At 58.9% G+C, this 52,997-nt stretch carries 43 protein-coding genes, 4 tRNA genes and 1 pseudogene; 21 read left to right on the top strand and 27 right to left on the bottom strand.

The genetic code is table 11. The features are described from left to right. Positions 1-151 precede the first annotated feature (151 nt). From GVL50_RS20515 to GVL50_RS20505, 3 genes are all read right to left on the bottom strand, one after another. Complete coding sequence (locus GVL50_RS20515; protein ID WP_053118570.1) at positions 152-1,423, bottom strand: OmpP1/FadL family transporter; 1,272 nt, start codon at positions 1,421-1,423, stop codon at positions 152-154. 146 nt (positions 1,424-1,569) lie between these two features. Next, on the bottom strand, positions 1,570-2,052 hold the full coding sequence (locus GVL50_RS20510) for a hypothetical protein (RefSeq protein WP_053118572.1): 483 nt from the start codon (positions 2,050-2,052) through the stop codon (positions 1,570-1,572). Positions 2,053-2,326: 274 nt separating this feature from the next. Further along, positions 2,327-2,551 (bottom strand): hypothetical protein, encoded by a 225-nt coding sequence (locus GVL50_RS20505; protein WP_003214941.1) that lies wholly within the window; start codon positions 2,549-2,551, stop codon positions 2,327-2,329. A 964-nt stretch (positions 2,552-3,515) separates the two neighbouring features. Between GVL50_RS20505 and GVL50_RS20500 the strand changes: the two genes are divergently transcribed. Then, positions 3,516-3,839 carry a hypothetical protein gene (locus tag GVL50_RS20500; protein WP_082341407.1) on the top strand — a complete coding sequence of 108 codons (324 nt, stop codon included), beginning with the start codon at positions 3,516-3,518 and terminating at the stop codon, positions 3,837-3,839. Between the two features lie 175 nt (positions 3,840-4,014). After that, a complete protein-coding gene (gene rmuC, locus GVL50_RS20495; protein WP_178124210.1) occupies positions 4,015-5,379 on the top strand; it encodes a DNA recombination protein RmuC in 1,365 nt (454 codons plus the stop codon). Between the two features lie 96 nt (positions 5,380-5,475). On the opposite strand, the gene GVL50_RS20490 is transcribed toward rmuC, so the two are convergent. Continuing rightward, positions 5,476-8,946 (bottom strand): PAS domain-containing hybrid sensor histidine kinase/response regulator, encoded by a 3,471-nt coding sequence (locus GVL50_RS20490; RefSeq protein ID WP_159814919.1) that lies wholly within the window; start codon positions 8,944-8,946, stop codon positions 5,476-5,478. 223 nt (positions 8,947-9,169) lie between these two features. Next, the gene (locus tag GVL50_RS20485) at positions 9,170-9,712 is read right to left on the bottom strand and encodes a TetR/AcrR family transcriptional regulator (RefSeq protein WP_159814918.1); all 543 of its coding nucleotides are present in this window, start codon (positions 9,710-9,712) and stop codon (positions 9,170-9,172) included. A 91-nt stretch (positions 9,713-9,803) separates the two neighbouring features. Between GVL50_RS20485 and GVL50_RS20480 the strand changes: the two genes are divergently transcribed. The 4 genes and pseudogenes from GVL50_RS20480 to GVL50_RS20465 form a co-directional block, all read left to right on the top strand. After that, complete coding sequence (locus tag GVL50_RS20480; RefSeq protein WP_371926022.1) at positions 9,804-11,003, top strand: MFS transporter; 1,200 nt, start codon at positions 9,804-9,806, stop codon at positions 11,001-11,003. Between the two features lie 44 nt (positions 11,004-11,047). Further along, positions 11,048-11,359 carry a cupin gene (locus GVL50_RS20475; RefSeq protein ID WP_159814917.1) on the top strand — a complete coding sequence of 104 codons (312 nt, stop codon included), beginning with the start codon at positions 11,048-11,050 and terminating at the stop codon, positions 11,357-11,359. Between the two features lie 105 nt (positions 11,360-11,464). Then, a complete protein-coding gene (locus GVL50_RS20470; RefSeq protein ID WP_159814916.1) occupies positions 11,465-12,616 on the top strand; it encodes a TDT family transporter in 1,152 nt (383 codons plus the stop codon). A 97-nt stretch (positions 12,617-12,713) separates the two neighbouring features. Beyond that, positions 12,714-14,492 (top strand): annotated as a pseudogene (locus GVL50_RS20465) (MFS transporter); the annotation flags it as partial. Positions 14,493-14,505: 13 nt separating this feature from the next. Here the strand turns inward: GVL50_RS20465 and sugE are convergent. The 3 genes from sugE to rdgC all read right to left on the bottom strand — a co-directional run bounded on the left by sugE (position 14,506) and on the right by rdgC (position 16,976). Continuing rightward, on the bottom strand, positions 14,506-14,820 hold the full coding sequence (sugE, locus tag GVL50_RS20460; RefSeq protein WP_008077894.1) for a quaternary ammonium compound efflux SMR transporter SugE: 315 nt from the start codon (positions 14,818-14,820) through the stop codon (positions 14,506-14,508). A gap of 118 nt (positions 14,821-14,938) precedes the next feature. Continuing rightward, positions 14,939-15,904, bottom strand: coding sequence for a bile acid:sodium symporter family protein (locus GVL50_RS20455; protein ID WP_159814915.1), 966 nt, complete (start codon positions 15,902-15,904; stop codon positions 14,939-14,941). Positions 15,905-16,055: 151 nt separating this feature from the next. Continuing rightward, entirely contained in the window at positions 16,056-16,976 is a 921-nt protein-coding gene (gene rdgC, locus GVL50_RS20450) for a recombination-associated protein RdgC (protein ID WP_007919763.1), read from the bottom strand. Positions 16,977-17,135: 159 nt separating this feature from the next. Here rdgC and GVL50_RS20445 point away from each other — a divergent pair. The 4 genes from GVL50_RS20445 to GVL50_RS20430 all read left to right on the top strand — a co-directional run bounded on the left by GVL50_RS20445 (position 17,136) and on the right by GVL50_RS20430 (position 17,679). Continuing rightward, a tRNA-Val gene (locus GVL50_RS20445) sits at positions 17,136-17,211 on the top strand. Between the two features lie 19 nt (positions 17,212-17,230). After that, a tRNA-Asp gene (locus GVL50_RS20440) sits at positions 17,231-17,307 on the top strand. A 200-nt stretch (positions 17,308-17,507) separates the two neighbouring features. Beyond that, a tRNA-Val gene (locus GVL50_RS20435) sits at positions 17,508-17,583 on the top strand. 19 nt (positions 17,584-17,602) lie between these two features. After that, positions 17,603-17,679: transfer RNA gene (locus tag GVL50_RS20430), tRNA-Asp, on the top strand. Positions 17,680-17,899: 220 nt separating this feature from the next. Here GVL50_RS20430 and GVL50_RS20425 read toward each other — a convergent pair. Next, positions 17,900-19,069: a catalase family protein gene (locus GVL50_RS20425; RefSeq protein WP_159814914.1), complete on the bottom strand. Its 1,170-nt coding sequence runs from the start codon at positions 19,067-19,069 to the stop codon at positions 17,900-17,902. Then, positions 19,066-20,874, bottom strand: a complete 1,809-nt coding sequence (locus tag GVL50_RS20420; protein ID WP_159814913.1) for a di-heme-cytochrome C peroxidase — start codon at positions 20,872-20,874, stop codon at positions 19,066-19,068. Before GVL50_RS20420 ends, GVL50_RS20425 begins: the two co-directional genes overlap by 4 nt. A gap of 269 nt (positions 20,875-21,143) precedes the next feature. On the opposite strand from GVL50_RS20420, the gene GVL50_RS20415 reads away from it, so the two are divergent. The 7 genes from GVL50_RS20415 (at position 21,144) to GVL50_RS20385 (ending at position 29,273) form a co-directional block, all read left to right on the top strand. Beyond that, complete coding sequence (locus tag GVL50_RS20415; protein WP_053118601.1) at positions 21,144-21,863, top strand: FKBP-type peptidyl-prolyl cis-trans isomerase; 720 nt, start codon at positions 21,144-21,146, stop codon at positions 21,861-21,863. Positions 21,864-22,156: 293 nt separating this feature from the next. Next, a complete protein-coding gene (locus GVL50_RS20410; protein ID WP_053118602.1) occupies positions 22,157-22,612 on the top strand; it encodes a YkvA family protein in 456 nt (151 codons plus the stop codon). Between the two features lie 112 nt (positions 22,613-22,724). Next, positions 22,725-23,066 carry a helix-turn-helix transcriptional regulator gene (locus GVL50_RS20405; RefSeq protein WP_159814912.1) on the top strand — a complete coding sequence of 114 codons (342 nt, stop codon included), beginning with the start codon at positions 22,725-22,727 and terminating at the stop codon, positions 23,064-23,066. Beyond that, on the top strand, positions 23,063-23,434 hold the full coding sequence (locus tag GVL50_RS20400; RefSeq protein ID WP_003223109.1) for a hypothetical protein: 372 nt from the start codon (positions 23,063-23,065) through the stop codon (positions 23,432-23,434). Before GVL50_RS20405 ends, GVL50_RS20400 begins: the two co-directional genes overlap by 4 nt. Continuing rightward, on the top strand, positions 23,435-23,842 hold the full coding sequence (locus GVL50_RS20395; RefSeq protein ID WP_159814911.1) for a sel1 repeat family protein: 408 nt from the start codon (positions 23,435-23,437) through the stop codon (positions 23,840-23,842). It abuts the gene before it with no gap. Positions 23,843-24,075: 233 nt separating this feature from the next. Then, positions 24,076-28,857, top strand: a complete 4,782-nt coding sequence (locus GVL50_RS20390) for an RHS repeat-associated core domain-containing protein (RefSeq protein ID WP_159814910.1) — start codon at positions 24,076-24,078, stop codon at positions 28,855-28,857. Further along, complete coding sequence (locus tag GVL50_RS20385; RefSeq protein ID WP_159814909.1) at positions 28,857-29,273, top strand: hypothetical protein; 417 nt, start codon at positions 28,857-28,859, stop codon at positions 29,271-29,273. The genes GVL50_RS20390 and GVL50_RS20385 overlap by 1 nt, the downstream gene beginning before the upstream one ends. Positions 29,274-29,293: 20 nt before the next feature. On the opposite strand, the gene GVL50_RS20380 is transcribed toward GVL50_RS20385, so the two are convergent. Both GVL50_RS20380 and GVL50_RS20375 read right to left on the bottom strand, forming a co-directional pair. Further along, entirely contained in the window at positions 29,294-31,084 is a 1,791-nt protein-coding gene (locus GVL50_RS20380; protein WP_159814908.1) for a bifunctional diguanylate cyclase/phosphodiesterase, read from the bottom strand. Between the two features lie 131 nt (positions 31,085-31,215). Beyond that, positions 31,216-33,300: a carboxy terminal-processing peptidase gene (locus tag GVL50_RS20375; RefSeq protein ID WP_178124208.1), complete on the bottom strand. Its 2,085-nt coding sequence runs from the start codon at positions 33,298-33,300 to the stop codon at positions 31,216-31,218. Positions 33,301-33,438: 138 nt separating this feature from the next. Here GVL50_RS20375 and GVL50_RS20370 point away from each other — a divergent pair, with 138 nt between their 5' ends. Continuing rightward, positions 33,439-34,401, top strand: coding sequence for a zinc-binding dehydrogenase (locus GVL50_RS20370; protein WP_159814906.1), 963 nt, complete (start codon positions 33,439-33,441; stop codon positions 34,399-34,401). 117 nt (positions 34,402-34,518) lie between these two features. On the opposite strand, the gene GVL50_RS20365 is transcribed toward GVL50_RS20370, so the two are convergent. The 6 genes from GVL50_RS20365 to GVL50_RS20340 all read right to left on the bottom strand — a co-directional run bounded on the left by GVL50_RS20365 (position 34,519) and on the right by GVL50_RS20340 (position 39,906). Continuing rightward, positions 34,519-35,172, bottom strand: coding sequence for an HAD family phosphatase (locus GVL50_RS20365; RefSeq protein WP_053118621.1), 654 nt, complete (start codon positions 35,170-35,172; stop codon positions 34,519-34,521). Positions 35,173-35,283: 111 nt separating this feature from the next. After that, on the bottom strand, positions 35,284-36,273 hold the full coding sequence (locus GVL50_RS20360; RefSeq protein WP_159814905.1) for an ABC transporter ATP-binding protein: 990 nt from the start codon (positions 36,271-36,273) through the stop codon (positions 35,284-35,286). Then, positions 36,270-37,070 (bottom strand): ABC transporter permease, encoded by an 801-nt coding sequence (locus GVL50_RS20355; protein ID WP_008083711.1) that lies wholly within the window; start codon positions 37,068-37,070, stop codon positions 36,270-36,272. The genes GVL50_RS20360 and GVL50_RS20355 overlap by 4 nt, the downstream gene beginning before the upstream one ends. Further along, positions 37,057-37,893: an ABC transporter permease subunit gene (locus tag GVL50_RS20350; RefSeq protein ID WP_178124209.1), complete on the bottom strand. Its 837-nt coding sequence runs from the start codon at positions 37,891-37,893 to the stop codon at positions 37,057-37,059. The genes GVL50_RS20355 and GVL50_RS20350 overlap by 14 nt, the downstream gene beginning before the upstream one ends. A 5-nt stretch (positions 37,894-37,898) precedes the next feature. Beyond that, positions 37,899-38,705: an alkaline phosphatase family protein gene (locus tag GVL50_RS20345; protein ID WP_159814903.1), complete on the bottom strand. Its 807-nt coding sequence runs from the start codon at positions 38,703-38,705 to the stop codon at positions 37,899-37,901. 133 nt (positions 38,706-38,838) lie between these two features. Next, positions 38,839-39,906 carry an ABC transporter substrate-binding protein gene (locus GVL50_RS20340; RefSeq protein ID WP_141129984.1) on the bottom strand — a complete coding sequence of 356 codons (1,068 nt, stop codon included), beginning with the start codon at positions 39,904-39,906 and terminating at the stop codon, positions 38,839-38,841. Between the two features lie 351 nt (positions 39,907-40,257). Here GVL50_RS20340 and GVL50_RS20335 point away from each other — a divergent pair, with 351 nt between their 5' ends. Then, the gene (locus GVL50_RS20335) at positions 40,258-40,971 is read left to right on the top strand and encodes a UTRA domain-containing protein (protein WP_064121017.1); all 714 of its coding nucleotides are present in this window, start codon (positions 40,258-40,260) and stop codon (positions 40,969-40,971) included. 569 nt (positions 40,972-41,540) lie between these two features. Here GVL50_RS20335 and GVL50_RS20330 read toward each other — a convergent pair. The 9 genes from GVL50_RS20330 to minC form a co-directional block, all read right to left on the bottom strand. Next, positions 41,541-42,875 (bottom strand): amidohydrolase, encoded by a 1,335-nt coding sequence (locus GVL50_RS20330; protein ID WP_159814902.1) that lies wholly within the window; start codon positions 42,873-42,875, stop codon positions 41,541-41,543. A gap of 65 nt (positions 42,876-42,940) precedes the next feature. Next, complete coding sequence (locus tag GVL50_RS20325; RefSeq protein WP_159814901.1) at positions 42,941-45,094, bottom strand: mechanosensitive ion channel family protein; 2,154 nt, start codon at positions 45,092-45,094, stop codon at positions 42,941-42,943. 75 nt (positions 45,095-45,169) lie between these two features. After that, positions 45,170-45,346, bottom strand: coding sequence for a hypothetical protein (locus GVL50_RS28785; protein WP_172680090.1), 177 nt, complete (start codon positions 45,344-45,346; stop codon positions 45,170-45,172). 195 nt (positions 45,347-45,541) lie between these two features. Then, positions 45,542-46,831 (bottom strand): M18 family aminopeptidase, encoded by a 1,290-nt coding sequence (locus GVL50_RS20320; RefSeq protein ID WP_159814900.1) that lies wholly within the window; start codon positions 46,829-46,831, stop codon positions 45,542-45,544. 124 nt (positions 46,832-46,955) lie between these two features. After that, complete coding sequence (locus tag GVL50_RS20315) at positions 46,956-48,059, bottom strand: hypothetical protein (protein ID WP_159814899.1); 1,104 nt, start codon at positions 48,057-48,059, stop codon at positions 46,956-46,958. Positions 48,060-48,104: 45 nt separating this feature from the next. Beyond that, positions 48,105-48,740 carry an RluA family pseudouridine synthase gene (locus tag GVL50_RS20310; RefSeq protein ID WP_034151766.1) on the bottom strand — a complete coding sequence of 212 codons (636 nt, stop codon included), beginning with the start codon at positions 48,738-48,740 and terminating at the stop codon, positions 48,105-48,107. Positions 48,741-48,909: 169 nt separating this feature from the next. After that, positions 48,910-49,164: a cell division topological specificity factor MinE gene (gene minE, locus GVL50_RS20305; RefSeq protein WP_003223146.1), complete on the bottom strand. Its 255-nt coding sequence runs from the start codon at positions 49,162-49,164 to the stop codon at positions 48,910-48,912. Next, positions 49,164-49,976, bottom strand: a complete 813-nt coding sequence (gene minD / locus GVL50_RS20300) for a septum site-determining protein MinD (RefSeq protein WP_007913953.1) — start codon at positions 49,974-49,976, stop codon at positions 49,164-49,166. Before minD ends, minE begins: the two co-directional genes overlap by 1 nt. A 169-nt stretch (positions 49,977-50,145) precedes the next feature. After that, entirely contained in the window at positions 50,146-50,883 is a 738-nt protein-coding gene (minC, locus tag GVL50_RS20295) for a septum site-determining protein MinC (RefSeq protein ID WP_159814898.1), read from the bottom strand. Between the two features lie 117 nt (positions 50,884-51,000). Here minC and GVL50_RS20290 point away from each other — a divergent pair, with 117 nt between their 5' ends. Both GVL50_RS20290 and GVL50_RS20285 read left to right on the top strand, forming a co-directional pair. Beyond that, on the top strand, positions 51,001-51,933 hold the full coding sequence (locus GVL50_RS20290; RefSeq protein WP_159814897.1) for a lipid A biosynthesis lauroyl acyltransferase: 933 nt from the start codon (positions 51,001-51,003) through the stop codon (positions 51,931-51,933). A 35-nt stretch (positions 51,934-51,968) separates the two neighbouring features. Further along, positions 51,969-52,997 (top strand): patatin-like phospholipase family protein (locus GVL50_RS20285; RefSeq protein ID WP_159814896.1); only part of this gene is annotated, 1,029 nt, incomplete at its 3' end.

Raw genomic sequence — 52,997 nt, 5'->3', positions numbered from 1 at the left:
CTGCGATCTTTTGATCTTAAAGGTCAAAATCAAAAGATCGCAGCGTGCCGCAGCTCCTACAAAGTTTTGCTCGCAGGCACAAAAAAGCCCCGCTTTCTGTAAAGAGAGCGGGGCTTTTCAGTGGGCGAGGGGTTAGCCTCGCCCGGCAGCATCAGAAGCGATAAGTCGCGCCAACACCGAAACCGTTTGCCGAGTTTTCATACTTGGCGTCGTAGGTCTGGCCACGATCGTTTTCGTTGCGGATCTTGATCGACTCTTCTTTCAGGTACGAGTAGGCCACGTCGATGGTCAGGTCTTCGGTCGGGCTCCAGCCAGCACCGATGCTGAAAATCGTACGGTCGCCAGTCGGAATACGTGGCGAACGGTCGACGTTGTTGGTCGGCGACTGGTCGAAGGTCAGACCGGTACGCAGTACCCATTCCTTGTTCAACTGATACGAAGTACCCACGGCGTAAGCCCAGGAGTCGTGCCAGTTTTGGTCTTCGGTGATTTCACCGAACTGACCGGCCAGTGCAGGCTGCACGCCCGAGTTCTCGACGGTGATTTTCTTCAGCTGGCTCCAACGGGTGAAGGTCGAACCGGCGTAGACATTCCACTGATCGTTGATCGCCTGGGTCACCGAGAAGTCCAGGGATTCAGGCGTAGTGATCTTCAGCGAAGCGTCGTACTTCTGGTTCGGGTTCGCGCCGATCAGGCCCAGCACACCGTAGTTGACCTTGGTGTTGCCTTCGAGCTTGTAGTCGACTTTCGAGTGGTAGGTCATGCCCAGACGCGTAGTGTCGGTGGCTTGAACCAGCACGCCGATGTTGTAGCCCAGTGCGGTGTCGTCACCCTTGATCTTGACCTTGCCATCTGGCGCGGCCTGAGTGATCGACAGGTTGGATTCCAGCGAGCCGTCGATACGGTTGATGGTCGGACCGAAGCCGATCGACACCACGTCGTTGAACTTGTAGCTCACGGTTGGCTGGAAGGTGATGACTTGTACTTCGGACTTGCTGCCGAAGTAACGGCCGGCAAAGCCGTTTTCGTAATCGGTGATCAGGCCGAACGGCACGTAAACGCCGAGGCCGAATGCCCAATGATCATCGATTGGTTTGACGTAGAAGCCCATAGGTACGGAGGTGAAGGGCACCATGTCGCCTTTGTTGCTGCCGCCGTTAGGGCTGGAGCTGGCGTCGCTGATATCGGTTTTTGCGTCGAGGAATGCAACACCGCCAGTGACTTGTTCGCGCGTGAGGCGCGACATGCCGGCAGGGTTACCATAAACAGTGCTTGCGTCGTCGGCAGAAGAAGATCGCCCGGCGTACCCAGTCCCCATCCCGCTGATGCTGTGTTCGTTGATGGCAAAGCCAGCTGCGAAAATCTGGGTGGATGCCATGGTAACGGCGAGGCTAAGGGTGGTTTTGAGCATTACTTTTTTCATTATTAGAACTCCTGGTGATCACCGGGGCGAAAATTACCAACATTTTCGCTCCGGCGCTATAGTCCGTATGCCTTGAGTTAGAGCGGTTTTGTAGGACAATCCGACCAGATTCGCGACCCGTTACACGATCTTGCGAAACCGGTGGGTCAACAAGCGACCTGATTCATCGGTGAAACACAGGTCTGCCAGGCGTAGGTGAAATCGCGCAGACGACCCTGAGGCTGAAACGTCTGACGCCAGATACGCGCCATTCCGAGCAAATCAGCCGGGTCGGGGAGGGTGGGGTTTTGTTCTTCTACCAGCAGCCAGGCGATGGCGGTGGCGTAACGCAGATTAACGGTTAATTCCAGGTGCGGGCCGCTGAGGAAAGCATGCTGACTGGCGAGGCCGCGAACCAGACTGGCACGCTCAGGATCGAGTGCCAGGTAATCATCCCAAAGGGCTTGATGACGATGCTCGGCAATGCGGTAGAGGCCGTGGCCACGGCGGTCATGCAGGGCAGAACCGAGGGCAGACTGGCTGGCGGCGATGCCCAGCAACAGGGCTTCGGCAGTTGCGCAGTGGCGTCCCAGGTAGATCAACGTAGGACGGATCACATAGCGGCACAGTTCGCTGGCAGCGATACCCATAAATCCCTCGGTTCTTGTTATTAATGGCGAGTCCTGAAGGGGGGCTTGGCAGCAGTGGATCGGTTCAGGCTCGCCGCAAGCGGATCACGCCGCTTGAGTTGAAGTGTAGTGTCATATTCGCGACGTAAAGGCCTGTTTTTAAAATATTTCCGGCTGCGCGGAATATCCGTTATATCCGATGGTGCTTAGCCGCTGAGGGGTAAAAGCGAAACATCGGGCAATAAAAAGCCCCGCATTTTGTGCGAGGCTTTTGCTTTTGCAGCCTTTTCGGCTTTCAGGCAACCAGTGCCTGACGGGTACGATCGATCACGGCCTGCAGCGGTTCAGCGCTGGAGTACTGATCGGGGTAAAGACGCTCGCTGTGGCGGGCGATACCGTGTTCGTTGACCAGTGTGAAGCTGAAGCAGCCTTTGCGAGCGGCCATGATCAGGCAGTTCATCGGAGCAAAAGCGTTGGTTAGGGTGCGAATGGCATCCTGAGTATGGATTTGAGTAGACATAGTTATTAGGTGTTCCTACAAATGACACGGATAAGAACCGTGCAACGTTAAAACGTTCCAGTGACGACGACCACCATTGGTCGAACGAAGAACCCGACTGGAACAAAGCAGCCAGTTTGAAGCGCTGATAAGTTGGCGCGCTTGGGCTGGCAGGTAGGTACTTAGGAGGGCAGGCAACACATCAAGGGCAAAGGTTCTGGGCCCGGGGTGAAGATCCTGATCAATTTGCAGGTTGGTTCGGTCAGAGTAAGTGGCCTTCGCAACACCCTTTGCATCATTCAAAGGCTGTGTTGTCGCAAGATTTACCTGGAAACCATCGAGGGGTCGCTCCCGCTTTTTTCGGCGATTGGCTTCTTGGTAGAAGGTTGACCGTGGGGATGTGTTCGACCGGAATTGACTTTCAGCTTGGTACTAACGCCGGGGATACTAACGGATCGAAAAGTACAAAGCAAACCCAATGCTGAAAAAGATTGCAGGCGGCTACGGATTCTGCTTGCCAATCCGGCGGATCGCCCCGTATTGGCCCACATTAAGACCGTCGGTCGGTGAAACAATTTTCATCAAACGTCACGCCAGACTGCCTTATCCCCAGGCAAGGGTGGAAAACGACCCGAAAAAGCGCACGCCTATAACCGGGTAACAGGTACTTGTGCACATTAGTTGCGCGGGCTGTCACAGCACTGTCACATCAATCCTGACCCCGATGGCTGCCTGCATCGAAAGTTTAAGTCAATGAAAAACATCGGTTTTTTTTGTTGGTGAAAAAATCGTCAGTTTGACTGCGAGCCCCATTCCACAAGGGTTTGCGAGGGTTCAGGGGCGGTTGTCCACTGAGTTATCCACAGCTTCTGTGGATTGTCCCGAGCGCTTGCTCTAGCACGGGCGTGCCGGGTTTTTTTCGGACTTTACCTGTAAGAAAAAGAGAGTAGAGTGGCGCGCCTTCCGATCTGTCCCACAGTGCTTTATGAAGTTTCGCTCAGTATCAGACTCTGTTACCTCAGAACCCCCTCGTGTTACCCCGCCCAAGCGATTTTCTGTGCGCGTCGCCGAATGGCTGCTCGACAGCCCGCGCCTGAGCGACAGCCACAACGCCAAACACCTTGCAGGGCGCCTGCTCAAGCAGCCTGCGCGGGAAGGCGTGGTCGCTGCGCAAAGCCGTCTCGGTCAATTGATGTGCCGTGAGTGCGGTAACGCCCGCGACCGCCGCATTGGCCAGGATCTGCTGCGTTCGGCTGCCCGTGCCGGCGACCGGCGTGCGCAGCAGGAACTCGGTCTCATCGAAGACTGAGCTGTCCAAGACCTGACACCTTGGTTAACCTTCAGGCTTTATTGGATGGGCAGGAATCTCTATGGCGATGGACTTGACCAGCGTATTGCTCGGTCTCGCGGCAGCGGGGTTGCCATTGCTGGCGCTGGCCTGGCAACTGCAGCGCCGGGCGAGCAACGGCCAAGCCGACGTGGCCCTGCTCGAAGAGCGGCTGGCCATGGCGCAACTGGCGCAGGACGGCCTCAACGCTCAGCTTGAGGCGAGCCGCGATGAAGTCGCTGATCTGGGCCAGGCCAACGCTGCGAAACAGGCTGAACTGGCGGCCCTGCGCCGTGAAGTCGAGTTACTGCAGATCGAGCGCGACGACGCCCGCGATGCCTCCCACGCCTGGAACATCGAACGTGCCAGCAAAGAAGCCGAACTGCGCCGTCTCGACGCGCAAGCCGCTTCGTTGAACGCCGAGCTGCGTGAACAACAGGAAAGCCATCAGCAACGCCTCAGCGACCTGCAAGGTTCGCGCGATGAGCTGCGCGCGCAGTTCGCCGAACTGGCCGGCAAGATCTTCGATGAGCGCGAGCAGCGTTTCGCCGAAACCAGCCAACAGCGCCTCGGCCAGTTGCTCGATCCGCTGAAAGAACGCATCCAATCCTTCGAAAAACGTGTGGAAGAAAGCTATCAGGCTGAAGCCCGCGAGCGCTTTTCGCTGGCCAAGGAGCTGGAGCGTTTGCAAGCGCTCAACCTGCGTCTGAGCGACGAAGCGACCAACCTGACCCGCGCCCTCAAGGGCCAGAAAACCCAAGGCAACTGGGGCGAACTGATTCTCGAGCGGGTGCTCGAACACGCTGGTCTGGAGAAGGGCCGCGAATACCAGACACAGGTGAATTTGAAGGGCCCGGACGGCGAGCGTTTCCAGCCCGACGTGGTGATTTATCTGCCGGGCGACAAGCAGGTGGTGGTCGACTCGAAAGTCAGTCTGACCGCGTATCAGCAATACGTCGCCGCCGAAGACGACACCCTCGGCCAGATTGCGATCAAGCAGCACGTACTGTCCCTGCGCAATCACGTCAAAGGCTTGGCCGGCAAGGATTACAAGCGTCTGGAAGGCCTGCACAGCCTTGATTTTGTTTTGCTGTTCGTGCCGATCGAAGCAGCGTTCTCGGCGGCGTTGCAGGCTGAGCCGTCGCTGTTTCAAGAGGCGTTCGACCGCAACATCGTGATCGTCAGCCCTACGACATTGCTGGCGACATTGCGGGTCATCGACAGTCTGTGGAAGCAGGAGCGCCAGAGCCAGAACGCCCGGGAAATCGCCGAGCGTGCCGGATGGCTGTACGACAAGTTCGTGCTGTTCATTCAGGATCTGGACGAGGTCGGCAATCGCCTGCAACAACTGGACAAAGCCTACAGCTCAGCGCGCAACAAACTGACAGAAGGACGCGGCAATCTGGTCAGCCGCAGTGAGCAACTCAAACTGCTCGGGGCGCGAGCGAGCAAGAGCTTGCCGGCGGATCTGCTGGAGCGGGCGATGACCGATGTTGATGGCTTGGTTGAATTACCGGAATAACCGCAAAAGCTTCGCGAGCAAGCCCGCTCCCACATTGGAATGCATTTCAAACTGTGGGAGCGGGCTTGCTCGCGAAGGCGTCAGTGAAGTCACCAGCTACAACGGCACATACCGACTCAACAACGCCCGCAACGCCGCCGGTTTCACCGGTTTCGCCAGATAATCCAGACCCGCCGCATGCACCTGCGCCACCGTCTCCGGCCGCCCATCCGCACTGATCACCACTCCCGGCACCGGCTCGCCCAACGTCGTGCGCAACCACGCCATCAACTCAGTCCCGGTGTCGCCGTGATCGAGGTGGTAATCCACCAATGCCAGTTGCGGCCGCACGCCATCCTTAAGCAACGCCGCACATTCCTCGCGATTGCGCGCCGTCCACACCTGACAGCCCCAGCGGCTGAGCAAACTGTTCATGCCGATCAAAATGCTGTCTTCATTGTCGATGCACAGCACCTGCGCGCCGCCCAGCAACTTGCCGTTCAACTCGACGGCGGCGCTGGCCGGCACGGTTTGCGTTGGGGCCAATGGCACGCTGACGCTGAACACACTGCCGCGCCCCGGCCACGAACGCACGCGCAACGTATGGCCGAGCACGCGGCACAAGCCATCGGCAATCGCCAAGCCAAGCCCCAAGCCTTTTTCGGCGCGGGTCTGATGGCTGTCGAGGCGTTTGAATTCTTCGAAAATCACCTGCAGCTTGTCCTCCGGAATCCCCGGCCCGCGATCCCACACTTCCAGCGACAATTCTGCCCCGCGCCGACGCGCGCCGAGCAGCACCGGGCCTTTGGCGTAGCGGAACGCATTGGTGAGGAAGTTCTGCAAAATCCGCCGCAACAATTTGCTGTCGCTGTCGATGCGCAGGTGACTGCCACGCACACGGAAGGTCAGGCCTTGTTCTTGCGCCAATGCCTTGAATTCGGCGCCGAGAATATCGAACAGCTCATTGAGGGGAAACGGCTTGCGATCCGGGTTGATCTTGCCGTTTTCCAGGCGCGAGATATCCAGCAAATCACTTATCAAGTCTTCGGCTGAACGCAATGAACTGTCGAGGTGCTGCACCAGTTTCTGCGCCTCGCTGCTCAAGCCATCGTCCTGATGGGAGAGGGCGGCGGAGAACAGGCGGGCGGCGTTCAACGGTTGCATCAAGTCGTGGCTGACCGCTGCGAGGAAGCGGGTTTTCGACTGGTTCGCCGCTTCGGCAGTGCCCTTGGCTTCGGTCAGCGCGACGTTGAGTTGCGACAGTTCCTGCGTGCGCTCGCTGACCCGTTGCTCCAGCCCCTCGTTAGCCTCGGTCAGCGCCTGCTCGGCTTCGCGGAACGCAGTAATGTCGGTGAAACTCATGACGAAACCGCCGCCCGGCATCGGGTTGCCGATCAACTCGATCACCCGACCGTTGGGGAACAACCGTTCAGAGGTGTGCGCGCGGCCCTGACGCATCCAGTGCAAGCGACGGGCAACGTGTACTTCGGCTTCGCCGGGGCCGCACAAGCCGCGCTCGGCGTTGTAGCGAATGATGTCGGCAATCGGCCGGCCAACGCTGATCAAACCGTCCGGGTAGTTGAACAGCTCCAGATAGCGTCGATTCCACGCCACCAGTTTCAGCGATTGGTCGACCACGCTGATGCCTTGGGTGATGTTCTCGATCGCGCCTTGCAGCAGGGCGCGGTTGAACTGCAACACTTCCGACGCTTCGTCGGCGATCCGGACTACGTCCTCCAACTGCATTTCCCGACCTTCGATGGCGGCTTTTACCACGGCGCGCGTCGAAGAAGCGCCAAGCACACCGGCCAACAAGCGCTCGGTGTGGGCGATCCATTCGCCATCGGCGTTCTGGTTCGGATTGAAGCCTTTGCCCTGACGGTAGGCGAAACGGATAAAGCTCTGCCGCGCGCGTTCCTCACCGACAAACCGCGCCGCCAGTTGCAACAGATCGTCGATTTGCACCGCCAGCATCGAGCGTGCGCTCGGCCGCGCGCTGATCTCCTGACCGATGAAACGCCCGGCCTGCCAGTGTTCGGAAACCCGCGTGCGCGAAAGCACCGAGACCCACGCGAACAAGGTGAAGTTACCGGCCAGCGACAGCACCACGCCTTGTGTCAGTGGGGTGATTGGCAAATTCAGCGGATTGCTGTGCAGCCACGCCAGCCCCGGAAAACTGCTCAGGGACAAGCCCAGGCTGTGCGCGGCAATCGGCAGAATCAGCGTGTAAAACCACAGGAAAGTACCGGCAGCGAGACCGGCAAAAACCCCGCGCCGGTTGGCCTGTTTCCAGTACAGCGCGCCGAGCATGGCCGGGGCTAATTGGGTGACAGCGGCGAAGGCAATCTGGCCGATGGTCGCCAGGCTCGCGGTGGAACCGAGCAGGCGATAGCTGACATACGCCAGCAACAGAATCACCACGATGCTGACGCGGCGCACCGAGAGCATCCACTGGCGGAACACTTCGAACGGGCGCTCGGCATTATTTCTGCGCAGCAGCCACGGCAACAGCATGTCGTTGGAGACCATGGTCGACAACGCTACGCTGGCGACAATCACCATGCCGGTCGCCGCTGAAGCACCACCGATAAACGCCAGCAGCGCCAGCGCCGGATGGGCTTGAGCGAGCGGCAAACTGATCACAAAGGAGTCGGGGAGTACGTCGCTCGGTAACAACATCTGACCGGCGAGGGCGATCGGGACTACAAACAGCGCGGCCAGTGCGAGGTAGGCCGGGAACACCCATTTGGCCAGACGCAGATCCTGCGGGTCGATGTTCTCCACCACGGTGACGTGAAACTGCCGGGGCAGGCAGATGATCGCCATCATCGCCACGCCGGTCTGCACCACCATCGATGGCCAGTTAATGGTTTCTTTCCAGTATTCCTCGAGGCGCGGGGCGAGCATTGCCTGGTTGAACAGGTCATCGAAACCGTCGTACAGACCAAAAGTGACGAAGGCGCCGACCGCGAGAAAGGCAAACAGCTTGACCAGCGACTCAAAGGCAATCGCCAACACCATGCCGCGGTGGTGCTCGGTGGCGTCGAGGTTGCGCGTACCGAACACGATGGTGAACAGCGCCAGCACCAGCGATACGATCAGCGCCGTGTCTTGGGCGCGGGTGCCCATGGCGTCGGCGCCGGCGCCGATCAACAGGTTCACGCCGAGGACGATGCCTTTGAGTTGCAGGGCGATGTAGGGGAGGACGCCGACCAGGCAGATCAGCGCGACGACCACCGCCAGCGATTGCGATTTGCCGTAACGCGCGGCGATGAAGTCAGCGATGGAGGTGATGTTCTCCTGTTTGCTGATCATCACCATTTTCTGCAGCACCCATGGCGCGCCGAGCAGCAGCAGAATCGGCCCGAGGTAAATCGGCAGGAATGACCACAGTTGTTCGGCGGCCTGACCGACCGCGCCGAAGAATGTCCAGCTGGTGCAATAAACCGCCAGCGACAGGCTGTACACCCAGGCACGCATCCGCGGCGGCAAAGGCGCGCTGCGACGGTCGCCGTAGAAGGCGATAGCGAACATGATGGCCATATAGGCCAGGGCGACGGCGGCGATCAGCCCGGTGGACAACGACATGCAACACTCCCGACAGAAGACTCCCCGGCAACCCTGTCCGGGCCAACAGTCTCGCATGAGTGCGGCGGTTAGTCAGTGTCGACCAAGGTCGTGGCGTGGCGGGGTGTCGCAGGGGTGGAACCCGTCAGTATTAGCGGTGACCGGGCGGGCCTCTTCGCGAGCAAGCCCGCTCCCACAAAGGGAACGCATTCCAAATGTGGGAGCGGGCTTGCTCGCGAAGGCGTCAGTCCAGACGCAGCGCAATATCGATCAGATAATGCAGCTCATCCACTTCAAGCGCCGCCGCCGAAAACAGGATCCGGAACACCACCGGCGCCACCACCAGATTGATCAGCCGATCAACACTCGGCGCGATCTCATCCGGATGCCGCGCAATGATCGTCTGCAATTGCGCACCAATGATCGTCACGCAATACCCCGGCGTCGCGCTCGCCTGCACGTCGCGCATCATGTTGCGGCCGGGCTCGGAGCTCATCTCGTCGAGATACTGTTCAGCCCACGCCCGAATATCACTGCGCAAACTGCCAGTTTCTGCCGGCTCGCTGTCCGGGCGCATGCGGGCGAGGGCGACGTCTGCGAGCAACGCCGCCAGATCACCCCAGCGTCGATAAATCGTCGACGGCGTCACCCCCGCGCGTGCGGCGATTTGCGGCACGGTCACGGTCGAGCGATCCTGTTCTTGCAGAAGCGCGTGGACTGCCGAATGAATCGACTCTTGCACCCGGGCACTGCGGCCGCCGGGGCGTAAACCTTCTTTAATAGCCATGCGGCAGACCTTAACACAAAGAATTTGCTTTAAGCGCGAGGCGGTAGCACACTCCGCAAAAGCAAAAAATTAGCTTTTGCGGAGTGTGCTCATGATCAGCCCCTTGAATAACGTCGTTTCAAACCGCTTTAGCTTGTGGTTTCTGGCGATCACCTTACTCAGTTTTCTCGCCGCTTCCACCGCGCCGACGCCGTTGTATCACCTGTATCAGGATCAACTGCATTTCTCGGCGGTGGTGCTGACGCTGATCTTCGGTGTCTATGCGCTCAGTCTGTTGGCGGCGCTATTAACAGTGGGCTCGCTGTCCGATCACGTCGGGCGCAAACCGGTGATCTTCACCGCCGTGCTGCTCAATGCCTTGGCGATGCTGCTGTTTATCTATGCCGACAGCGTCACGTGGCTGATCAGCGCGCGCGTCCTGCAAGGTTTCGCCACCGGCATGGCGACGGCAGTGTTGAGCGCGACGTTGCTCGATACGGATCGCCAGCAAGGGCCGTTGATCAACAGCGTCGCGCCGCTGTTGGGAATGGCGTTGGGCGGTTTGGGTTGCGGTTTGCTCGCGGAATTTGCTCCGGCGCCGTTGCAACTGACCTATTGGCTGCTGCTCGGATTGTTTGTGTTGCAGGGGATTTATGTCTGGCGTCTGCCGGAAAGTGTCTCTCCGCAAGCCGGGGCCTGGGCGTCATTAAAGCCGACGCTGCACGTGCCGGCTCAGGCGCGTTCAACATTGTGGCGAGTGCTGCCGCTGAACACGGCGACATGGGCGCTCGGTGGTTTTTACGCCTCGCTGGCTCCGTCATTGGTACGCACGGCCACCGGTTCGACGTCCAACCTGATCGGCGGCTCGACCGTGGCGGCATTGACCCTGACCGGTGCGTTGATGATTTTCACCTTGCGCAATCGCAGCGCCAAACAAGCCTTGCGGCTGGGCGCGAGTTTGCTGCCGATCGGTCTGGTGCTGATCTTGCTCGGCGTGCACAGCGCGAGTCTTTCCCTGTTCTTCCTCGGCACGCTGGTCGCCGGTTGTGGGTTTGGCTCGGGCTTCCTTGGCGCAGTGCGCAGCTTGGTTCCGCTGGCATTGCCTCACGAACGGGCCGGTTTGATGTCGGCGTATTACGTGCTGAGTTATCTCGCGTTCTGCCTGCCGGCGTTGTTGGCCGGTTATCTGGCTCGCACCTATGGCTTGCAGGCAACCACTGATGGCTACGGCGCGGTACTGATCGTGTTGGCAGTGGGCGCGTTATTGCTCAGCCTGCGCGCCAAAGCAGTCAAGGTGTGCAGCGCTCCCTGAGTTTCGGTTAGCCTTGCTTGGCCATTCTTCTCACGGATCGATTCATGAAGATTATCCGCAGCAAAACCTTTACCGCCGACCGCGCCTGGGGCGCGCTGGACATCGCCAACATGAACGGCATCACCACGCGCCTGCACTGGACGGATCAGCCGTACAAATGGCACGTCAACGATGGCGAAGAAGTTTTCGTGGTGCTCGATGGCCAAGTGCAGATGCACTACCGCGAAAACGGCGAGGAAAAACAGGTGCAGCTCGACATCGGCGACATCTTTTACGCCTCGGTCGGCACCGAGCATGTCGCGCATCCACAGGGCGCTGCGCGGATTCTGGTGATCGAAAGCGAAGGCAGCGTTTGACTGCTTATTGGCAAAACAGATAACAGTTAGAGATATTACCCGTTATATAGATATTCGATTCGGATCTACCATGAATTCCACCTCACCTGAGGACAGGAGTTCATGATGATTTGCCCCAACAGCGCCAAACCCGGCATCAAGCCATTCAGCCAACTTCAGCATCCGCGTGAAGTGATCCGCCAATTCACACCGAACTGGTTCGCCGCGACCATGGGTACCGGTGTGCTGGCATTGGCGTTGGCGCAACTGCCGGTGGCGATTCCCGGTTTGCACGCCGTGGCCGAAGGGCTGTGGTTGTTCAACATTCTGTTGTTCACCTTGTTTACCCTGGCTTATGCCGCTCGCTGGATTCTGTTCTTCGATGAAGCGCGGCGGATTTTCGGGCATTCCACGGTATCGATGTTCTTCGGCACCATCCCAATGGGCCTGGCGACGATCATCAACGGCTTTTTGGTGTTCGGCCTGCCGCGCTGGGGCGACGGGGTGATTCATCTCGCCGAAGTGCTGTGGTGGATCGATGTGGCGATGTCGCTGGCCTGCGGCGTGTTGATTCCGTACATGATGTTTACCCGTCAGGAACACAGCATCGATCAGATGACCGCCGTTTGGCTGTTGCCCGTAGTCGCGGCAGAAGTGGCGGCGGCCAGCGGCGGCTTGCTGGCTCCGCATCTGACCGATGCCCACTCGCAACTGGTGGTGCTGACCACCAGCTACGTGCTTTGGGCATTTTCCCTACCGGTGGCGTTCAGCATTCTGACAATCCTCTTGCTGCGCATGGCCCTGCACAAACTGCCCCACGAAAACATGGCCGCTTCGAGTTGGCTGGCCCTCGGCCCGATCGGCACCGGTGCGCTGGGCATGTTGCTGTTGGGCGCTGATGCACCGGCGATCTTCGCCGCCAACGGTCTGCCGGGCATTGGCGAAATCGCTTCGGGTCTGGGGCTGGTCGCCGGCATTACGCTGTGGGGCTTCGGGTTGTGGTGGATGTTGATGGCGCTGCTGATCACCGTGCGTTATCTGCGTGACGGCATCCCGTTCAATCTTGGCTGGTGGGGCTTCACCTTCCCGTTGGGCGTTTATTCGCTGGCAACGTTGAAGCTGGCCAGCACCTTGAATCTCGGATTTTTCAGCGTGGTTGGCTGTGTGTTGGTGACGTTGCTCGCGGTCATGTGGCTGATCGTCGGTAAACGTACCGTGCAAGGCGCGTGGCGCGGCGAGCTGTTTGTTTCACCGTGCATCGCCGGTTTGAAGAAATAACCTGAAATATTTAGCTAAGGTGTGGCCTGGATTGCGGTTTGTGAATCCAATAGACAGTATCCAGACCACCCCCAGCAAAATCAGGGAAACACGGAAGATGAGTCACTCCTCACAGTTCAACCTGCTGCGCACGCGACGGTTTTTGCCGTTCTTCATCACGCAATCGCTCGGCGCGTTTAACGACAACGTGTTTAAACAGTCGTTGATCCTCGCCATTCTCTATCGGCTGACCATCGAAGGTGACCGCTCGATCTGGGTCAACCTCTGTGCGCTGCTGTTTATTCTGCCGTTCTTTCTGTTCTCGGCGCTGGCCGGGCAGTTTGGCGAAAAGTTCGCCAAGGACGCGTTGATCCGTCTGATCAAACTGGCGGAAATCGCCATCATGGCTGTGGGATCCGTCGGATTCTTGTTCGATCATCTGTCGCTGATGCTGGTGGCGTTGTTCGCCATGGGCACGCACTCGGCGTTATTCGGGCCGGTGAAGTATTCGATCCTGCCGCAGGCATTGCGCGAGGATGAACTGGTCGGCGGCAATGGTCTGGTGGAGATGGGCACGTTTCTGGCGATCCTCGCCGGCACTATCGGCGCCGGGGTCATCATGTCTTCGACGCACTACGCGCCACTGGTGTCCGGCGCCATCGTCGGCATTGCCGTGCTGGGTTATCTCGCCAGCCGCAGCATTCCACGGGCGGCGGCGTCCTCGCCGGAAATGCGCCTGAACTGGAATATCTTCAGCCAATCGTGGGCGACGCTGAAACTCGGCTTGGGCCAGACCCCAGCGGTGTCGCGTTCGATCGTCGGCAACTCGTGGTTCTGGTTTGTCGGGGCGATTTATCTGACGCAGATTCCGGCGTATGCCAAGGAATGGATGCACGGCGATGAAACCGTGGTCACCTTGATTCTGACGGTGTTCTCGGTCGGGATCGCCCTCGGTTCAATGCTCTGCGAGAAGCTTTCTGGGCGTAAAGTCGAGATCGGTCTGGTGCCGTTCGGCTCGTTTGGTCTGACCGTGTTTGGCTTGCTGCTGTGGTGGCATTCCGGCGGGATTCCGGACAGCGTCACCGGCCATAGCTGGGTTGAAGTGCTGGGCTTTGTGCACACGTGGGCGGTGTTGTTCGACATTCTCGGTCTAGGCATTTTCGGCGGCTTCTATATCGTGCCGCTGTACGCGTTGATCCAGTCACGCACCGCCGAGAACGAGCGCGCGCGGGTGATAGCGGCAAACAACATTCTCAACGCACTGTTTATGGTGGTCTCGGCCATCGTTTCGATCGTGTTGTTGAGCGTGGTCAAACTGTCGATTCCGCAGCTGTTCTTGGTGGTGTCGCTGCTGAACATCGGCGTTAACGCCTACATCTTCAAAATCGTCCCCGAGTTCAGTATGCGTTTCATGATCTGGCTGCTCAGCCATTCCATGTACCGCGTCGAGCATCGCAACCTTGAGGCGATTCCTGATGAGGGCGCGGCGTTGTTGGTGTGCAACCACGTGTCGTTCGTCGATGCCTTGCTGATTGGAGGCGCAGTTCGTAGGCCGATTCGCTTTGTCATGTACTACAAAATCTACAACCTGCCGGTGCTGAACTTTATCTTCCGCACGGCTGGGGCCATTCCTATCGCTGGGCGGCAGGAAGATATCCAGATTTATGAGAAGGCCTTCACGCGGATTGCTCAGTATCTGAAGAACGGTGAACTGGTGTGCATCTTCCCGGAAGGCAAATTGACCGCTGATGGCGAGATGAATGAGTTCAGGGGCGGGCTGACGCGGATTCTAGAGGAGACGCCGGTACCAGTGATTCCGCTGGCGTTGCAGGGGTTGTGGGGGAGCTTCTTCAGTCGCGATCCGAACAAGGGGTTTTTTCACCGGTTGTGCTCGCGAAAGCGGTAGAGGCCTAAGCGCTGACCTTAAGCCCAATCAACCCGGTGATGATCAACGCCACACTCGCCAGCCGAATCAACGCCATCGATTCGCCAAACAAAATGATCCCGGCAATCACCGTGCCCACGGCACCGACCCCAGTCCAGATCGCATACGCCGTGCCCAGCGGCAATTCCTTCATCGCAAGGCCGAGCAGGCCAAGGCTGATGGCCATGGCCGCAACGGTCAGTGCAGTAGGGAGTGGACGGCTGAAGCCATCGGTGTATTTCAGGCCAACGGCCCAGCCGACTTCGAACAGGCCGGCGAAAAACAGAATGATCCAGGACATGAGAGACCTCCATCGATTGACGGGGTCGTCCCCAGATTAATGACTCGATCGAGCCGCGAGGTCGTCCTCGCGTTGCGCGATAGTTTGACCAGCATTAACCCGGGGATCAAGTTTCAGCTCAGTCGGCAGCCTGTTGCGCCAGCGCCTCGCGATCTTCCTTTTCGCTCATGCGGCGGAAGTAGGTCGACAGCAGCGCACCGGAAATATTGTGCCAGACACTGAACAACGCGCTCGGCACTGCCGCCAGTGGCGAGAAGTGCGCACTGGCCAACGCAGCGCCCAATCCCGAGTTCTGCATGCCGACTTCCAGCGCCAGCGATTTGCGCTGAGCCAACGGCAGCTTGAACAGGCGGCCGGTGAAGTAACCCAGCAGATAACCGAAGCTGTTGTGCAGCATCACCACGGCCATGATCAGCAGACCGGATTCGGCAATTTTTGCCTGGCTGGCGGCGACCACGGCAGTGACGATAATCACGATGCTGACCACCGACACCAGTGGCAACACATCCACCGCATGACGAACCCGGTCACCGAGCACGCGCTGGGCAACCACGCCGAGGATGATCGGCAACAGCACCACTTGCAGGATCGACCAGAACAGCTCCATGAACGACACTGGTAACCACGCCGACGCCAGCAGCCAGATCAGCGCCGGGGTCAGCAGCGGAGCGAGGAGGGTGGTAACGGCGGCGATGGCTACCGACAACGCCAGATCACCGCGGGCCAGCCAGGTCATCACGTTGGACGAGGTGCCGCTCGGGCAGCAGCCGACCAGAATCACGCCGACGGCGATTTCCGGCGGCAGCTGAAACACCTGGCAAAGCAACCACGCCACGCCGGGCATGATCACGAAGTGTGCAACCACGCCCAGCGCCACGCGCCACGGGTGGCGGGCAACGGCAGCGAAGTCGTCGAGTTTGAGGGTCAGGCCCATGCCGAACATCACCAGCCCGAGCAACGGCACGATCGCGCTTTTCAGGCCGAGGAACCATGCCGGTTGCAGGAACGCGATGACCGCGAAAATCAGAACCCAGTAAGCGAAGGTATTGCCGACAAAGCGGCTGAGTGCAGCCAGTGCGCGCATGGCTTGTTCCTTATTATGTGAAAGCGTTAGGAGGCTAAGCATACTTCGCCAGCAAAAAGATCGCAGCCTCCGGCAGCTCCTACAGAAAAACACGTCCCCTGTAGGAGCTGCCGAAGGCTGCGATCTTTTAAATGTTCACACAAAAAACGGATCAGATCCCCTGCGGAGTCTCTTCACCACCCAGCGCTTCAACCAGCGCCGGCAGGAAGTCGCCGAAGGTCAGCATCATCAGGGTGAAGCTGGCGTCCAGTTGACCCAATGCCTCATCGCCACCGTCCTGTTCCGCCTGATCCTGCAACAGGTCTTCGAACTTCAGACGTTTAACAGTCATCTTGTCGTCAAGCATGAACGACAACTTGTCCTGCCACGCCAGCGACAGCTGCGTGACGACTTTGCCGGTGCTCAGGTGCAGCTGGATTTCTTCGCTCGTCAGGTCCTGACGCTTGCAACGAACGATGCCGCCGTCTTCGTGGGTGTCGCGCAGTTCGCACTCGTCCAGCACATAGAAGTCGTCGGCAGCTTTCTGCGTGGTGACCCATTCGGTCATGGTCGCGGTTGGCGACATTTTCACGGTCAGCGGACGGACGGGCAGGGTGCCGATCACTTCACGCAGGGTCGACAGCAAGTCTTCAGCGCGTTTCGGGCTGGCCGAGTTGACCAGGATCAGACCCTGTTTCGGCGCAATGGCGGCGAAGGTCGACGAGCGACGGATAAAGGCGCGCGGCAGGAAGGCCTGGATGATTTCATCCTTGATCTGATCGCGTTCCTTCTTATAGACCTTGCGCATCTGCTCGGCTTCGATCTCTTCGACCTTTTCCTTTACCGCGTCGCGCACGACGCTGCCCGGCAGAATGCGTTCTTCTTTACGCGCGGAAATCAGCAGGAAGTCACCGCTGACGTGTACCAATGGAGCATCTTCGCCTTTGCCGAACGGCGCGACGAAACCGTAGGTGGTCAACTCCTGGCTTGCACATGGACGCGCCAGTTTGGTGGCCAGTGCAGTTTCCAGCGCCTCGGCATCGACAGGCAGGTCTTGGGTCAGGCGATAGATAAGCAGGTTCTTGAACCACATGGGGTGAGTCTCTCCTTTATACAAAGGGGGGCATTATTGTCCTCGCCGTCTCATAGGCCAACCCTTCTGTAAGCCTTTGGAAGGCCTGAGAAAATTATTTAAAAAAGTGCTTGCCAGAGGTTGGGTCGCTCCGTAGAATGCGCGCCACACCGAAGCGAAGGGTGATTAGCTCAGCTGGGAGAGCGTCTGCCTTACAAGCAGAATGTCGGCGGTTCGATCCCGTCATCACCCACCATTCGTTTCAAGTGTTTAGCGCAGCGGTAGTTCAGTCGGTTAGAATACCGGCCTGTCACGCCGGGGGTCGCGGGTTCGAGTCCCGTCCGCTGCGCCATATTCGGTAACCTGGACCACTGAACGCCAGGTCACCACGGAAGAACCCGCCCAAGCGGGTTTTTTTCTGCCTCAAAGTTTGTACAGTTGTACCCGCGGGATGTGTCGTTTTACCGGTTTTCGGATTTATTTGAAAAAAACTTCAATTAAATCAACACTTTACGAAAACTTGTGGCATAATGCGTCCCGTAACGAAGCGAAGGGTGATTAGCTCAGCTGGGAGAGCGTCTGCCTTACAAGCAGAATGTCGGCGGTTCGATCCCGTCATCACCCACCATTCGTTTCAAGCGTTTCGCGCAGCGGTAGTTCAGTCGGTTAGAATACCGGCCTGTCACGCCGGGGGTCGCGGGTTCGAGTCCCGTCCGCTGCGCCATATTCGGAATCTGGAACACTGAACGCCAGAGTCCACAGAAAGCCCGCCTAGTGCGGGCTTTTTGCTGTCTGGGATTTATGAAATCTCAGATTTGATGCTGACCTGTGGCGAGGGGATTTATCCCCGTTGGCCTGCGCAGCAGGCCCAGATTTTAAAAGCGGGGCCGCTTCGCAGCCCAACGGGGATAAATCCCCTCGCCACAGGTTATGTGCATATTTTTTTAATGCGCGGCATTCCGGCTGTGGCGATAGTCGCTCACCGCTTCATACACCGCTTTACGCAAGCGGTTGATCCCGCCAATCGGCCGATGCGCCTCGATACCAAACCACGGATTGAACGACAAGTTGTCGCACGCCAGATTCAACGTCGGCGTATCGAAGTCTTGCGGCGGCAAGGTAATCCGCGCCACCGTCTCAAACGGCGAGTCCTGCTCACGCCATTCAATGCTGGTGTCTTCGATCGGCATGTACTTGTTGGCATCCTGACGCTGAATCTGCAGGACAAAACACGCTGGCACCCGATCCGTCGATAACTGCTGACTCAAAGCACTGCGCAGAAAGTTCGGCAGATCGTGATTCTGTTGAGGCAACGCGTACGCCGGGCAACTGTCCGGATCCGGCATCACCCGAAATTTCGCATTGGCCTCACCGAATTTGTACGGCGAGACCGAAAAATAAGTCGTCTGCGTCGGGCTGTCCGGCGGTGGTGCCAGCGTAGCCAGGGCAATAAACAGATGACGGACTTGCCAGGTGCGCGGATCCCACCCCGGAAAAAACGCCATGATTTTCTTGCCGTCAGCCTGCGCCGCCACATTCTGACGGTACTCGGCGACATCGCTGACAAAGAAGTTCGCATGACTGAACATCACGAAATCCTGTTCGCCCTGCGCCGGTCGATCGCCGAGCAAGGGTTTACCCGACACATCGAACAACTTGATCGCCATACCCCGAGCATCGCGCAGGCTGTCGAATTGAGGATAAGCGTTGCCATTCGACAGACGAATGATCGCCTGCCAGGTTTTCCCCGGCTCACTGAACACGCCTTGGCGTAATGATTGCGCCAATTCCGGCAATACTTTGACTTCTGCCTTCACGCAACCATGCGCTTTGGCATGGGCGTCGCGCAGATAACGCGTGGGCTCGCGGTGTTGATCGACGATGCGCACGGCGGTCTGTATCACGTCCTGCGTCATCGCGGCTTCGCCGGGCGGAATCTGCTCCAGCGCCGACACCGGGCCGCGGTGCTGCCAGGCAAACCACGCCGTCGCGATCGCCCAGCCGAGCAAGCCAATCACCAGCAGGATTAACACGGTTTTGCCAAGCAAGCGCCCCAGCCACAACCAGATTCGTGCGAGCAACGGCAGTTCTTTCTTGAATGTCGGCATCGTCATGGCAATTGCGCCTCCAGTGGGCCGCCCAGCACTTTCAGGTATTCAAGCAAGGCCCAGCGTTCTTCAGGCTGCAACAGTCGGCCAATCACACCATTGCCACGTTCGCCGGCGCGGAATTCATGACCGCTGTTGCGGTTGCCACTGATGCGCGTATCGAACAGGAAGCCATTGGTGAACGCTTCGGTGCGATAACCCAGATGGCGAGGATCGTATTCGAAGGTGCCTTTATAGAAGGTGGTCGCGCGCTCATCTTGCGGCGAGAGCAATTGATAAACGCTTGGCACCGAGCCGTTGTGCAGGAAGGGTGGGGTCGCCCAGACGCCAGCCAATGGCCGCGCCTTGTAAGCGACGTTTTCGCGCACGCCGATCGGCAGGCCGAAACCGTCCAGTCGAGGTTTGTCTTCCGGAGTGACGTTGGCTTCGCGGTAGGCGCGGTTTTCGACGAAAGCGGTGACGTACGCCAGTCCCTTGGCGACTGAAAGCTGGCTCAGATCCAGCGGTTCGGTGGGCGTCGGGTGCAACTTGACGTCCATTTTCGCCAGCTCTTTCAAATCCCATTGCAGCGTTGTCAGGTCGAAGCGGTGGGTGGCGATGTTGGTGGCGGCGTTCGGGTCAGTACCGATCACATCGAGCGGCAGCATGTGCAAATGCTGTACCCAGCGCTCGCCTTCCTGAGAGACGCGCGGCACATGGCAGCCGGCGCAGTTTTCCGCAAACAGCGCGCGGCCCTTGGCGGCCAATGGTTTATCGACGGCGTCGAGTACGTCTTCCGGCCAGGCCGGTGGTTGCAGTTTTTGCAGAGTTTCTTCGATCGTGTGCAGATCGCGCACACGAACGCTCGAGGCGTAGCGCTCTTCGCCTTGCAGCGGTTGGCCATTGGCGTCGAAGAAATTCAGCGTGGCGCCCACGCCCAGCGCTTCGCCGATATTGCGCGCCATCGGCTGCTGTGCCGAGCCGTTCCACTGCACCCAATCGAACCTCCACATGTCCCACAACTGCGGGTAATCCACCGGCGCATTGGCCACGCGATAGTTGGCGGGGGAAATCGCATCGCCGAAGGTCGCGTTGGCGATCCGACCGAATGCATCGGCGCGGCCAGGGCCTTCTTCGGTGGGGTAGAGGCCGCGATGGGTGTCGTTCCAGGCGACTTTCAGGAACGTATCCAGCGAGGTTTTGAAGTCTTTGCGCAGTTGCTCGTGGCGCACGTCGTATTGATCGCCGAGTACGCTTCGAGCAAAGCGTTCGAATTTCCACGGGTTGTAGTAAGTCGCCGTCAGACTCGCGACCAATGCCTGTCCGAAACTGCCGCCGCGCAATGTAGGAACACTGGAAGGCAACACATGCTGCGCGGTGCCGCCGTCGATGCGCACGGCCTGGCCTTTGAAACGCAATTCTCCGGTGTGGCAAGCCGCGCAAGTTATGTCGAGATATTGCTCGGAAGTAGCGGGGTTTTGATGCCGGGCGAAACCCACGGGCAGGTTGCCGGGATTGTTCGGCGTGGCTTGCTGTTTTGGATCGACCAGAAAACCGAAGCGCGCGAGGTATTCCGCAGAGGCGAAACGCTGCTCGGAAAAGGGCAGCTCCAGCGCTTGAAACCACTCATAGCGCAGGCCTTTGACCTGTGTGCCCTGAGGCGTGAAGTAATAGGTTTGCCGCTGTTCTTCCGACCATTGATTCAGGTAATGCACCTGCTCGGCCGGGGTGTAGAACGGTAATTTCGGGTTGGCGACGTAATACAAAACCACGGCGAGGACGAGGCCGAGCAGCACGACGATCAGGGTCAAAACACGGAATAAGCGGCGCAAGTTAAACATCCTTGTCGAATTATTGCGCTGTTATGCCTGAGGCTATGAGGGTGGGCAAGTGGCCATTACGCCAACTGTTGTGAGAAGTGGCACCAATCGTTGTAGGGCGTAGATGACAGAAGCTTCATCGTGCCTTTAGCCGAATGCGTTTCAATACCTGAACTTATCGCCGCTTTACTGCTCTCATGCCGGTAGCCATTGGTCGTGGCGGCCTGATAAGCTCGCGGCTTTACTCGATTGCCCTTTCGGCGCATGAACAAGGAAATAGCATGAAACAGCATCGGTTGGCGGCGGCGGTAGCCCTGGTTAGCCTGGTACTTGCGGGTTGTGATTCGCAAACCAGCGTAGAGCTGAAAACCCCGGCGCAAAAAGCTTCCTACGGTATCGGCCTGAACATGGGCAAGAGCCTGGCTCAGGAAGGCATGGATGATCTGGACTCCAAAGCAGTAGCCCAGGGCATCGAAGATGCCGTCGGCAAGAAAGAACAGAAGCTGAAAGACGAAGAACTGGTTGAAGCTTTCGCCGCGCTGCAAAAGCGTGCCGAAGAGCGTATGGCCAAGATGAGCGAAGAGTCGGCAACCGCTGGCAAGAAATTCCTCGAAGAAAACGGCAAGAAAGCAGGCGTGACAACAACTGCTTCGGGTCTGCAATACGAAGTCATCAAAAAGGCCGACGGCCCACAGCCTAAGCCGACCGACGTAGTGACCGTTCACTACACCGGCAAGCTGACCAACGGCACCGTATTCGACAGCTCCGTCGAGCGCGGCAGCCCGATCGATCTGCCAGTAAGCGGCGTGATCCCGGGTTGGGTTGAAGGTCTGCAACTGATGCACGTTGGCGAGAAGTACAAACTGTACATCCCTAGCGATCTGGCTTACGGCGCGCAATCGCCAAGCCCGGCAATCCCGGCCAACTCGGTTCTGGTTTTCGACCTGGAACTGCTGGCCATCAAGGATCCAGCCAAAGAAGACGCTGCTGCTGCCAAGTAAGCAGCTTCGGCTTCAACAACAACGCCTCGCTTAAGCGGGGCGTTGTTGCATCTGCAGGTTGGCGGGCGTAAACAGAGCGAACCGATGCCGGTCAGGGGAGTCATAGCTTTAAGGCTGCCCGCGCTAGACGCCCTGAGCCGCCAAGTCAATGAAATATTGGGGTTTTTTATGTGAGTAAAAAACGCCCGATCTGAGCGCGGCGCTTATAAACCGGGGCTCTCAGCGCCGAAATGCAGCTCTGTTCACAAGGTTATCCACAATTTGTGTGGATAACATTTCAATGGGAGGAATAGATGAAAGCTCCGTGGAATTTCGCTCGATTCCTGCCCCTGGCTGGCCGTTTGCTGGCCCGTGGTCGTCTGCCGACATTGTTGTTTGCCGTGGCCAGCAAAGGTGCCGCGCAAGGCAATCGCCTCGGCAAGCTCAAAGATGACCTGCGTTTGCTGCAGGCGCTGTGTCTGGCTTACTGGCGTGGCGAGTACCGCGCAATCAGTGGCAAGGCGTTGGTTTCGGTGGTGGCGGGGTTGATGTACTTCCTCAGCCCGGTCGATGCCATTCCGGATTTCATCCCGGTCTTCGGCATGCTCGACGACATCGCCGTGCTCGCCTGGCTGATGAAAACGCTCGACGAAGAACTCAACGCGTTCCGCCTGTGGCGCAGTCGTCAGCGTCCGGAAAAACTCGCGGTTGCCGAACGTCTGCCCGATACACCTGAACAACTGCAACTGGAAGGCCCGAAAAAGCCCTGAATAACCAAGACCTGCGATAGATAGATCGCCCCCGCGACCTTAGCCGCTGTTAGGATTACACTTCTAGGGAAAAGTGCCGACTCGCTAAGTGTTGTTGTCCTACGGGGTAGTCATGGATATTCAGATAATTGCACGCGATGGCGAACCCGAATACGCGGTTCTGCCATGGGCTCAATATCAGGCGTTACTCAAAGCAGCAGGTCTCAACGAAATACCGTCGCGTCCGGCCCCAGCGCCTGTCGCGGCCACTTCAGACCCGATTCTTCCAGGTCTGGATCAACTCCGCAGTTTGCGCGAAGGGAAGGGCATCGCCATCGAGGCGCTGGCCCGCACGGTAGGCATCAGCCCGTCTTATCTGGCCATGATCGAAAGTGGTGAGCGTGCGCCCGACGCCGCGATTCGCCGCAGCCTGGCCTGGGAATTGACGGTGCCAGGTTGGAGGGATGAATCGTGAGCGTACGCATCAGTCGACAACATTGGGACGGGTTGCTGGGGGAGCTGGATCAGGCGCGCCGACAGCGTCATCTGCTGACGTATCGCGCCTTGCTGGAGCGTCTGCAACTGCCGACACCGGCCATGCAAACCCTGACCGCTGCACTTGAACATCTCGCCGCGCTGGATGCCAAGGCCGAGCAACCGCTGCGCAGTTCACTGGTAATCAGCCAAGGCGCGAGCCGCTTACCGCGCACCGGTTTTTTTGAATGTGTTGAACGTCTGGGGCGTTTTTCCGGGCCGTCCGACGGAGTTGCCGCCGCGTCGTGGCACGCTTCCGAAGTGGTCAGAGTGTTTGAATACGAGTACCCGGAATCGGCGGAGGCCTGAGTGTTTTTACGCCTCAAGGCGCGGGCCAGTTATTGGCTGGCCCGCCGGCTGTTTCATTGGTCGTGGTGTGTGCGCCAGCCGCGCATCTGGCGCTGGATGGAAGGGCAGTTTGCGCGCATGGCCAACCTCGGCGATGTCGGCGCGCAAAGCTTTTACGGGCACATTCTGACCTTTCGCGGTGTGGGTATGGGCGCGCGTGAAGAGGGCGTGCGACTGCTGCGTCTGGCGGCACTGGCCGGTGATGGCAAAGCGGCCTATCAGGTCGGCGTGATCAGCCTCGCCGGCACGCCGAGCAAGGCGCCGGATTCAGAGGAGGCTGCGCGCTGGTGGAGCATGGCCGCCAAGGCTGGGCACCCGTTGGCCGAGCACAAACTGCAAGAATTGAGTTCGCGCGATTCCAGCCAGTAAATCTCGTCATTAATAAACAGGGCATGAGGGAAACCTCACGCCCTGTTTGCGTTTTGGCTTCTTATGTTTAGCTGTGGGTAAGCGTTTACAGATTAGTCCTACAACCATCGCCTACTTGGCCGACTTCTTTCCTGATTGATCCCCCGCACAGTTCCCGCGCCTATTTTTTTGCGCGAGGGAACGCTCATGTTCGACCCGATTAACCCGTCCAATTCGCGCTTTGACGTGCGCTGATGGACGCCATCGCTCGCATCGAGCAAGAACTCGACAGCTTTCCCGCCAGCCTCAGTCTCTACCGCGAACAGCTCAAGCACTGGGCCAGCCGTGCTGCGGACAAAGTCAGCCACGCGGCGGATCTGCCGTCGCTGATGGGCATGGAGCGGATCATCCGCTTCGGCGAAAACAGCACCGTTGTCAGCAGCACCGATAACGAGTTTTTCTCCGGCGTTGTCCAGTGCCCGAAGGACGGGCCGATGTTGATCGAGAGCAAGTTCGAGTCGGTGTACGACATCGCGCTCGGCAACATCACCGTCGATGTGATCGCCATGGACAGTGGCGAAATCACCCCTGTAACCCTTGATGCGCAAGGCAAAGGCTTGTTCAAGGGCACAGCGGGCAAGTTCTATCGGGTGCTGGTGCACAGCGAGGTCACCACGGATCAGGTTGATGACCTGTTTAAAGCCTACGACGGCCTGACCCGTGAACTCGACGGCTGGCTGCGCGGTGAGTGGCAGGGTTTTAAACCGCAGTGGTCGCAATCGGTGGCGACATCGGCAAGCAACGGCATGCTGGCCGGAAGTTGGGCGGCGATCGAGGGTGTGTGGGACAGCATCGGTTTGCTCTCGGACATTCTCAAGGATCCCGGGGCCTTTGCCGAGCGGTTGGGGTCTGGGGCCACGCAGTTAAAGGAGCTGGCGGAGACGGCTCCCGATGTCATGGAAAAGCTGCAACTGCTGATGAGCGATGAAGCGGCGCTGTGTTTGCTGCTGCGTACCGCCAGCCTTTGGCTGGAGATGCTGCCGCCCAGCGAGATCGCCGGCAAAACCGCCGAAGCCGCGTCAATGATGATCGTGCAGGTGCTGATCGATGTGCTGATCGGCGTCGTGCTGACCTTTGTCGGTGCGGGTGCCGGCATCGCTTATCTGACGCTGCGTCTGGCTGACCGCGCCGCGCAGTTGTTGTCAGCGTTGACGCGGTTGCTGAAGGCGATGTTTGCCATCGTCGAAGGCTTCATCAAGTACGTCGACAAATACAAAAAAGTCGCTGCACGCGGGATTGCCGCCGGGGTGAAAAAAGGCCGGATGCAGTTGCGTTGGGACGCCAAGCGCAACGCCTTGCTGAAGAAAGACGAGCACCACGATGACGCTCCGGATCAGGCGAAAAATCCCAACGGGGACAGCGCTGATTGTGTACCGCGTACCTGCACCAACGGTTGTCCGGTGTCGATGGTCACCGGCGAAGAACTGCTCACGCTGACTGATGGCGTGCTCGATGGTGTGTTGCCGTTTGAGTTCACTCGGTTGTATCGCACCAGTGCGGTGGAAATCGATGTCGGGCTGGGGTTTGGCTGGAGCCATTCGCTGGCGCATCGGCTGGAATTTGATGGCGACTCGGTTGTTTGGGTCGATCACGAGAATCGGCGCACGCTGTTTCCGCAGCCGAATGTTGAGCGGCCGGCGATTCACAACAGCCTGTCGCGGGCAGCAATTTTTCTCGGGGATGAGCCGGAGGAATTGATCCTCGCGCTGGCTGGGGAAGCGGCGCGGTTTTACCACTTTCGGGCCGGGCGTCTGACGTCGATCAGCGATGCCTATGGCAATCGTCTGACGGTACATCGCGATCGGTCTGACAGGGTTCAGCGACTGGATAACGGTGCAGGTCGCTCCTTATTGCTGCGTTACGACCGCGCGCAACTCATCGCGGTCGATTACCAAAGTTTGCAAAACGCTGAATGGGCGACGGAGCAAATCCTTGTTCGCTATTGCCACGACGCGCGTCAGCGCTTGTTGGCGGCGACCAATGCATTAGATGAAAGCGAGCGCTACGACTACGACGATGCGCACGTCATTCTGCAGCGACAGCTGACCGGTGGTGCGAGTTTTTTCTGGGAGTGGGAACGGGCTGGCAAGGCTGCACGTTGTGTACGGCATTGGGCGTCGTTTTCGCAGATGGACACGCGGTATGTCTGGGATGACGACGGCAGTGTGGCGGTGCATTTCGTCGATGGCACCGAAGAAGTTTACGTTCACGACGACCGTGCGCGTCTGGTGCGCAAGGTTGAGGCCGACGGTGGCGAGCAGCTCAAGGCGTACGACGATCAGGGACGGTTGGTCGCTGAACAGGATGCGCTGGGTTCTATCACCGAGTACCGCTATGACGATGTCGGACGACTGATCGCGCTGATTCCGGCAGCGGATGCGCCAACGTCCTACGAGTATCGCAATGGTTTCCTGCATCGGCGTTCGCGTGGCGATGCGGTTTGGATTTATCGGCGCAATGCCGAGGGCGACATCACCGAGGCTGTCGATCCTGACGGGCAGGTGACTCATTACTACTACAGCGTTCGCGGCCAACTGGTGTCGATCCGTTATCCGGACACCAGCCGTCATCTGCTGGCCTGGAATGATCTTGGCCAACTGGTTGAAGAAACGTTGCCTGAGGGTGGCGTACGGCGTTTTTCCTACGATGCTTCGGGACGGCGGACGACCACGGTTGATCAACATGGCGCCGTTACGCGACAGCAGTGGGACGCCGTTGGCCGACTGGTTCAGACGACTTTTCCTACGGGCGCCACGCGTGCTTATAGCTACGGCGCTTACGGGCAAGTCACCGCCGAGCGTGATGAGCTGGGGCATGTCACCCGGTATGAATACGACGATGACCTGCATCTGGTCTCCCGCCGCATTAACCACGACGGCACGCGGGTTCAGTATCGCTACGACCATGCCCAACTGTTGCTCACGGAAATTGAGAACGAGTCCGGCGAAAAATATCGGCTGGACTACACGCCGACCGGATTAATCCGACAGGAAACCGGTTTCGATGGGCGCCGTACCGCTTACGTGTATGACCTCAACGGGCATCTGCTGGAAAAGACCGAGTTTGGCGATGACGACTCACGTTTAGTCACCGCATACGAACGCGATGGCGCCGGGCGTCTGCTGGTTAAAACCCTGCCGGACGGAGTGAAGGTCAGCTACCAGTACGACAGTCTCGGTCGCTTGATCGGTGTCGATGATGGTCAAAACCATCCGCTGGCCTTCGAATACGACCGCCAGGATCGGCTGATCACCGAGCACCAAGGCTGGGGCACTCTGCGCTATGCCTACGACGCTTGCGGCCAGCTCAAGCGCATGCGTCTGCCGGACAACAGCAAACTCGATTACCACCATGCCAAGGGCGGCGCGCTGACCGCAATCGACCTCAACGGCGCACGCCTGACCACGCATCAGTTCGAATTCGGTCGCGAGCAAACCCGTCAGCAAGGTTTGCTGCACAGCCACTATCACTACGACGAACAGGGTCGCCTTCAGGCCCACGCCGTCAATCAACAATCCAGCCCACTGTACCTGCGCCACTACAGCTACGCGGTCAACGGCAATCTGGCGAGCATCGCCGATAGCCGCCACGGTCAGCGCAGCTATTACTACGACGCCCTCGACCGACTGACCCGCGTCCGCCACTCCCGCGACGAACTCCCGGAAACCTACGCCCACGACCCGGCCGGCAACCTGCTCATGCAGGATCGCCCCGGCCCGAGCCAGATCAAAGGCAACCGCCTGTTGATGCAAGGCGACCGCCATTACGACTACGACGCCTTCGGCAACCTGATCCGCGAACGTCGCGGCACCGCGCACAAACTCGTCACCGAATACCGCTACGACTGCCAGCACCGCCTGATCGGCCTGACCCGTCCTGACGGGAAAACCGCGTCTTACCGTTACGACGCCTTCGGCAGACGCATCAGCAAAACCGTCGACGGCGCCACCATCGAATTCTTCTGGCAAGGCGACAACCTCGTCGCCGAAAGCAGCCAGAGCGAATACCGCAGCTACGTCTACGAACCCGGCACCTTCTGTCCGTTAGCACTGCTCGACGGCAAAGGCCCGAAAAAAGCCTGCCCGTTTTATTACCAGAACGACCACCTCGGCACGCCGCTGGAGCTGACCGATTACAGCGGGGAAATCGTCTGGTCGGCGCAGTACGACGCTTACGGGAAAGTCGCGGCGGTGACGTTGGCCGGTGATGAGTATCTGGATCAGCCGCTGCGGTTTCAGGGGCAGTATTTCGATGCGGAGAGTGGGCTGCATTACAACCGGCATCGGTATTACGACCCGCGGTTGGGGAGGTATCTGACGCCGGATCCGGTGAAGCTGGCGGGTGGGTTGAATCAGTACCAGTACACGCCGAATCCCACGGGGTGGGTGGATCCGTTGGGGTTGAGTTGCAACTGTCCGCCGTCAGCGCCGCGTCGTCCAATGCGGTACGAGGCTGGTCGCGTGGTCGTCGAAGAGGGGGCGCCCCCGCTGCCGAAGATGACGGCGCAGGAGCGCCGAGCGAGACTTGATGAAGTTGCTGAGGAGAATGCGAAGCGTCGGGTACATGAATACGAAGAACTTTATGATATGCATACTGTAAAAAAGCACAGTTCCGAAATTCCCGATCGAGCGCTTCAGCAGCGTGGCATTAACGGAGCAGATCCTCACACCGGAATTGTCCCAATGCGTGCCAGAGGAAATCTCAGCTCGCAGTTTCATAACTGGCGGATGCATCTGGGCGCTTTGAATAAAGCGATGACAAAGGATAAAGATGGTTTAATTATGCACACAGGGGAAGATATAAGGCGTAATCCAATAGTTAGGTTGGAGCTGCCTGGGGCGGGGCGTGGATATAAGCCGAATAGGACAGATGAGCAAAATCCAAGCCTCAATGAAGACATGAATTGGTTTGAAGTGAAGTTCGATCAGGAAAATACACAGAGGCCATTTACAGGGTTTCCTGCCGAGGGTAAGTAATGTTGAAAGATCCGTTTTTAAAAAAGCCTTTTGAGCCGGGGTTGATGTGGTTCATTGGTGTGTTCGATGTTTATGACCGAGAAGAAACTCGAGGGGTAGAGCTTGGAGCCTACAACCCCAATGAGTCTGGTGATCGAGAGGTTCTGATCAGAAAGTATTGTCTGAATCTGCCGTACCTCTCCTATAGGCATAGGCTTGTATTACTTGAGTACCTGAAAGTAAAACTAGAAGATCCAACATACGACTTTCAGCTTTTGTTCGAGATCGACCCGTGCGAAGCCGCAAGTTGGCCTCGTGGAGAGTGGGACTCGCTAGATGATCCACGCGGTTTTTTCTTGGATATCTATAAATTGGCGATAGAGGTTTGGAAGCTGGATCTTGCAAAAGCCGCTAGTGAAGATCGTTCTGCATGGTAGTTTCGGATTTATTCGAAAATTTAACGATGGCCCGAAACGAGTGCTTCGGTAAAAGGTAGAGCATTCATACTGTCGATGAGATGCACGCTATACCCCGGAACATTCTTCGCATGATGCTTCGCCTGCGATGCCATTTCCGCAAGCTGACTGGCATCAAGCTGTGCGCAGGCCTCGGGGTGTAGATGCACGACGCCAATGGATAGCGACAACAACGGAAACTCCTGCCGCACCCCTTGACGATTCGGTGCGATGAAGCAACCCGCTTCAAGGTGTTCGGGGCGATAGAAGCGGCGGCATTGGCTTTGGAAATCGTCGAGCAGTTGATTGAGTCGCTTGCGCCAGTCTTCAGGGCCGAGGACTAAGAGGAAATCGTCGCCACCAATGTGGCCAACGAAATCTCGGGTGGGGTCGACGCGTTCATTCAGGCATTGAGCCAAACACAGCAACACTTCGTCCCCGCGTCCGTACCCGTAGATATCGTTGAAGGGTTTGAAGCTGTCGATGTCGACGTAGCAGATGACTGATTCTCGACCCTGTTGCAGCAGGCGAGTGAGGCACTGCTGAATTGGCACATTGCCAGGCAGTAAGGTCAGCGGGTTGGCGTAGCGTGCCTGTTGGATTTTCAGTTCGGTGATGAGTTTGAGCACGTCGATCACCCGGCCGAGACCGAGGTAGCTGCCGTTGAGGGTGATGATGAAATCTTCTTCGATCCGCTGACGGGCGCGGCTGGTGATGAGGCGGCTCACTTGCTGCAACGACTGACTCATTTCCACCGCGAGAAAGTCGTCATTCATCAATCGGCTAATCGGTTTACGCGCAAACAAGTCAGTGGCAAACGGTTTGAGCAGCGCATCCGACAAGGAATGGCGATGGACGATGCCACACGGCTGACCTTGTTCGTCGAGCACGGCCAGTGAGTTGAGGTTGGCCTGGCGGCGGAAGGCTTCCAGCACGGTGGCGGTCGGTGTGTCACGCGCTACGGCGGGTTGGTCGTTGAGCAGGGCGCTGAGGTCGCTGCCTTCGTCATTCAGCGCAACGCTGCTGCTGTCGTGTTTGGGCATCAACGTGCGGGCGTCGCGCGGTGGGTGTTCTTGTGGGCGGCCGAGCAAATAGCCTTGCACCAGGTCGACGCCCATTTCGGTGAGCACCGCGAGTTCTTCCGGCAGTTCGATGCCTTCGGCGATGACTTGCGCGCGGGAGGCTTTGGCGATTTGCAGGATCGAGCCGACGAATTCGCGTTTCAGCGCATCCTGATGAATGCCGTCGATGAAGTGCCGATCGATCTTTACGTAATCCGGGCGCAGCTCCGACCACAGGCGCAGGCTCGAATAACCGGCGCCAAGATCATCCAGCGCGATGGAGAAGCCCATCGCGCGGTAGTGATGCAGTGCGGTTTGCAGCAGCTGGAAGTCGTCGATGGGTGTTTGTTCGGTCAGTTCAATGACGACCTGGCTGGGTGGAATGCCGAAGTCCTGCAGTAGTTGCAGCGTGCGTCCCGGTTGATGCGCGGCTTCGAGTAATGACTCGGGCGAGACGTTCAGAAACAGTTTGCCCGGCAGTTGCTGTTCATTGAAACGACGGCAGGCGCTTTGGCGGCAGGCGATTTCCAGCTCACTCAAACGCCCCGCCTGTCGCGCCACCGCGAATAAGGCAATCGGCGAGTGAAGAGGGCTGTTGGACGGGCCGCGTGTCAGGGCTTCGTAGCCGAGAATGCGGCGTTCAGAGAGGCAGATGATCGGCTGGAACAGGCTGTGCAATCCGCTTTGAGTCAGGATCGAGCTCAAGGCACTCAGCTGTTCGGTCGTGGTCATGGCAATCTCTGGCGATAAAAAAAGGACTGGGAGCGCTCTCGTTGGAGAGTGGCTCCCAGTCCTTTATTGCACGACAGAATGATGACTGTTTGATGACGATCCGAGGATCGTCAGCATTAAATTGCCATCACTTACTTCTTCGCCACCTGATTGCTCAGCTTCAGGTAATCCAGCAGCACGCGCCCGGTTTCGCTCAGGTAGGCATCGTCTTCTGGTTTGACCTTGTCCGGCTCGGCGGCCGTGAGGGCGTCGTCGTCTTCTTTCTTCAGCTCTTTGAGCGGCTCTTCGCCTTTGGCTTTGCGACGGATGTTTTCCATCGCCAGTTGCTTGGCGTCGATGTCGGTGTGTTGCGCGCGACGCTCGGCTTCATTGAGGCTGACGGTTTTTTCTTCCATCAGTTTCTGCGCGAGTGCCAGCTTGTCACGGATGAACACGAACTCCGCGTCTTTTGCCGTGCGGGCGTCATGCTCGGATTTGAGCTGAGCCAGATACGGTTTGAACGGATCGGCCGCCGGTTTGATGGCCGCGCGGATGGTGTCCCACGGCATGGCTTCCGGCAGAGCGCTTTCGCCAATTTCCTTGGTGTCGATCAGCGACGGGTAGTCGATGTCCGGCAGGACGCCCTGATGCTGGGTGCTCTGACCGGAGACCCGGTAGAACTTGGCCAGGGTCAGTTTCAGCTCGCCATGGTTCAGCGGCTGAATGGTCTGCACGGTGCCTTTACCGAAGGTCTGGCCACCGATGATCAGCGCGCGGTGATAGTCCTGCATGGCGCCGGCGAAAATCTCCGAAGCCGAGGCGGACAAGCGGTTGACCAGCAGCGCCATCGGGCCTTTGTAGAACGCGCCCGGGTTTTCATCTTCGAGCACGTCGACACGGCCATCGGCATTACGCACCAATACGGTCGGGCCTTTGTCGATGAACAGACTGGTCAGCTCGGTGGCTTCCTGCAGGGAGCCGCCGCCGTTGTTGCGCAGGTCGATAACCACACCGTCGACTTTTTCTTTCTGCAGTTCAGTCAGCAGTTTTTTAACGTCGCGGGTGGTGCTCTTGTAGTCCGGATCACCGGCACGGAACGCTTTGAAGTCGAGGTAGAAGGCCGGAATCTCGATGACGCCGAGCTTGTAGTCCTTACCGTCCTGTTTCAGGTTGAGGATGGACTTCTTCACCGCCTGGTCTTCGAGCTTCACCGCTTCACGGGTGATCGGCACGATCTTGGTGGTCTGGTCGTTCGGCGCATTGCTCGCCGGAATCACTTCCAGACGCACCACGGTGCCTTTCGGGCCACGAATCAGTTTGACCACTTCGTCGAGACGCCAGCCGACCACGTCGACCATCTCTTTGTTGCCTTGGGCAACGCCGATGATCTTGTCCGCCGGGGCAACCTGTTTGGTCTTGTCGGCCGGGCCTGCCGGCACCAGACGCACGACTTTCACCTGGTCGTTGTCGCTCTGCAACACAGCGCCGATGCCCTCGAGGGACAGGCTCATGTTGATGTCGAAGTTTTCCGCGTTATCCGGCGACAGATAGTTGGTGTGCGGGTCGTACGACATGGCGAAGGTGTTGATGTACGCCTGGAAGATGTCTTCCGGACGGGTCTGATCCAAGCGCGCCAACTGGTTCTTGTAGCGCTTGGTCAGGGTTTCCTGAATCTGCTTCGGATCTTTGCCGGCGATCTTCTGGCGCAGGACTTCGTCCTTGACGCGTTTGCGCCACAGGTCATCAAGTTCTGCAGTGGATTTCAGCCAAGGAGCGTCCTTGCGATCGATCAGCAAGGTTTCCTTGGTGTTGAAGTCCATCTTGTCGACGCCTTTGTTGAGCTCGGCGATGGCGAAGTCCAGACGCGATTTGACGCCATCCAGATAGCGCTTGTAGATGGTGAAGCCGGCGTTGAGGTCGCCGCTTTTGAGGAAGTCGTCGAACTGCGTCTTCCACTTGTCGAATTCGGCAATGTCGCTGGCCATGAAATAGCTGCGCGACGGATCCAGCAGCTTGATGTAGCTGTCGTAGATGATCACCGAGCGCGCATCGTCGAGCGGCGGCTTGCTGTAGTGGTGACGCTTGAGCAACTCGACGACGTTCAGACTGGCGATGACTTCATCGCGATCAGGCTGCAATTTGTCCCAGCTGTTGGCAGCGAAGGTATTGCCCGACATCGGCAAAATACCGATACCGATGAATAGAGCGAGGGCGGTGCTTGGGAGCAGATGCTTCATGCTGATTCGACGCGGGGACAATTGATAACGCATATTAGGCCGTCTTTGAAGTCGCCGGTTCTACGAGAGCCGGTCGCATAATGCAAAAAGCCCGGCGCTACAGCTTCGGGCTCAGTCCAGACTCACTATGGAGGCACTGTGAAGGCATTGCAAGGCGTGGAAGGTCAAGTGGCGTGGGTTGAGACCCCGAGTCCTACATGTGATGTAGGACAAGTTCGCATTCGAGTGGCGGCAGCCGGCCTCAATCGCGCCGATTTATTACAGAAAGCCGGTCTCTATCCGCCACCGCCGGGCGCAAGCGACGTGCTCGGTCTGGAGTGTTCCGGGGTCATCAGCGAGGTCGGCGCGGGCAGTCCGTGGCAGGTCGGTGATCGGGTCTGCGCCTTGCTGGCCGGGGGCGGCATGGCCGAAGAGGTGGTGGTTGACGGGCGGCACGTGCTGCCAGTTCCCGAAGGCGTTTCGTTGGTTGAAGCGGCTGCATTGCCCGAGGTTTACGCAACAGTCTGGCTGAATGTGTTTCAACTTGCGGCGCTCAAACCGGGTGAGAAAGTTCTCTTGCACGCCGGGGCAAGTGGAATCGGTTCAGCCGCCATTCAGCTGTGCAAGGCGTTTGGCAATCCGTGCTGGGTCAGCGTCGGTTCAGCCGAGCGTTTGGCTTATTGCGAGGCGCTGGGGGCTCAGGGCGGGGTGCTGCGCACTGACGATCTGGAGAGCCTGCGCGACTTCGGGCCGTTTGATGTGATTCTCGATCCGGTGGGCGGTAATTATTCGGCGCTGAATCTGAAGCTGATGGCGCTGGACGGTCGTTGGGTGCTGATCGGTTTGATGGGTGGCCGCGAGGCGAAACTGGATCTGGCGCAGGTGTTGGGTAAGCGCGTGCAGTTGCTGGGCTCGACGTTGCGCAGTCGTGATGATCAGTTCAAGGCGGATCTGTTGAGTGATCTGGGCCAACAGGTGTGGCCATTGTTTGCGGAAGGGCGGTTGAGTCCGCAGTTGGCCAAGGCGTTTGCGGTGAAGGATGCCGAGGCGGCGTTTGCCGAGCTGGCGAGTAATACGGTGGCGGGGAAACTGGTGTTGGTGATTGACGAAAGCCTCACCTGACACCACAACACCCCCTGTGGGAGCGGGCTTGCTCGCGAATGCGGTGATTCATTCAACAATGATGTCGGCTGACACGACGCTTTCGCGAGCAAGCCCGCTCCCACACTGGGTCGTTGTTTATTTCCAGAGATGGATGGGCCATCCGGCTTTTTCGGCGTGCTCGAGCAGCACCGGATCCGGGTTGACCACGTGCGGGAAATCCACTTTCAGCAGCAATGGCAGGTCATTGCGTGAGTCGGAATAAAAACTCGCGCCTTCGAGGTTCTCTTCTTCAGCGTCCAGCCACTCCAGCAAGCGAGTGATCTTGCCTTCACGGTAGGTCAACGTGCCCACGGTCTGGCCGCTGTAAACGCCGTGCGCGACTTCCAGTTCAATCCCCAGAATCTCGTCGATGCCGAGTCGATCGGCAATCGGTCTGACCAGGTGCGTGCCCGACGCCGAGATCACCAGAATCCGGTCGCCGGCCTTGCGGTGCGCGGCGATGGTTTTGGTCGCGTCGCTGAAGATGATCGGTTCGATAAAGTCTTCAACCCACGGCCCGACCAGGTGCTCGACTTCTTCTGGCGTACGGCCGATCAGCGGTTCGAGGCTGAACGCCATGTACTCTTCCATGCGTAATTTGCCATGGCTGTAGGCGTCCATCAGTTCGTTGTTCTTGCGCATGAACGACTCGGGATCGACCCAGCCCAGGCGCCCCATCTGCTCGCTCCAGAGGGTGGCGCAGTCGCCGTGGATCAACGTTTCGTCCAGATCAAAAATTGCCAGGGCCATCAGTTCTCTCCGAGAACAGCTGCGAGCTACAAGCGTCGAGCTGCAAGAATTGGAATCAGCTGCGCCGCAGTCTACAACTTGAAGCTTGTAGCTCGAAGCGCGCAGCTGCTTTTAAGCTACCTCACACAGGGCCGTCGGATCGATGGAAAGCGCCAGACGCTGACCGTCGGGATGCAGATCAGCCGCCGAGCGATTGAGCACATCCACCACCAATTCCACGCCGCGCGCTTCGATGCGATAGCGAATGACATTGCCTAGCAGGCTATGGCTGCGGATCTGCGCGTCGAGTTCGCCGTTGAGGCTCAGTTCGATGGCTTCCGGGCGAATGGCGATGCGATGGTTGATCGGGCGCTGCAACAGTTTCGACGCGGCTTCGGCGTCGAGCAGGTTGTAGTTGCCGATAAAGCCTGCGGCAAACACGTCGACTGGTGCGGTGTACAGGGTCTCGGCGTCGCCGCTCTGTACGATTTTTCCCTGATTCATCAGGAAAATGCGATCAGACATGGTCAGCGCTTCTTCCTGATCGTGTGTGACGAAGATCGTGGTCAGGCCGAGTTCGCGCTGGATCTGACGGATCTGTTCGCGCAGGTGTTTGCGAATCCGTGCATCGAGGGCCGACAGCGGTTCATCCAATAGCAACAAACGTGGGCGCGTGACCAGCGAACGGGCAAGGGCGACACGCTGACATTGGCCACCGGAGAGTTGATGCGGATAGCGGCTGGCGAAGTCGTTGAGTTCAACCAGTTTCAACACTTCCGACACGCGTTTATGGCTGTCGTCGGCGTTGACCTTTTGCATGCGCAAACCGAATGCGACGTTCTGCTCGACGGTCATGTTGGGAAACAACGCGTAGCTCTGGAAGACCATGCCGATCCCGCGTTTTTGCGGTGTCAGCGGCACGATGTCGACGCCATCCAGCAGGATCTGACCGCCATCCACCGGCGTCAGGCCGGCGATGCAGCGCAGCAGCGTAGATTTGCCGCAACCGGACGGGCCGAGCAGGGTGACGAATTCGCCTTTGTTGATCTCGCAGTTGATGTCGCTGAACACCGGGGTGCCCGCGTAATTCTTCTGCAGGTGTTGGACGCTGACATAGCTCATTCGCTTTTGTCCTTGTTCAAGATGTTGGCGATCCAGGTCAGGACCAGCACGAAAAAGAAATACGAGATGACCAGCGCACTGGTGAAGTGGCCGCTGCTGTTGCGCATGTTGTTCAGATAAACCTGCAGGGTTTCGTAACGCGTGCCGACGAGGATGTTGGCGAAAACGAACTCACCGAACAGGAACGAGAACGACAGCAGCAACGCGACCATCAGGCCTTTGCGCAGGTTGGGCAGCACCACCAGAATGGCTGCCTGAAAGGTGCTGGCGCCGAGCAGTTGCGCGGCGTCCATCAGGTCGCGCAGGTTGATCGCTTGCAGGTTGTTGGTGATCGCCCGGTACATGAACGGCAGGGCCACGGTGAAGTAGCAGCCGATCAGAATCCATGGCGTGCCGACCATCGCCATCGGCCCGGAACCGTAGAGTTGCAACAGACCCACCGACGACACCACCGGCGGCACCGCGAAGGGCAGCAGGATCAGGATGTTCATCAGCGCATCGAGTTTCGGGAAGTGGTAATGCACGACGAACAGCAGCGGCAGAATCAATACCACCGACAGCACCAGCGCGCCGACGCAGACCAGCAATGACTGGCCGAACGCGTGAAGGAAGCGCGGGTCGCTCCACAACTGGATGTACCACTTGAAGGTGAAACCGCTGGGCAAAATGGTCGCCGACCAACTGCTGGCGATCGAGTAGACCAGCGTGCCTGCCAGCGGCAGCAAGAGGATCGCGAACAGCAGATAAACCACGACGCGGTGGTAGAGGCCGGCCGGGCCGGATTCAGCGCGAGACATGGTAGCTCCTCTTCAACAGCAGTTGATGCACGACAGTGACGATGGTCATCAGCGCCACCAGCACCACGGCCAAGGCACTGGCCAGATTCGGGTCGAGGGAAATATCACCGGAAACCATCGCCGCAATCCGGATCGGCAGGACGTTGAAGTTGCCCGTCGTCAGTGCATACACCGTGGCGTAGGCGCCGAGGGCGTTGGCCAGCAGGATCACAAACGTACCGAGCAACGCTGGCGTCAGCACTGGCAAACCGATGTGCCGCCAGAACTGCCAGCCATTGGCCCCGAGCAATGCTGCGGATTCGCGCCAGTCTTCACGCAAGGCGTCGAAGGCCGGGTAGAGCAGCAGCACGCCGAGGGGAATCTGGAAGTAGGTGTAGAGGATGATCAAGCCGGTTTTCGAGTACAGGTTGAAGTCCTGAATGATCCCGGCCTGCTTGAGCATGATGGTGATGCTGCCGTTGAACCCGAGCAGGATGATGAAGGCGAACGCCAACGGCACGCCGGCGAAGTTGCTGGTCATGTTGGCGAAGGCATTCACGAAGTTGCGCAGTTTCGAGTCAACGCGGCGCAGGGAATACGCACCGAGCACGGCAATGATGATGCCGAACACACTCGACCAGAAACTGATTTCCAGGCTGTACTGGATCGCCTGCAAGTAGAACTTCGAACTGAAGATCTTGGTGAAGTTTTCGATGCCCCAACCGAACTCTTCCGATTGCAGGCTGTTGATCATCACCCAGACCAGCGGGGCGATTTCGAAGACGATAAAGAACAGCGCGAAGGGCACCAGGCACAACGCCGCCAGCCATTTGCCGCGAGTCATGGCATTCACTTGAGCAGCTCCCGGCACACAGGTTTGTCGTGGGGCACGCCGAGCAGTTCGCAGACGGTGCCGCAGATTTCCGTCTGCTTCGGCGCGGCGTCAGCGTTGAGGCTGAACGCATCGCCGAGGACGAACAGCGGCACCTGGCGTTCTTCCGGCAGCAGGCCGTTGTGCGAGCGGTCGTTGTTCATGCCGTGGTCGGCGGTCACCAGCACTTGATAACCAGCGTCGAGCCAGCTCTGCAAATAGTCGGCGAGGATGATGTCGGCCGAGCGCGCACTGTTGCGGTATTGCGAACTGTCGAGGCCGTGTTTGTGCCCGGCGTCGTCGATGTTCATCGGGTGGATCAGCAGGAAGTTCGGATCGTGGCGCAGGCGCAGGTTTTCCGCGTCGGCGAACAGGTGCGAATCCGGATAGTGATCGTTCCAGTAGAAATGCCCGTGCTGGATCGGCAGCGACAGATTGTCGGTGTGCCGGTCGCGGGCAGCCACGAACGGTGAGCGGTTGTACAACTCGCTGACCCAGTGATACGCCGCGGCAGCGGTTTTCAGACCGGCGTCGCGGGCGTAGTGATAAATGCTGCGCTGATTGGACAGGCGCGAGACGTTGTTGTGGACGATGCCGCTGTCGATCGGCGGCACGCCGGTGAGGATGCATTCATAAAGCGGTCGGGACAGGGCCGGCAGCTCGCACTCCAACTGGTAGAGCGCGGCGCGTCCTGCGCCAACATAAGCCTGCAGATGCCCCATGGCGTGGCGCGCGACCTCGTAGTTGAGACCGTCGAGCACGACAAGGATGACGTTGTGCTTCATAGGGGCAAAAACTCCGAAAACAAAACTGGAACCAACCCCTGTAGGAGCTGCCGCAGGCTGCGATCTTTTGATGTTGCTTTTAAAGGGCAAGATCAAAAGATCGCAGCCTGCGGCAGCTCCTACAGATGAAGGATTACTTCATCTCTACGATGACTTCTTCGTTCCACTGCTGTGGCAGGGCTTTGGAGGTTTTTTCCCAGGCGTCGGCGTCTTTGATCGGGGTGACCTTTTTGTACTGCTCGTTCGGCAGCAGTTTGGCCTTCACGTCTTCTGGCAGTTGCAGGTGCTCGGCGCGGATCGGACGCGCGTTGCCGCGAGCGAGGTTGGTCTGGCCGGCGTCGCTGAAGATGTATTCGCGGGTCAGCTTGGCGGCGTTAGGGTTTTTCGCGTACTTGTTGATGATCGTGGTGTAGCCGGAAATCACCGAACCGTCGGACGGGATCAGCACGACGTAGTCATCCGGGTTGGCCATCTTGGCTTTGTAGCTGAGGCCGTTGAAGTCCCAGACCACACCGACTTCGATCTCGCCTTTTTCCATGGTGGCGATGGTCGGGTTAGCCATCGACAGGCGACCTTGCTTGGCAATGTCGGCAAACAACAGCAGGGCAGGTTTGATGTTTTTCTCGTCGCCACCGTTGGCCAGTGCCGCAGCGAGAACGCCGTTGGCAGCCTGGGCGGCGGTGCTTACGTCACCGATGGAGACCTTGTATTTGCCGCCCTTGAGGTCAGCCCATTTGGTCGGTACTTCGGAACCGTGCAGCAGCTTTTTGTTGACGATAAAGGCAATGGTGCCGGTGTAGGCCAGCGCCCAGTTGCCGTCCTTGTCCTTGGCCCAGTCCGGGACTTGATCCCAGGTGCTTGGCTTGTACGGTTGCACCACGCCTTGCTTGACCGCGATCGGGCCGAACGCGGCGCCGACGTCGCCGATGTCAGCGGTGGCGTTGTCTTTTTCCGCCGCGAACTTGGCAATTTCCTGAGCCGAGCTCATGTCGGTGTCGATGTGTTTCAGGCCGTAGGTTTTGGCCAGGTCTTCCCAGGTGCCTTTCCAGTTGGCCCAGTCATCGGGCATGCCGACGCTGTTGACGGCGCCTTCCGCTTTCGCAGCGGCTTCGAGGGTTTTCAGATCGGTGCCGGCCGCCATGGCGGAGGTGCACAGTGCAATGGTCGAGCCTAACAGTGTTGCCAGGAAAAGCTGTTTCATTCCGAAGCTCCTTGGTCGTGTTCAACGCTGCGATTGCGGTGGTTGTTGGTCTAGGTCAGCAATACCTGAGCCAATTTAAGGGGGCTGGATGACACTTTGATGTCGGTGGCCTCGCGCCAGGCCTTTTATCTGGCCGATATCGGCAGGTGCCCGATAAGCGTAGACCATGCGCAAAGGCCCGGTGAGCAAGGGACTTGGCCGATGTATTGCAAGTCGTGAGGATGACCGTTCGGTAGTTTTGTCATCTCTCGGTCATGTGTACTGCCTAGGCTTGCATCACTACAAAACGGTTTGATCGCCGTGCGGTTTTGCCCCGAAACAGTGCTGGTCTAGTCCAGATAGGTAACGTTGATGCGTGATGAGGCAACAAAAGCGGTGACAGCCATTGGCCAGGTGTTGCAGGAGCAGCTCGACCACGGTTTGTTGGCGGCGGGCAGTAAGTTGCCGGCCGAACGCAAGCTCAGTGAGCTGTTTGGCACCACGCGGATTACTGTGCGTGAGGCGTTGTTGCAATTGGAGGCACAGGGGCAGATTTATCGCGAAGAGCGACGCGGCTGGTTCGTGTCGCCGCCGCGTCTGGCTTATAACTTGATGCAGCGCAGTCACTTTCACGCGATGGTCAGTGCGCAGGGGCGGGTGCCGTCGACCGAGGTGATTTCGGCGCGGCTGCAACCGGCGTCAGCGGCGGTGTGTGCGTGGTTGCAGTTGCCGGCGCTGTCCAGCGTGATTCAGATTTGCCGGTCGCGGCGGATTGACGGGCGGTTGGTGTTGTATGTGGAGCACTATTTGAATCCGCAGTTTTTTCCGGGGATTCTTGAGTTTGATTTGAATCAGTCGATTACTGAGTTGTATGCGCGGCATTACGATTTGCACTATGGGCGGGTGCGCTTTGAGATTGTGCCGACGTCTTTGTCGGTGGATGCGGCGGCGGCTTTGCGGGTGTCGGTGGGGAGTCCGGGGTTACGGATTGCTCGGGTTAATTATGATCAGCATGAGCGGTTGATTGATTGTGATCTGGAGTTTTGGCGGCATGATGCGATTCATGTCGGGGTCGACGTTGTTTGATCGTTTTTTGGGGGCATATCCGTTGCTGCGGGTGTTGCTGATTATGGTTCCGCCCTTACGGCGGGTCACTTTTGGCAAACGCCCCAAAAGTAACCAAAAGGTCTGTACCCTGACGTCCGGCCCTCGCTAAGGCTCGGGTTCCTTCGCTCCGGGTTCATCCGGGGGCATCGCCTACGGTTTGCTTCGCTGCACCTCCTCTCGATGCTTTCCCCGTATGAATCCCTCCACTCAGCCTCCCGACGGGCTCTAAGATCAAGATCAAAAGCAGGCGAGCTGACACTCGGCCTAATGGTTGGCGCGGTCAATGTGGGAGCGAGCTTGCTCGCGAAAGCGGCCTGACAGCCGACCAGTTTCTGCCCGGATGCACACGATCCAATTGTAGGAGTGAGCCTGCTCGCGATGACAGCCTGACAGCCGACCAATCTCTCCCTGATTCAACACCATCCAATTGTGGGAGCGGGCTTGCTCGCGAAGGCGGCCTGACAGCCGACCAATCTCTGCCTGATTCAACACCATCCAATTGTGGGAGCGAGCCCGCTCGCGAAAGCGCCCCCACAGTCACCGCCTCTTTACTTGTCTGTCTGCGCGTTGGCATACAAATAATCCGTCGCCAACGAGGCCAGTGTCCTCACGCCAACCACCAACGCCGACTCATCGACAAAGAACCCCGGATTATGATTCGGCGCGGCTTTGCTCATGTCTTGATCCCGCGGCGTCACCCCCAAAAACACGAACAGCCCCGGCGCTTCTTTGGCAAAGAACGAGAAGTCCTCGGCCCCGCCCACCAGCGGCCCTTGCACCACGTCATCCTTGGCCGCCCACTTCAACGTCGGCAGTATTTTTTCGGTAAGTGCCGGGTTGTTGATGGTCGGGTCGTATTTTTCGATGATGGTGACGTCCGCTTTGGCACCGCCGCTTTCGGCGATTTTTTCGACGGTCTGGCGTACGTCGGCGTGGAGTTTCTGGCGGATGCCGTAGTCGTATGAGCGGATCGTCCCGCTCATGTCGACCGATTCGGGAATGATGTTGTAGCGCGTCCCGCCGTTGATGGTGCCGATGCTCACCACCGATGGAAACGACGAGATGTCGGTGCGGCGGCTAACCACGGTTTGCAGGCCGACGATGGTTTGTGCGCCGACGGTGATCGGGTCGATGCCGTCCCAAGGGCGGCCGGCGTGGGTTTGTTTGCCGAGGATTTTGATGCGCAGGTCGTCGGAGCTGGCGAGGGTCGGGCCGGGGCGGTAGGTGATCTGGCCGGCGGGGACGCCGGCCCAGACGTGCAGGCCGAAGACGGCATCGGGTTTCGGTGATTTCATCACGCCTTCCTCGACCATCATTTTCGCGCCCCAGGTATTTTTGCCGTTGGGAATGAAGTCGCTCGGGCCTTCTTCGGCGGGTTGGAAGTAGAACACCACGGTGCCGGGCAGGGTGTCGCGCATGCCGGTCAGAATTTTCGCCGTGCTGAGCAGGATCGCGGTGTGGGCGTCGTGGCCGCAGGCGTGCATCACGTCGACTTCTTTGTCGAGGTAGGTGCCTTTAGCTTTCGAGGCGAACGGCAGGTCGGAAACTTCCTTGACCGGCAGCGCGTCCATGTCGGCGCGCAGGGCAACGGTCGGGCCGGGCAGGGCGCCTTTGAGGACGGCGACCACGCCCGTGCGCGCCACGCCGGTTTTGACTTCCAGACCCATGGCTTTGAGTTGTTTGGCGACCAGTTCCGACGTGCGCTTTTCAGTGTTGCCGAGTTCGGGGTGGGCGTGGATGTCGCGGCGGGTTTCCAGCAGTTCCGGTTCGAGTTTTTGCGCCTGCTCGGCGATCTGTGAGCGCGTGCTTTCCATGGTGGCGGCGCCGGCGTGGGTGGCGAACAGGGTGAGTAGAACGGCCTGGGCAATGCGGGTCAGCTGCATCGGGTTTCTCCTTGGTTATTGTTTTTTGGCTTCCCAGCCTGTGACTGCAACTGCGCGCCTGAGTGCTATTCCTTAGGCTCGCCACCGCCGGCAGTGATCACTTGCACGCTCATGCGTGGGGTGGCCAGATCCAGTCCGGCTTCATCCAGATGCCGCTTCAGCGACAAGTTGAACGCCCGCGACACTTCCCACTGTTTGATCGGCGCCGTCTTGAACCGTGCACGCAAAATCGCGCTGCCGGACTCAAAACTTTCGACACCCTGAATTTCCAGCGGCGACCAGATATTGCGGCGTTGCAGGGGATCGGTGCGCATCTTCTGGCCGACGTCGCGCATCAGTTTGATCGCGTCATCGATTTCCATGTTGTACGGCACCGCGATGCGGAAGATTGCGTAGCCGAACTCCCGCGAGTAGTTCTTGATGCTTTTGATTTCGCTGAACGGGATCGTGTGGACGATGCCGTCGATGTCGCGCAGGCGCACGGTGCGGATGGTCAGGCCTTCGACGGTGCCGAGGTGGCCGCCGACGTCGACGTAGTCATCGATGGCCAGCGAATCTTCGATGATGATGAACAGGCCGGTGATCAAATCCGCGACCAGCGACTGCGCACCGAAACCGATGGCCAGACCGATCACACCGGCACCGGCCAGCAGTGGCGTAACGTTCATGCCCATGTTCGCCAGCGCGACGATCAGCGCGATGATGAAAATCGCCACGAACAGCACGTTGCGGATCAGCGGCATCATCGTTTGCGCGCGGGCATTGGCCAGGCCTTTGCGCGAGCGGGTAAGGGCGTGGTGCACGGCGGTGTCGGAGAGAATCCAGATCAGCCAGGCAAACAGCAGCGTGCCAGCGAGGCTGAACAGTTTTACGCTGACGTCATGCCCGTCGCCTTCTGCGAAAGTGATCAGCGACTTGCCCCACACCCGCAGACCCAACTCGATAAACGCCAGCCACACCAGCAGATGGGCGAGGGTATAGAAGAAGTTTTTCAGTCGTTCCGAATACAGCGCATGGCGTTTGGCCCCGCGCTGCGGTTTCAGCGAGTGGCGACGCACCAGGCCGTTGATCACCATGCACAACACCAGCAACACCGTGCAGATCATTGATTGGCGTAAAGCAGTGCTGGTGTCGCCGGCGGAGAAGAACGTCGCGAACAGCGAAATCCCCACCAGCACCAGCGCCGGGACGTACCAGAAGGTACCGAGGATATCGATGGTGTCGCTGAGCGCGCGGCGGGTCAGGCGTCGCGACAGGGGCTGGTTGCGGATCAGGTGCGCAATCGGTCGGCGGAACCGCAGAATGAACAGGCCGGTTGAAATTGCAGCGAGGACGTTGGCGACGGTCGCGGCGGTGTGGGCCAGATGCACGCCGAGGCTTTCGATCAGACGCGGATCATTCAGCGCTTCACCGAACGCGGCGAAGCTGCCGATCAGCCACAACGGCCGGAACGCCTGATGACGCAGGATGTACAGCGCGCGATGGCGGTGCGGGCCATCGAGCAGGGAGAAAGCAATCACGCAGATTGCCGAGAAGCAGGTGCCAACCACCAATGCGTACGCCAACACCATCGCCAGGCTTTTACCCAACGAGGAAGGCAAGGCGTAACTCATGTAGACGGTGATGACCAAAGCGATCAGCCACGGCCCGAGTTTGCGCAGGGCGAAGCGCAGCATGTCGAGGGCTTTGGGGTGTTGCGGCAGTTCTTCGGTGAGGCCGAAACGCATGCGCACGCGGTGACTGAGCCAGATCAGCGCAGCGGCGAGCAGGCTCCAGACCATCAGAATCATGGCGAAACCGAAGATTACCGGCAGCCATTCGCTGGCCGGCATCATCAAGGCGCTGAATTCATCTTTGGCCAGGTCGAACTCGGCAGACCAGCGATTGAGCGGGCTGTCAGCGCCGGTGAATTGTTTTTCGAAATTGGCGAGGGTGCCGCCGATCAGGCCGAGCACGCCTTCTTCAGGTGTGATCTGGGCTTTTTTCGTAGCGTCGCGCAGCTTTTTCAGGTCGGTGAGCAGTTGCGCGCGTTGCTTGTCGTTTTCCAGCGACTTGATGACTTCGTCGAGGGATTGACCGAGGGGTTCCTGCGCTTCGGGCTGGGCCTTGTTGGTGTTGAGCAGGCCGGGCAGACCGACCGCCTGGGCAGGCGCCAGCGGCAGCAGCGTCATCAGGCAGACGAGGAACAGACTGGGTAAAGCAAAAAGACGAGCAAACACTAGGCGGTCAACCTCGCAATGGGCGGATCGAACGAGTGTACGAGCCCGCCTGCTGCAATGCGAGCCGGTGCGCGGTTATTCGTTGAGTTTGGCGAGGATCTTGTAAACCACGGTGGCGAGTATCAACAGCATGCCGACCCACATGGCGAAAACACCGGCGTTCTTGTCGCGGAAGTTGAAGCCGATGGCCAGCAGGAGCATTCCGCACAGGATCGGAATGAGCATGGCGTGAAACGAAGACATCGTGATCATGGAGACAGCCTTGTCGAAAGGGATGATTAAAGTCTAGGTGGCTTTTGTTTGGGAGGTGCTGATGTGTATCAGAGTTGAGCCGGTTTCTTGATGAAATTTGTGCTGGCTGAACCGGCCTCATCGCGGGCAAGACTTGCTCCTACAGAGGTGAGGCTTGTGTAGGAGCAGAGCTTGCTCGCGAAGCTTTTAAGGCTTTTAAGGCAAATCGCGGCAGGCATAAAACGCACTCAGCACTTTCACCAGATGCGCCAGATCATGGCTGCCGCACAGTTCGCGGATCGAGTGCATGGCGAAGGTCGGCAGGCCGATATCGACGGTGCGCACACCGAGGTGGCTGGCGGTGATCGGGCCGATGGTCGAGCCGCAGCCCATGTCGCTGCGCACCACGAAGCTTTGCACCGGCACTTCCTCAGCCATGCACAGATGGCGGAAGAAACCGGCGGTTTCGCTGTTGGTGGCGTACCGCTGGTTGCTGTTGACCTTGATCACCGGGCCGGCGTTGAGTTTCGGGCCGTGGTTGGCGTCGTGCTTGTCGGCGTAGTTGGGGTGCACGCCGTGGGCGTTGTCGGCCGAGACCAGCAGGGATTTCTGGATGGTGCGAACGAACTCGTCACCTTCCGGCAGCAGACGGCGCAGGGTTTGTTCGAGCATCGGGCCGTCAGCGCCGCAGGCCGAGCAGGAGCCGACTTCTTCGTGGTCGTTGCAGACCAGCACGCAGGTTTCGTCGGTTTCGGCAGTCAGTAGCGCTTGCAGACCGGCATAGCACGACAACAGATTGTCGAGACGCGCGCCGGCAATGAAGTCGCCGTTCAGGCCAATCACTGCAGCACTTTGTGTGTCGTAGAAACTCAGCTCGTAATCGAGCACGACGTCGGCGTTGAGGCCATGTTCGCGGGCCAGTTGATCGGTGAGCACGGCGCGGAAATCGACGCGTTCGTCCCCAGCGAATTGCGCAAGGATCGGCGGCAGCTCGGTCTGCGCGTTGATCGCCCAGCCCTGATTGGCTTCACGGTTGAGGTGAATGGCCAGGTTGGGAATGATCGCGATCGGCGCCTTGAAGTCGATCAGTTGGCTTTCGACTTTGCCGTCGCGGCGGAAGGTCACGCGGCCGGCCAGCGACAGATCGCGGTCGAACCACGGCGCCAGCAGTGCGCCGCCATACACTTCAACGCCCAGTTGCCAGAAGCCCTGACGCTGCAGTTCCGGCTGCGGTTTGACGCGCAGGCACGGGCTGTCGGTGTGCGCGCCAACCAGACGGATGCCACCGTGCAGCGGCGAGGTGCGGCCCATTTTGATCGCGACGATCGAGGAGTCATTACGAGTAACGTAATAGCGGCCGTTAGGCTCGGTGGTCCACGGCTCGCGTTCGTCGAGGCGCACAAAACCGGCGGCCTCCAGACGTTGCACAAGACTGGCGGTGGCGTGGAACGGGGTAGGGGAGGCCTTGAGGAAGTCGATCAGGCCTTGGTTCAACTCTTCGCGCATAACAAGCTCCAGACAGCAATGGCCGGGAGTTTAACGCGGTTGACGCCCATTGCGAACGCAAAACCTGTGGGAGCGAGCAAGCCCGCTCCCACAGGGATTTCGGTGATTCACGGGTTGGTGTGAATCAATCAGCGCAGGTGAACACGCGTTTTTTCAGGTAGCGCATGATGACTTTCTCGTCTTCCGGCTTGTCCGGGCGTGGCAGCTGTTTTGGCCAGCGGCTCTGGCTCAGGAGCTTTTTCTGCCGGCTCTCGTCCCAGCGCAGAATCTCCCGCGACGCACATTCCCACCACTCATGGCGGCAGGCGCTGTAGTACGGATCATCCGGTGCAGCGCTGCCATACAACAAGTCTCGACCGACTTTGCGCAAGGCGCCGCTCTGGTGGCGCAGTTTCCATTTGATTTTCAGGCGTTGCCAGGCCGACGGGAACGGTTTGACTCGCGGCACGTCGCGGCACAGATCCACCAGTCGCTGACTGAACGTTTCGCCATGCTGGGAGAAGAAGTACGTCTGCATCGCATGGAAAAAACGCTTTTCGGCGAAGTAGTGATAGACGTATTTTCGCGCTTCCACGACCCGGCGTTCACGCATGGCATACGACAACGCGATCTGCTCGATGGTATGGATCTCGAAGCCGCCAACCGTGCATTGATCGATCATGCGGATCGACTCTTCGAACAGATCCAGATCGTTTTCGGTGACACCGCACAGGCCGCTGTTGTAGAGCTTGAAGCCGTTGTCCGGCGTCACGCTATACGCACTGAGGTCGCGCGCAAGCTTCAGATAGTCGCTGCGCAGGTGCACGTCTTTCCAGTCGTACTCGAAGCGATCCATGACCGAGCAATCCTGCCCGATGGCATCGAGCAGACGGCTGGGATGATCAGTGAACAGCGTGTCGGTGTCGACGAACAGCGTCTTCTCTGCCCACTGCATGCCGGCGGCTATGGCGCAGGCCTTACGGCGATGGTGGTAGCCATTCGTGCCTTGCCAGCGCGTCAACGTGGCTTCATCGAGGAACACCGTGTCGACCGGCCAGCCGGCGTAATCTTGCGGGCGATCAGTGAGAATTCTGATCGCCGGGAGCTGGCCGTTTTTCGCCTGGGACAACACGGTGAGGATGCTGAACTTGGCCTCGCGGCGGTAGACATCCTGATTGCCGTAAATCAGGTACAGCAACTGCTGGCGGGTTTTTTTCAGGGGTGTGGCGAGGGAATCAATACAACTCATCCGAAACAAAAATCCTTAAAAGCAGGACTGCTGATCAAGCAGTCCTTAAAACGGTGCCGGGCATTCGAAGCGCAAGCGTTCGCCGGTCTGGGGATGGGTGAAGCTCAACATACTCGCGTGCAAACACAAACGCGGCCAGGCGGCCAGGGCTTGTTCATGGGCGTATAGCCCGTCGCCCAATAACGGATGACCGATGGACAGCATGTGTACGCGCAATTGGTGCGAGCGGCCGGTGATCGGCGTCAGCTCGACGCGGCACCAGTCGCCACAACGTTCCAGCACGCGCCAGAAGGTCAGCGCATGTTTGCCGAACTCGTGATCGACCACATGGCGCGGCTTGGTCGGCGGGTCGTAGCGCAGGGGCAAATCGATGCTGCCGCTGTCCAGTTCCGGCTGACCCCAGGCCAACGCGGTGTAGGCCTTTTCGGTTTCACGGTCATGAAACTGGCGCGACAGTTCGCGATGCGTGTCGGCGTCACGGGCCAGCAGAATGATGCCGGAGGTTTCCCAGTCCAGACGATGGACGATGCGCGCTTCCGGGTAGCCGTTTTCCTGCAGACGGGTAATCAGGCAATCCTTGTTGTCGTCGGCGCGGCCGGGCACCGAAAGCAGCAACGTCGGTTTGTTCACCACCAGTACTGCGGCGTCCTGATGGATGATGTGGATGTTGGACAACGGCATTAAAACAGCCTCGTAACAAATGCCAACGGCGGCTCGGGACTGCTGATAACCCTGTAGGAGCTGCCGAAGGCTGCGATCTTTTGACGTTTATGATCAAAAGATCGCAGCCTTCGGCAGCGCCTACACGAGCATCAACAGCCCGAGCCGCCGTAGCGACTACCCAATCGACTCAGCGATCGGGCAGGGTGATGTTGAGTTCCAGAATCGAGCAACTGCCCTGGCTTTCCAGTGCAACATGTACGTCGTCGTTGCCGATGTTGACGTACTTGCGGATCACGTCGACCAGTTCCTTCTGCAAGGCTGGCAAGTAATCCGGCGTGCTGCGCTGGCCGCGCTCATGCGCCACGATGATCTGTAGACGCTCTTTCGCTACCGAGGCGGTACTTGGCTTTTTGTTGGCACGAAAGAAGTCAAAAAGGTTCATTACCTACCTCCAAACAGGCGCTCGAAGAATCCCTTCTTCTCGACATCGAGGAAACGGTGGGCTTTTTCTTTGCCCAGCAAACGGTCGACGGTATCGCTGTAAGCCTGACCGGCATCGCTCTGGTCGTCGAGAATCACCGGCACGCCCTGGTTGGATGCCTTGAGCACCGCCTGGGATTCCGGGATCACGCCGAGCAGGGTGACCGAGAGGATTTCCTTGACGTCTTCAACGCCCAGCATCTCGCCCTTTTCCACACGCTCTGGATGGTAGCGAGTGATCAGCAGGTGTTCCTTGATCGGGTCTTCGCCACGTTCGGCGCGACGCGATTTGCTCGCCAGCAGGCCGAGCATGCGGTCCGAATCTCGTACCGAGGACACTTCCGGGTTGGTCACGACGATCGCTTCATCAGCGAAGTACATGGCCAGGTGCGCGCCTTTTTCGATGCCCGCCGGGGAGTCGCAGACGACGAACTCAAATTGTTCCTTGAGCTCCATCAGGACTTTTTCCACGCCTTCGACGGTCAGCGCGTCTTTGTCGCGGGTCTGGCTGGCGGCCAGCACGTAGAGGTTTTCCAGGCGCTTGTCTTTGATCAGCGCCTGTTGCAGGTTGGCTTCGCCATTGACCACGTTGACGAAGTCATACACCACGCGGCGCTCGCAACCCATGATCAAGTCAAGGTTACGCAGGCCCACGTCGAAGTCGACGATCACTGTTTTGTGGCCGCGCAGAGCGAGGCCGGTACCGATAGCGGCGCTGGTGGTGGTCTTACCCACACCACCCTTGCCGGATGTAACCACGAGAATCTTGGCCAAGGTGTTTCACCCCTAAGGAAGAAGGACTTTTTAGCCCCTGAAAAACATCTCTTGAAAACTACTGCAGTCGGACAGCCTTGGCTGGAATTTGGCTTTAGGCCTTTTTCCTACTTCGTTTGAGCCGTTTTCGCTACGTTTTAGAGATGCTTGGAAAATGCGGCAGTATCCGTTAAAGCCGAATGATGTTCAACACGTCGCCCGACAGGCTGACCTGTACGCCCGAGCCCCACATTGGATCGCGGCGTAAATCCTCGGAAACCTTGTAATGACCGGCGATGGAGATCAGTTCAGCGCTTAATTGCTGACAGAAAATCCGTGCCTTGGTGTCACCCTTCACGCCGGCCAGCGCACGGCCACGCATCGGGCCGTATACATGGATGTTGCCATCGGCAAGAAGTTCCGCCCCCGGACTGACCGAGGAGACCACGACCAAATCGCCACCCTGCGCGTATATCTGTTGGCCACCACGTACTGGCGTGGTGATGACGCGGGTCTGTTTGACGGTCGGTTCTGGCGGCTTTTCCGGCTTCTTTTTGACTTCGGCTTCTGGCATGTCCAGTGGCCGTTCACGGGCACCGGACGGCGGCAGCACCGGAATGTCGATGGCGATGGCGGCGGCGATGTCTTCGATGCGGCTGGCGCGAATCGCCAGGGTGCGCAGGCCATGTTGACGGCACACGCGCATCAAACCTGGCAGGTCGACCGCGCCTTCGCTCGGCGGCAGTTTGTCCAAGGCCAGAACCAGCGGCGCGTTGCTGAAGAAATTCGGCGCCTGCGCAACTTTGGCGGCCAATTGCCGATCGAGGCTGTCGAGGTCGTTACGGGCCAGTTCCAGCACGGTAATGGCCAGCATGCTGCCCTTTAGCTGGAACACGGGATCTTGGTTTAACGGTTCGGTTTTGCTCATGTCGGCATACAACGGCTTGTCACTAAAAGTGCCGAGACTTATAACGAGAACGCCCGCAGGCCGCAAGCCGGGTCGAACGATGTAGAATGCGCGGCCACTGTATTTACGGAAGCTTTAATGGATCGCCCGCGTTTTCGAAAAGCATTTCTTGCTCCACGCTTCTGGCCGCTCTGGTGCGGCTTGGGGCTTTTGTGGCTGATCGTGCAGCTGCCGTATCCGGCGTTGCTGACCATCGGTCGATTTTTGGGTGCGTTGATGTATCGCTTCGCCGGCGACCGGCGGCGCATTGCCAAGCGCAATCTTGAACTGTGCTTCCCGGAAAAATCCGCGGCGGAGCGCAAACGCCTGCTCAAGGAAAATTTCGCTTCGACCGGCATCGCTTTTTTTGAAATGGCGATGAGTTGGTGGTGGTCGCGTGAGCGTTTGGCCAAACTGGCCCACGTCGAAGGGCTTGAGCATTTGCAGAAAGCCCAGCACGAAGGCAAAGGCGTGATCCTGATGGCGGTGCATTTCACTACGCTGGAAATCGGCGCGGCGTTGCTCGGCCAACAGCACACCATCGACGGCATGTACCGCGAGCACAAAAATCCGTTGTTCGATTTCATCCAGCGTCAGGGCCGTGAGCGGCACAATCTTGATTCGCTGGCGGTGGAGCGCGACGACGTGCGCGGCATGCTCAAGCTGCTGCGTTCCGGTCGGGCGATCTGGTACGCGCCGGATCAGGACTACGGCGCCAAGCAAAGCATCTTTGTGCCGCTGTTCGGCATTCAGGCAGCGACGGTGACGGCGACGACCAAATTCGCGCGGCTGGGTAAGGCGCTGGTGGTGCCGTTCACTCAGGAGCGTCTGGCGGACGGCAGCGGGTATCGTCTGGTGGTGCATCCGCCGTTGGAAGATTTCCCGGGCGAGACCGAAGAAGCCGATTGCCTGCGCATCAACCAATGGGTTGAAGGCGTGTTGCGCGATTGCCCGGAGCAATACTTATGGGCGCATCGGCGCTTCAAGAGCCGGCCACCGGGCGAGCCGAAGTTGTACGCCAAGCGCGCTTGATTCACCCCATCCCCTAAGCACCACGGAGTGTTGCGATGAGCCCAGCGGAACCGGTCACAGGTTTGATTCTTTCCGGCGGCGGGGCTCGGGCGGCGTATCAGGTGGGGGTGCTGGCGGCGATTGCCGAATTGTTGCCGGTGGGCGCGGACAATCCGTTCCCGGTGATCGTCGGCACCTCGGCCGGCGCGATCAACGCGGTCAGCCTCGCCAGCGGCGCCAGCGATTTCCGCGCGGCGATCGAGCGGCTGACACTGTTCTGGCAAGGCTTTCGCAGCCATCGCGTGCTGCGCAGTGACTGGCCCGGCGTGATCCGTCAGGCCAGCCGTTTTGTCAGCCATAGCCTGCTTGGCCTCGGTCGACATCTGCCGGTGGCGCTGCTCAACAGTTCGCCGCTGCGCGACCTGCTCAATGAAAAACTGCACCTGCCCGGCATCGCCGAATCCATCGCGCGCAAGCAACTGCATGCGGTGGCGGTGACGGCGTTCGGCTACGAATCGGGGCAGGCGGTGACGTTTTATCAGGGCGGCGGCACGATTGATTCGTGGCTGCGCCATCGGCGCATTGGTGTGCCGACGCAACTGTCGGTCGATCATCTGTTGGCCAGCTCGGCGATTCCGTTGTTGTTCGCGCCGGTGAAAATCGGTGAGGAGTATTTCGGCGACGGCGCGGTGCGGCAATCGGCGCCGATCAGTCCGGCGCTGCACTTGGGCGCCAGTCGCGTGCTGGTGGTCGGCGTCAGCGGCAACCCGCGTGGCTTTGATCCGCAGCAGCCGCTGGAACGCACCTACACCGGGCAACAGCCGACACTTGCGCAGATCGGCGGGCACATGCTCAACAGCACGTTCATTGACAGCCTGGAAAGCGACATCGAGTTGCTGCAGCGGCTCAACCAGTTCAGTCATCTGATGCCCGCCGGCACGCCGACTCGTGAACTGGGCGTGGCGCCGGTGGAGGTGCTGGTGATTTCACCGAGTCAGCCGATTGATGAGATCGCGGCGCGGCATCGTCAGGAATTGCCGGCGGCGTTGCGCTTGTTTTTGCGCGGGCCGGGGGCGACGAAGACG

This window comes from Pseudomonas sp. 18058, assembly GCF_902706155.1.
GTDB classification, from domain to species: domain Bacteria; phylum Pseudomonadota; class Gammaproteobacteria; order Pseudomonadales; family Pseudomonadaceae; genus Aquipseudomonas; species Aquipseudomonas rustica.
This window is presented reverse-complemented; position numbering and strand designations above follow the sequence as displayed.

Bases quoted from the DNA above. Each gene is read 5' to 3' on its own strand.
- GVL50_RS20515 (WP_053118570.1), bottom strand. From the start codon at position 1,423: ATGAAAAAAGTAATGCTCAAAACCACCCTTAGCCTCGCCGTTACCATG.
- GVL50_RS20510 (WP_053118572.1), bottom strand. From the start codon at position 2,052: ATGGGTATCGCTGCCAGCGAACTGTGCCGCTATGTGATCCGTCCTACG.
- GVL50_RS20505 (WP_003214941.1), bottom strand. From the start codon at position 2,551: ATGTCTACTCAAATCCATACTCAGGATGCCATTCGCACCCTAACCAAC.
- GVL50_RS20500 (WP_082341407.1), top strand. From the start codon at position 3,516: ATGAAGTTTCGCTCAGTATCAGACTCTGTTACCTCAGAACCCCCTCGT.
- GVL50_RS20490 (WP_159814919.1), bottom strand. From the start codon at position 8,946: ATGTCGTTGTCCACCGGGCTGATCGCCGCCGTCGCCCTGGCCTATATG.
- GVL50_RS20485 (WP_159814918.1), bottom strand. From the start codon at position 9,712: ATGGCTATTAAAGAAGGTTTACGCCCCGGCGGCCGCAGTGCCCGGGTG.
- GVL50_RS20480 (WP_371926022.1), top strand. From the start codon at position 9,804: ATGATCAGCCCCTTGAATAACGTCGTTTCAAACCGCTTTAGCTTGTGG.
- GVL50_RS20475 (WP_159814917.1), top strand. From the start codon at position 11,048: ATGAAGATTATCCGCAGCAAAACCTTTACCGCCGACCGCGCCTGGGGC.
- GVL50_RS20470 (WP_159814916.1), top strand. From the start codon at position 11,465: ATGATTTGCCCCAACAGCGCCAAACCCGGCATCAAGCCATTCAGCCAA.
- sugE (WP_008077894.1), bottom strand. From the start codon at position 14,820: ATGTCCTGGATCATTCTGTTTTTCGCCGGCCTGTTCGAAGTCGGCTGG.
- GVL50_RS20455 (WP_159814915.1), bottom strand. From the start codon at position 15,904: ATGCGCGCACTGGCTGCACTCAGCCGCTTTGTCGGCAATACCTTCGCT.
- rdgC (WP_007919763.1), bottom strand. From the start codon at position 16,976: ATGTGGTTCAAGAACCTGCTTATCTATCGCCTGACCCAAGACCTGCCT.
- GVL50_RS20425 (WP_159814914.1), bottom strand. From the start codon at position 19,069: ATGACGATGCCGACATTCAAGAAAGAACTGCCGTTGCTCGCACGAATC.
- GVL50_RS20415 (WP_053118601.1), top strand. From the start codon at position 21,144: ATGAAACAGCATCGGTTGGCGGCGGCGGTAGCCCTGGTTAGCCTGGTA.
- GVL50_RS20410 (WP_053118602.1), top strand. From the start codon at position 22,157: ATGAAAGCTCCGTGGAATTTCGCTCGATTCCTGCCCCTGGCTGGCCGT.
- GVL50_RS20405 (WP_159814912.1), top strand. From the start codon at position 22,725: ATGGATATTCAGATAATTGCACGCGATGGCGAACCCGAATACGCGGTT.
- GVL50_RS20390 (WP_159814910.1), top strand. From the start codon at position 24,076: ATGGACGCCATCGCTCGCATCGAGCAAGAACTCGACAGCTTTCCCGCC.
- GVL50_RS20385 (WP_159814909.1), top strand. From the start codon at position 28,857: ATGTTGAAAGATCCGTTTTTAAAAAAGCCTTTTGAGCCGGGGTTGATG.
- GVL50_RS20380 (WP_159814908.1), bottom strand. From the start codon at position 31,084: ATGACCACGACCGAACAGCTGAGTGCCTTGAGCTCGATCCTGACTCAA.
- GVL50_RS20375 (WP_178124208.1), bottom strand. From the start codon at position 33,300: ATGAAGCATCTGCTCCCAAGCACCGCCCTCGCTCTATTCATCGGTATC.
- GVL50_RS20365 (WP_053118621.1), bottom strand. From the start codon at position 35,172: ATGGCCCTGGCAATTTTTGATCTGGACGAAACGTTGATCCACGGCGAC.
- GVL50_RS20360 (WP_159814905.1), bottom strand. From the start codon at position 36,273: ATGAGCTATGTCAGCGTCCAACACCTGCAGAAGAATTACGCGGGCACC.
- GVL50_RS20355 (WP_008083711.1), bottom strand. From the start codon at position 37,070: ATGTCTCGCGCTGAATCCGGCCCGGCCGGCCTCTACCACCGCGTCGTG.
- GVL50_RS20350 (WP_178124209.1), bottom strand. From the start codon at position 37,893: ATGACTCGCGGCAAATGGCTGGCGGCGTTGTGCCTGGTGCCCTTCGCG.
- GVL50_RS20345 (WP_159814903.1), bottom strand. From the start codon at position 38,705: ATGAAGCACAACGTCATCCTTGTCGTGCTCGACGGTCTCAACTACGAG.
- GVL50_RS20340 (WP_141129984.1), bottom strand. From the start codon at position 39,906: ATGAAACAGCTTTTCCTGGCAACACTGTTAGGCTCGACCATTGCACTG.
- GVL50_RS20335 (WP_064121017.1), top strand. From the start codon at position 40,258: ATGCGTGATGAGGCAACAAAAGCGGTGACAGCCATTGGCCAGGTGTTG.
- GVL50_RS20330 (WP_159814902.1), bottom strand. From the start codon at position 42,875: ATGCAGCTGACCCGCATTGCCCAGGCCGTTCTACTCACCCTGTTCGCC.
- GVL50_RS28785 (WP_172680090.1), bottom strand. From the start codon at position 45,346: ATGATCACGATGTCTTCGTTTCACGCCATGCTCATTCCGATCCTGTGC.
- GVL50_RS20320 (WP_159814900.1), bottom strand. From the start codon at position 46,831: ATGCGCGAAGAGTTGAACCAAGGCCTGATCGACTTCCTCAAGGCCTCC.
- GVL50_RS20315 (WP_159814899.1), bottom strand. From the start codon at position 48,059: ATGAGTTGTATTGATTCCCTCGCCACACCCCTGAAAAAAACCCGCCAG.
- GVL50_RS20310 (WP_034151766.1), bottom strand. From the start codon at position 48,740: ATGCCGTTGTCCAACATCCACATCATCCATCAGGACGCCGCAGTACTG.
- minE (WP_003223146.1), bottom strand. From the start codon at position 49,164: ATGAACCTTTTTGACTTCTTTCGTGCCAACAAAAAGCCAAGTACCGCC.
- minC (WP_159814898.1), bottom strand. From the start codon at position 50,883: ATGAGCAAAACCGAACCGTTAAACCAAGATCCCGTGTTCCAGCTAAAG.
- GVL50_RS20290 (WP_159814897.1), top strand. From the start codon at position 51,001: ATGGATCGCCCGCGTTTTCGAAAAGCATTTCTTGCTCCACGCTTCTGG.